The organism is Companilactobacillus mishanensis (assembly GCF_003946505.1).
Taxonomy (GTDB): domain Bacteria; phylum Bacillota; class Bacilli; order Lactobacillales; family Lactobacillaceae; genus Companilactobacillus; species Companilactobacillus mishanensis.
Genome location: NZ_RHON01000001.1, coordinates 288,357 through 346,027 on the forward strand (window position 1 = coordinate 288,357; position 57,671 = coordinate 346,027).

General features: G+C 35.6%; 56 protein-coding genes and 1 tRNA gene (2 of these 57 cut by a window edge). 11 read left to right on the forward strand and 46 right to left on the reverse strand.

Annotated elements, in window-relative coordinates:
• A protein-coding gene (locus tag EKM63_RS01375) for a pyruvate, water dikinase regulatory protein (protein ID WP_125702966.1) crosses the window boundary here: on the forward strand, nt 1–699 show its 3' portion. 123 nt of this gene lie to the left of the window's left edge; only the last 699 of its 822 coding nucleotides appear in the window; its start codon lies beyond the left edge, outside the window; it ends in the stop codon at nt 697–699.
• Between the two features lie 7 nt (nt 700–706).
• Here EKM63_RS01375 and EKM63_RS01380 read toward each other — a convergent pair whose 3' ends face one another.
• The 6 genes from EKM63_RS01380 to hisS form a co-directional block, all read right to left on the reverse strand.
• A complete protein-coding gene (locus EKM63_RS01380) occupies nt 707–1,609 on the reverse strand; it encodes a deoxyribonuclease IV (RefSeq protein ID WP_125702968.1) in 903 nt (300 codons plus the stop codon).
• Nucleotides 1,610–1,624: 15 nt separating this feature from the next.
• A complete protein-coding gene (locus tag EKM63_RS01385) occupies nt 1,625–2,503 on the reverse strand; it encodes a YitT family protein (protein WP_125702969.1) in 879 nt (292 codons plus the stop codon).
• A 117-nt stretch (nt 2,504–2,620) separates the two neighbouring features.
• A complete protein-coding gene (msrA, locus tag EKM63_RS01390) occupies nt 2,621–3,139 on the reverse strand; it encodes a peptide-methionine (S)-S-oxide reductase MsrA (RefSeq protein ID WP_125702971.1) in 519 nt (172 codons plus the stop codon).
• On the reverse strand, nt 3,139–3,579 hold the full coding sequence (gene msrB, locus EKM63_RS01395) for a peptide-methionine (R)-S-oxide reductase MsrB (RefSeq protein WP_263852847.1): 441 nt from the start codon (nt 3,577–3,579) through the stop codon (nt 3,139–3,141). Before msrB ends, msrA begins: the two co-directional genes overlap by 1 nt.
• Before the next feature lie 135 nt (nt 3,580–3,714).
• Nucleotides 3,715–5,490, reverse strand: a complete 1,776-nt coding sequence (gene aspS, locus EKM63_RS01400; RefSeq protein ID WP_125702974.1) for an aspartate--tRNA ligase — start codon at nt 5,488–5,490, stop codon at nt 3,715–3,717.
• Nucleotides 5,490–6,761 (reverse strand): histidine--tRNA ligase, encoded by a 1,272-nt coding sequence (gene hisS / locus EKM63_RS01405; RefSeq protein ID WP_125702976.1) that lies wholly within the window; start codon nt 6,759–6,761, stop codon nt 5,490–5,492. The genes aspS and hisS overlap by 1 nt, the downstream gene beginning before the upstream one ends.
• 372 nt (nt 6,762–7,133) lie before the next feature.
• On the opposite strand from hisS, the gene EKM63_RS01410 reads away from it, so the two are divergent.
• Nucleotides 7,134–8,438, forward strand: coding sequence for an N-acetylmuramoyl-L-alanine amidase (locus EKM63_RS01410; protein WP_125702978.1), 1,305 nt, complete (start codon nt 7,134–7,136; stop codon nt 8,436–8,438).
• 41 nt (nt 8,439–8,479) lie between these two features.
• Here EKM63_RS01410 and EKM63_RS01415 read toward each other — a convergent pair whose 3' ends face one another.
• The 8 genes from EKM63_RS01415 to EKM63_RS01450 all read right to left on the reverse strand — a co-directional run bounded on the left by EKM63_RS01415 (nt 8,480) and on the right by EKM63_RS01450 (nt 14,694).
• On the reverse strand, nt 8,480–9,115 hold the full coding sequence (locus EKM63_RS01415) for an HAD-IA family hydrolase (protein WP_125702980.1): 636 nt from the start codon (nt 9,113–9,115) through the stop codon (nt 8,480–8,482).
• Nucleotides 9,116–9,117: 2 nt separating this feature from the next.
• Nucleotides 9,118–9,555 (reverse strand): D-aminoacyl-tRNA deacylase, encoded by a 438-nt coding sequence (gene dtd / locus EKM63_RS01420; protein ID WP_125702982.1) that lies wholly within the window; start codon nt 9,553–9,555, stop codon nt 9,118–9,120.
• Complete coding sequence (locus tag EKM63_RS01425; RefSeq protein ID WP_125702984.1) at nt 9,555–11,792, reverse strand: RelA/SpoT family protein; 2,238 nt, start codon at nt 11,790–11,792, stop codon at nt 9,555–9,557. The genes dtd and EKM63_RS01425 overlap by 1 nt, the downstream gene beginning before the upstream one ends.
• A gap of 89 nt (nt 11,793–11,881) precedes the next feature.
• The gene (locus EKM63_RS01430; protein ID WP_125702986.1) at nt 11,882–12,220 is read right to left on the reverse strand and encodes a hypothetical protein; all 339 of its coding nucleotides are present in this window, start codon (nt 12,218–12,220) and stop codon (nt 11,882–11,884) included.
• 3 nt (nt 12,221–12,223) lie between these two features.
• The gene (locus tag EKM63_RS01435; RefSeq protein WP_125702988.1) at nt 12,224–12,973 is read right to left on the reverse strand and encodes an RsmE family RNA methyltransferase; all 750 of its coding nucleotides are present in this window, start codon (nt 12,971–12,973) and stop codon (nt 12,224–12,226) included.
• A complete protein-coding gene (prmA, locus tag EKM63_RS01440; RefSeq protein ID WP_164504878.1) occupies nt 12,954–13,931 on the reverse strand; it encodes a 50S ribosomal protein L11 methyltransferase in 978 nt (325 codons plus the stop codon). The genes EKM63_RS01435 and prmA overlap by 20 nt, the downstream gene beginning before the upstream one ends.
• A gap of 79 nt (nt 13,932–14,010) precedes the next feature.
• On the reverse strand, nt 14,011–14,403 hold the full coding sequence (locus tag EKM63_RS01445; RefSeq protein WP_125702992.1) for a hypothetical protein: 393 nt from the start codon (nt 14,401–14,403) through the stop codon (nt 14,011–14,013).
• A 108-nt stretch (nt 14,404–14,511) separates the two neighbouring features.
• Entirely contained in the window at nt 14,512–14,694 is a 183-nt protein-coding gene (locus EKM63_RS01450; RefSeq protein WP_125702994.1) for a hypothetical protein, read from the reverse strand.
• 190 nt (nt 14,695–14,884) lie between these two features.
• On the opposite strand from EKM63_RS01450, the gene EKM63_RS01455 reads away from it, so the two are divergent.
• Entirely contained in the window at nt 14,885–15,391 is a 507-nt protein-coding gene (locus EKM63_RS01455) for a YbaK/EbsC family protein (protein WP_125702996.1), read from the forward strand.
• Between the two features lie 44 nt (nt 15,392–15,435).
• Here EKM63_RS01455 and EKM63_RS11520 read toward each other — a convergent pair whose 3' ends face one another.
• On the reverse strand, nt 15,436–15,567 hold the full coding sequence (locus EKM63_RS11520; RefSeq protein WP_263852848.1) for a hypothetical protein: 132 nt from the start codon (nt 15,565–15,567) through the stop codon (nt 15,436–15,438).
• Nucleotides 15,568–15,719: 152 nt separating this feature from the next.
• On the opposite strand from EKM63_RS11520, the gene EKM63_RS01460 reads away from it, so the two are divergent.
• Together EKM63_RS01460 and EKM63_RS01465 are read left to right on the forward strand one after the other, a co-directional pair.
• Nucleotides 15,720–15,914, forward strand: coding sequence for a hypothetical protein (locus tag EKM63_RS01460; RefSeq protein WP_125702998.1), 195 nt, complete (start codon nt 15,720–15,722; stop codon nt 15,912–15,914).
• A 322-nt stretch (nt 15,915–16,236) separates the two neighbouring features.
• Nucleotides 16,237–17,466: a M20/M25/M40 family metallo-hydrolase gene (locus EKM63_RS01465; RefSeq protein ID WP_125703000.1), complete on the forward strand. Its 1,230-nt coding sequence runs from the start codon at nt 16,237–16,239 to the stop codon at nt 17,464–17,466.
• 162 nt (nt 17,467–17,628) lie between these two features.
• Here the strand turns inward: EKM63_RS01465 and EKM63_RS01470 are convergent, their stop codons facing one another.
• Complete coding sequence (locus EKM63_RS01470; protein WP_125703002.1) at nt 17,629–19,833, reverse strand: Tex family protein; 2,205 nt, start codon at nt 19,831–19,833, stop codon at nt 17,629–17,631.
• Between the two features lie 329 nt (nt 19,834–20,162).
• Between EKM63_RS01470 and EKM63_RS01475 the strand changes: the two genes are divergently transcribed.
• A complete protein-coding gene (locus tag EKM63_RS01475) occupies nt 20,163–20,810 on the forward strand; it encodes a hypothetical protein (RefSeq protein ID WP_125703004.1) in 648 nt (215 codons plus the stop codon).
• A 37-nt stretch (nt 20,811–20,847) separates the two neighbouring features.
• Here EKM63_RS01475 and EKM63_RS01480 read toward each other — a convergent pair whose 3' ends face one another.
• The 5 genes from EKM63_RS01480 to EKM63_RS01500 form a co-directional block, all read right to left on the reverse strand.
• Nucleotides 20,848–21,852: an aldose epimerase family protein gene (locus EKM63_RS01480; protein ID WP_125703006.1), complete on the reverse strand. Its 1,005-nt coding sequence runs from the start codon at nt 21,850–21,852 to the stop codon at nt 20,848–20,850.
• Entirely contained in the window at nt 21,852–22,535 is a 684-nt protein-coding gene (gene pgmB / locus EKM63_RS01485; RefSeq protein WP_125703008.1) for a beta-phosphoglucomutase, read from the reverse strand. The genes EKM63_RS01480 and pgmB overlap by 1 nt, the downstream gene beginning before the upstream one ends.
• Before the next feature lie 59 nt (nt 22,536–22,594).
• On the reverse strand, nt 22,595–24,850 hold the full coding sequence (locus EKM63_RS01490; protein ID WP_125703010.1) for a glycoside hydrolase family 65 protein: 2,256 nt from the start codon (nt 24,848–24,850) through the stop codon (nt 22,595–22,597).
• A 13-nt stretch (nt 24,851–24,863) separates the two neighbouring features.
• Nucleotides 24,864–26,150 carry an SLC45 family MFS transporter gene (locus EKM63_RS01495; protein ID WP_125703446.1) on the reverse strand — a complete coding sequence of 429 codons (1,287 nt, stop codon included), beginning with the start codon at nt 26,148–26,150 and terminating at the stop codon, nt 24,864–24,866.
• Nucleotides 26,151–26,426: 276 nt separating this feature from the next.
• The gene (locus EKM63_RS01500) at nt 26,427–27,395 is read right to left on the reverse strand and encodes a LacI family DNA-binding transcriptional regulator (RefSeq protein ID WP_125703012.1); all 969 of its coding nucleotides are present in this window, start codon (nt 27,393–27,395) and stop codon (nt 26,427–26,429) included.
• Between the two features lie 212 nt (nt 27,396–27,607).
• On the opposite strand from EKM63_RS01500, the gene EKM63_RS01505 reads away from it, so the two are divergent.
• The gene (locus EKM63_RS01505; protein ID WP_125703014.1) at nt 27,608–28,399 is read left to right on the forward strand and encodes an SHOCT domain-containing protein; all 792 of its coding nucleotides are present in this window, start codon (nt 27,608–27,610) and stop codon (nt 28,397–28,399) included.
• Nucleotides 28,400–28,429: 30 nt separating this feature from the next.
• Here the strand turns inward: EKM63_RS01505 and EKM63_RS01510 are convergent, their stop codons facing one another.
• Together EKM63_RS01510 and EKM63_RS01515 are read right to left on the reverse strand one after the other, a co-directional pair.
• Nucleotides 28,430–28,930: a DoxX family protein gene (locus EKM63_RS01510; RefSeq protein ID WP_125703016.1), complete on the reverse strand. Its 501-nt coding sequence runs from the start codon at nt 28,928–28,930 to the stop codon at nt 28,430–28,432.
• A gap of 68 nt (nt 28,931–28,998) precedes the next feature.
• The gene (locus tag EKM63_RS01515; RefSeq protein WP_125703018.1) at nt 28,999–29,781 is read right to left on the reverse strand and encodes a hypothetical protein; all 783 of its coding nucleotides are present in this window, start codon (nt 29,779–29,781) and stop codon (nt 28,999–29,001) included.
• Between the two features lie 197 nt (nt 29,782–29,978).
• Between EKM63_RS01515 and EKM63_RS01520 the strand changes: the two genes are divergently transcribed.
• The 3 genes from EKM63_RS01520 (at nt 29,979) to EKM63_RS01530 (ending at nt 32,306) form a co-directional block, all read left to right on the forward strand.
• On the forward strand, nt 29,979–31,082 hold the full coding sequence (locus tag EKM63_RS01520) for a lactate oxidase (protein ID WP_125703020.1): 1,104 nt from the start codon (nt 29,979–29,981) through the stop codon (nt 31,080–31,082).
• Between the two features lie 198 nt (nt 31,083–31,280).
• Nucleotides 31,281–31,661 (forward strand): hypothetical protein, encoded by a 381-nt coding sequence (locus EKM63_RS01525; RefSeq protein WP_125703022.1) that lies wholly within the window; start codon nt 31,281–31,283, stop codon nt 31,659–31,661.
• Nucleotides 31,662–32,306, forward strand: a complete 645-nt coding sequence (locus EKM63_RS01530; RefSeq protein ID WP_125703024.1) for a hypothetical protein — start codon at nt 31,662–31,664, stop codon at nt 32,304–32,306.
• A gap of 39 nt (nt 32,307–32,345) precedes the next feature.
• Here the strand turns inward: EKM63_RS01530 and EKM63_RS01535 are convergent, their stop codons facing one another.
• The 12 genes from EKM63_RS01535 to EKM63_RS01590 form a co-directional block, all read right to left on the reverse strand.
• Nucleotides 32,346–33,653 (reverse strand): glycosyltransferase family 2 protein, encoded by a 1,308-nt coding sequence (locus tag EKM63_RS01535; protein ID WP_125703025.1) that lies wholly within the window; start codon nt 33,651–33,653, stop codon nt 32,346–32,348.
• Nucleotides 33,650–34,168 carry a hypothetical protein gene (locus EKM63_RS01540; RefSeq protein ID WP_125703027.1) on the reverse strand — a complete coding sequence of 173 codons (519 nt, stop codon included), beginning with the start codon at nt 34,166–34,168 and terminating at the stop codon, nt 33,650–33,652. The genes EKM63_RS01535 and EKM63_RS01540 overlap by 4 nt, the downstream gene beginning before the upstream one ends.
• 175 nt (nt 34,169–34,343) lie before the next feature.
• The gene (locus EKM63_RS01545) at nt 34,344–35,642 is read right to left on the reverse strand and encodes a glycosyltransferase family 2 protein (RefSeq protein ID WP_125703029.1); all 1,299 of its coding nucleotides are present in this window, start codon (nt 35,640–35,642) and stop codon (nt 34,344–34,346) included.
• Entirely contained in the window at nt 35,639–36,139 is a 501-nt protein-coding gene (locus EKM63_RS01550) for a hypothetical protein (RefSeq protein ID WP_125703031.1), read from the reverse strand. Before EKM63_RS01550 ends, EKM63_RS01545 begins: the two co-directional genes overlap by 4 nt.
• Nucleotides 36,140–36,360: 221 nt before the next feature.
• Nucleotides 36,361–37,101, reverse strand: coding sequence for a CPBP family intramembrane glutamic endopeptidase (locus tag EKM63_RS01555; RefSeq protein WP_125703033.1), 741 nt, complete (start codon nt 37,099–37,101; stop codon nt 36,361–36,363).
• Nucleotides 37,102–37,110: 9 nt separating this feature from the next.
• The gene (locus EKM63_RS01560) at nt 37,111–37,770 is read right to left on the reverse strand and encodes a TVP38/TMEM64 family protein (RefSeq protein ID WP_125703035.1); all 660 of its coding nucleotides are present in this window, start codon (nt 37,768–37,770) and stop codon (nt 37,111–37,113) included.
• 150 nt (nt 37,771–37,920) lie between these two features.
• Entirely contained in the window at nt 37,921–39,327 is a 1,407-nt protein-coding gene (locus tag EKM63_RS01565; protein WP_125703037.1) for an MFS transporter, read from the reverse strand.
• Between the two features lie 154 nt (nt 39,328–39,481).
• Nucleotides 39,482–39,778, reverse strand: coding sequence for an ArsR/SmtB family transcription factor (locus EKM63_RS01570; RefSeq protein ID WP_125703039.1), 297 nt, complete (start codon nt 39,776–39,778; stop codon nt 39,482–39,484).
• A 98-nt stretch (nt 39,779–39,876) separates the two neighbouring features.
• Nucleotides 39,877–39,964: transfer RNA gene (locus tag EKM63_RS01575), tRNA-Ser, on the reverse strand.
• 30 nt (nt 39,965–39,994) lie between these two features.
• Nucleotides 39,995–40,513, reverse strand: coding sequence for an adenine phosphoribosyltransferase (locus EKM63_RS01580; RefSeq protein ID WP_125703041.1), 519 nt, complete (start codon nt 40,511–40,513; stop codon nt 39,995–39,997).
• Nucleotides 40,514–40,532: 19 nt separating this feature from the next.
• Nucleotides 40,533–42,845 carry a single-stranded-DNA-specific exonuclease RecJ gene (gene recJ / locus EKM63_RS01585; protein WP_125703043.1) on the reverse strand — a complete coding sequence of 771 codons (2,313 nt, stop codon included), beginning with the start codon at nt 42,843–42,845 and terminating at the stop codon, nt 40,533–40,535.
• A gap of 61 nt (nt 42,846–42,906) precedes the next feature.
• Nucleotides 42,907–43,569, reverse strand: coding sequence for a class A sortase (locus EKM63_RS01590; protein WP_125703045.1), 663 nt, complete (start codon nt 43,567–43,569; stop codon nt 42,907–42,909).
• A gap of 179 nt (nt 43,570–43,748) precedes the next feature.
• On the opposite strand from EKM63_RS01590, the gene galE reads away from it, so the two are divergent.
• On the forward strand, nt 43,749–44,741 hold the full coding sequence (gene galE / locus EKM63_RS01595; protein ID WP_125703047.1) for a UDP-glucose 4-epimerase GalE: 993 nt from the start codon (nt 43,749–43,751) through the stop codon (nt 44,739–44,741).
• Between the two features lie 39 nt (nt 44,742–44,780).
• Here the strand turns inward: galE and EKM63_RS01600 are convergent, their stop codons facing one another.
• From EKM63_RS01600 to infB, 11 genes are all read right to left on the reverse strand, one after another.
• On the reverse strand, nt 44,781–46,109 hold the full coding sequence (locus EKM63_RS01600; RefSeq protein ID WP_125703049.1) for a dihydrolipoyl dehydrogenase family protein: 1,329 nt from the start codon (nt 46,107–46,109) through the stop codon (nt 44,781–44,783).
• Nucleotides 46,110–46,226: 117 nt separating this feature from the next.
• Nucleotides 46,227–47,189 (reverse strand): hypothetical protein, encoded by a 963-nt coding sequence (locus EKM63_RS01605; RefSeq protein WP_125703051.1) that lies wholly within the window; start codon nt 47,187–47,189, stop codon nt 46,227–46,229.
• 433 nt (nt 47,190–47,622) lie between these two features.
• On the reverse strand, nt 47,623–49,473 hold the full coding sequence (gene lepA / locus EKM63_RS01610) for a translation elongation factor 4 (RefSeq protein WP_125703052.1): 1,851 nt from the start codon (nt 49,471–49,473) through the stop codon (nt 47,623–47,625).
• Between the two features lie 73 nt (nt 49,474–49,546).
• On the reverse strand, nt 49,547–50,692 hold the full coding sequence (gene dnaJ / locus EKM63_RS01615; RefSeq protein WP_125703054.1) for a molecular chaperone DnaJ: 1,146 nt from the start codon (nt 50,690–50,692) through the stop codon (nt 49,547–49,549).
• 111 nt (nt 50,693–50,803) lie between these two features.
• Nucleotides 50,804–52,669 (reverse strand): molecular chaperone DnaK, encoded by a 1,866-nt coding sequence (gene dnaK / locus EKM63_RS01620; RefSeq protein WP_164504881.1) that lies wholly within the window; start codon nt 52,667–52,669, stop codon nt 50,804–50,806.
• A 27-nt stretch (nt 52,670–52,696) separates the two neighbouring features.
• The gene (grpE, locus tag EKM63_RS01625) at nt 52,697–53,293 is read right to left on the reverse strand and encodes a nucleotide exchange factor GrpE (RefSeq protein ID WP_125703058.1); all 597 of its coding nucleotides are present in this window, start codon (nt 53,291–53,293) and stop codon (nt 52,697–52,699) included.
• Between the two features lie 18 nt (nt 53,294–53,311).
• On the reverse strand, nt 53,312–54,358 hold the full coding sequence (hrcA, locus tag EKM63_RS01630) for a heat-inducible transcriptional repressor HrcA (RefSeq protein ID WP_125703060.1): 1,047 nt from the start codon (nt 54,356–54,358) through the stop codon (nt 53,312–53,314).
• Nucleotides 54,359–54,557: 199 nt separating this feature from the next.
• Entirely contained in the window at nt 54,558–55,493 is a 936-nt protein-coding gene (gene ribF / locus EKM63_RS01635) for a riboflavin biosynthesis protein RibF (RefSeq protein ID WP_125703062.1), read from the reverse strand.
• A gap of 14 nt (nt 55,494–55,507) precedes the next feature.
• Nucleotides 55,508–56,416: a tRNA pseudouridine(55) synthase TruB gene (gene truB, locus EKM63_RS01640; protein ID WP_125703064.1), complete on the reverse strand. Its 909-nt coding sequence runs from the start codon at nt 56,414–56,416 to the stop codon at nt 55,508–55,510.
• A gap of 63 nt (nt 56,417–56,479) precedes the next feature.
• Nucleotides 56,480–56,836 carry a 30S ribosome-binding factor RbfA gene (gene rbfA / locus EKM63_RS01645; RefSeq protein WP_125703066.1) on the reverse strand — a complete coding sequence of 119 codons (357 nt, stop codon included), beginning with the start codon at nt 56,834–56,836 and terminating at the stop codon, nt 56,480–56,482.
• Nucleotides 56,837–56,848: 12 nt separating this feature from the next.
• A protein-coding gene (infB, locus tag EKM63_RS01650; RefSeq protein WP_125703068.1) for a translation initiation factor IF-2 crosses the window boundary here: on the reverse strand, nt 56,849–57,671 show its final stretch. 2,018 nt of this gene lie beyond the right edge of the window; only the last 823 of its 2,841 coding nucleotides appear in the window; its start codon lies off the right edge, out of view — the gene reads right to left on this strand; it ends in the stop codon at nt 56,849–56,851.

Sequence of the window (57,671 nt, forward strand, 5' to 3'; positions counted from 1 at the left end):
GTAAAAAATGACTCACAGCTGGAAAATATTTTAAAGCTGGCAAAAGAGAAAAATGCAGTCATCCTCCATACAATAGTATCAAAGGATACTATCGAAGTTATTAATGATTATTGCCAAAATAATGGCATCATCTATTATGACATTCTTAATCCAATAATTGGAACATTCTCACAAATGGTTCACGTTGATCCAATTCGTAAGAAAGGTTTGACTCATAACCTTGATTCCGAATATTTCGACATGATCTCAGCAATGGAATTTACTCTTACCAATGATGATGGTAAAAATCCTAAAGGTCTTTTAGATGCTGATCTAGTTCTACTAGGCATTTCTAGAACATCAAAAACTCCTTTATCACTTTACTTAGCAAATAAAAATATCAAAGTTGCCAACCTTCCACTCGTACCAACTTCATCGATCCCCGATGAACTTTGGAAAGTTGACCCTAAGAAAATCGTCGGATTAACTAACGATAAGAACGTATTGTTAAAAATCAGACGTCAAAGAATGATTGCTTATGGTTTGGATCCTGATACAACATATTCCGCCGAGGGCGAGATTCAAAAAGAATTAGACTACTCAAACGATATTTACAACAAAATTGGTTGCTTGGTTATCAATACTGCCGACCGATCGATCGAAGAAACTGCAGCACTAATTATGGAACAATTAAATATTAACGGATATTCAAAAAGCTAGCCATCGGCTAGCTTTTTTGATTGATTAGTTTTTCTTTCATTTCAGGATCAAATTTTTGTGCTCTGAGCATTTCTATTTCAGGTTTAAAAGGAGCAATCCCCTTTTTATCGTTTTCATCTTTTTTAACGTAAGGAGTTTCCATTATTTTTGGAACATCTTTCAACTGTTCATGGTGTGCCACATAATTCAAGGCATCAAATCCAATCGTTCCAAAACCAATATCATCATGACGGTCTTTATGAGAGCCTTGTTCGTTCTTGGAATCATTCAGATGCACGACAGATATTTTATCGACCCCAATAATATGGTCAAATTCATTCAATACACCATCGAAATCATTCTTGATATCATAACCAGCATCACTCATATGACAAGTGTCTATCGTAACTGATAGCTTGTCATTTTTTTGTGAATGGTCAAGTATCTGTGCAATTTGTTCAAAGGTAATTCCAACTTCGGTACCCTTGCCAGCCATTGTTTCAATTGCAATGCTAACTTTTTGATCGTCAGTAATAATTTCGTCAAGTGCTTCAGCAATTTGTTTTAAAGCAACTTCTGGACCTTTATTCAAATGTGCTCCAGGGTGAAAACTTAATGCTTCAATACCTAAAGCATCGCATCTTTGAATTTCTCCACGCATAAAATCAATACCAAACTGAAGATTCTGTGGTTTGACAGTGTTTCCCAAGTTGATGATATATGGTGCATGTCCGATGATGTGATTTATCCCATATTCCTTTAATAATGCTTGGCCTTCAGGAATCTTCATCTCTGAAACATCTTTTCTGCGAGTGTTCTGAGGAGCACCGGTGAAAATCATCATGGCATTTGCGTCATAACTATGTGCTTCTTTTGCAGAACCAACCAACATATTTGGTGCCTTCATGGCAACGTGAGAACCTATTATCATCCTGAAACCTCCGATTTAGTATATATGCTTTTGATAAAATCTACCCAACACTTTAACAGTGTCAGTTACGCTGACAAATGCATGAGGGTCTGAATCCACCATTGCATTTTCTAGTTCATGTTGTTCAGCACGAGAAATAACTGTGAAAAGAATTGTCTTTTCTTCGTGTTTGTACGCACCTTCAGCATCGTGAACGATAGTAATACCGCGACGCATTTCATTTTGAATTTCAGTAATTACACTTTTTGGCTTTGAAGTAACGATCATAACTTGTAATTTTTGATCTTTATTATATATCATGTCAATGACTTGACCATTGATAAAAATACTTACAGCTGAATACAAAGCGTGGACCCAACCGAACAAGAAACCAGCAAGAGCAATAATAAGTAGATTGAAGAGAATATTTATCGTTCCGACACTTTTACCTGTTTTCTTGCGTAGAATGATACCTATTATATCAATGCCACCTGTAGAAATACCGTTTCTCAAGGCCATACCTGTACCAAATCCATTGACTACAGCACCAAAAATTGCACAAACCAAAGGATCGGCCGTAACCTTCAAAGGTGGTATCCAATGCATCATAAATGACGATAGGACAACAGCGACGAAAGTAAACATAGTAAACTTATGTTCAATTTTCGTCCAAGAAAGTATGAAAAGTGGCGCATTCAGTACAACCAGCATAATAGCCGTTGAAACTTGAAATGGCATCCAACGTTGACTAATTGTAGAGATAAGTTGGGCGGCACCGGTGATACCAGAACCGTAGATCCCGCCTGGTGTCCAAAACATATTAACGGCAATTGATACAGTAATTGAATACAAAAACGCTACTGACAATTTTGATAAGCTTTGATGTCTTTCAATCAACTTATCGAGTTCATCCATATCTAAAAAATCTCCTAAGAAAAAATTTACCTATGTAATCATAGCACAAAAAAAGAGGGTTGTGACATAACTCTCTTGATTGTTTAATATGCGACATAAAGGCGTTTAATGTGGATTTTACTTCTGATGTTTTTCCATAAATTCAGCACGTCCACCGCGTTCTTCCATTTCAAATCTTTCTGGATTTTTCTTGTAAAAGTCTTGGTGATAATCTTCAGCAACATAAAATTCTTTTGCTGGTTGTATTTGTGTGACGATTGGTTCGTCATATGCTCCAGAATTTGCTAATTCATTTTTTGAATTCTCAGCAATTTCTTTTTGTTCTTCGTTTGCATAATAGATTACTGGGCGGTAACTGTCTCCACGATCTTGGAATTGACCAGTTGCATCAGTTGGATCAGCAACTGTCCAATAAATACTAACCAATTCTTTATAACTTATGACATCTGCATCAAAAGTTATTTCAACCGTTTCGGTATGTCCGGTTGTTTCGGAACAAACTTGCTCATATGTTGGATTGGGGACATGTCCACCAGTATATCCAGAAACTACTGAAATAATACCTGGTTGTTGATCAAAGGGATGGACCATGCACCAGAAACATCCACCCGCAAAAATAGCTGTTTCTTTGTTCATTACTTATCGCCTTCCTCAACATATTTCTTATATTCACTGTATCCTTTTTCATCCATTTCCTCATAAGGGATGAATTTTAGAGCAGCGGAATTAATGCAGTATCTCATACCACCCATTTCTTCTGGGCCATCGTTAAAAACGTGGCCTAAATGAGAATTTGCAGATCCACTACGAACTTCGGTTCTTTCATGACCAATCGAAGTATCCAGGTTTTCTTTTAATTGTGCGATTGGTTGGCTAAATGATGGCCACCCGCATCCAGCATCATATTTTTGAGCAGATGAGAATAGTGGTTCACCACTAGCAATATCCACATAGATGCCTTTTTTATAAAAGTTATCATATTCTCCGCTAAATGGTTTTTCAGTTGTTGCATGTTGAGTAACCATATATTCCATTTCATCCAAGTTATCTAAATTCTTCTTAAATTCTTTTGCCAACTGAATCACTCCTCTTTGTATATAAAACAGTATATACATATTTGATGCCAAAACTAATATTTTGCTCACATTTATTAATATTTAATTAAAAAAAGAAGCCCTCAAAGTTAATTTGAGATAGCTTCTTTTTTTTCATTATTTTTCAGCGTTTTCTGAAACTTCTATACCTAATTCCTGTAATTGAGCATCTGAAACTCGTGCAGGTGCATGAGTCATTGGTTCGGTAGCATTTGAATTCTTAGGGAATGCTATAACATCTCTAATATTTTCCTTACCAGAAAGTAGCATGGCAAATCTATCTAGACCAATTGCCAACCCACCATGTGGTGGACAACCATAAGTCAAGGCATCCATTAAATAACCGAACTCGGCATTTGCTCTTTCGGGAGTGAAATCAAGAGCCTTAAGCATTTTTTCTTGAATTTCACGGTTGTGGATACGAATCGATCCACCACCCAGTTCATAACCGTTCAAGACGATATCATAACTTTGAGCATATGCTTTATGTGGATCCTCGCCATCATTTAAGAAATGAACATCTTCTTCGTTAGGCATTGTAAATGGATGATGAGCTGCTGTCCATCTTTGAATTCCTTCGTCATATTCGAATAATGGCCAATTTACAACCCAAACATAAGCAAATTCATTTGGATCATAAAGTTTAAGCTCTTTAGCAATAGCAGTTCTCAAGTAACCTAATGCATCGGCAACAACTTTTTTCTTATCTGCGACGAACAGAACTAGATCATTATTCTCTAATCCTAGACGTTCAACTAAATCATCTTCATGAGAAGTGATGAATTTAGCAACAGGACCAGTTAGCTTGTCTTCATTATATTTTACCCAAGCCAATCCTTTGGCACCAAAGCGTTTGATATATTCAGTATAAGTATCGATATTCTTACGTGAATATTTGTCAGCATTATTTTTTACAACAATTGCTTTGACCTCTCCACCGTTATCGATTGCGCCTTTGAAGACTTTGAATTCTGAATCTGCAAAAATATCATTTAAGTTTTGTAGTTCCATTCCAAAACGTACGTCGGGTTTATCAGAACCAAAACGGGCCATTGCATCGTCCCATTCAATTCTTGGGAAAGGTAATTTAACATCAATACCCTTTTCATCTTTCATAACACGAGCAATCAATCCCTCTGTTACGGTTTGAATCTCTTCAGCAGACATAAAACTTGTTTCAATATCGATTTGAGTGAATTCTGGTTGACGGTCTCCACGTAGATCTTCATCACGGAAACAGTGAGCCAATTGGAAGTAACGGTCAAAACCACCGACCATCAATAGTTGTTTAAATAGTTGTGGTGATTGTGGTAATGCGTAAAAGCTGCCTGGATAAACTCTAGATGGTACTAAATAATCACGAGCACCTTCTGGAGATGATTTTCCAAGGTTTGGAGTTTCAATATCAATAAATCCGTTATCGTACAAGTATTCGTTTACGGAATGCTTGATTTGAGCACGTGTTCTGATAGCTTTTTGCATTTCAGGACGGCGGAAATCTAAGTAACGATATTTAAGTTTCGTTTCCTCAGTTGTATCAATATCATCAGCAATTTCGAAAGGTGGAGTTTTGGATTTATTCAGGATTTCAATTTTTTCAACTACAACTTCGATCTTACCGGTTTTCATATGTGGATTAACTGCTTTTTCACCACGTTCTCTAACTGTACCGATAACATTGATGACATATTCTGAACGAAGCGTTTCTGCTTTGGCAAAAATATCACTGTCGTCATTATTAAATACCAACTGAACAATTCCACGATAATCACGGAGGTCAACGAAAATCAATCCACCTAAATCACGACGTCGTTGAACCCATCCATCTAAGGAAACAGTTTTACCAACGTATTGCTCATCAATATTTCCACAATAATCTGTTCTTTTTTCCATTATTTATCCTCGATTTTCTTAAGTTCTTCAGATAATTTTTCTAGTGATACAGCATGTTCTTCACTAGTAGCCATATTTTTGACATTTGCTGTATCATTTTCTAACTCATTATCACCGATAGTAACTGTGTACTTAGCATTAAGGTTATTTGCTGTCTTAAATTGAGCCTTTGTTTTGCGTTGTAAATAATCTTTATCTGCTGAAAAACCAGCTTTTCTTAACTCTGACAAAATCTTTACAGATGCTTTTTCGGCTTTTTCACCGATTGTAACTAGATAGATGTCTAAGTTCTTTGAAAGATCTAAATCTTTATCCAACAACAACAATAATCTTTCAACACCTAATCCAAAACCAATACCGGGTGTTTCTGGACCACCTAATTCTTCGACTAATCCGTTATATCTTCCACCAGCTAAAACTGTGATTTCTTTATTATTGAAAGCTGGATCAGTCACCATGAATTCAAAAATAGTATGGTTGTAATAATCCAAACCACGGACCATTGTTGGATCTACTTCGTAGTTAACATTCAAGTCATCAAGTAGGTTTTTCAAATACTCAAATCTTTCTCTAGATGAATCATTAAGGTAATCCAAAATAGATGGAGCATCAGCCACAAATTTTTGGTCATTTTTATCTTTACTATCTAAAATTCTCAAAGGATTTTTCTCTAAACGAACCTTTGAGTCATCACTTAATTCATCCTTAAATGGCGTAAAATAATCTACTAAAGCTTGATGATAGTTCTTTCTTGATTCGGGATCACCTAATGTATTGATAGCCACTTTTAGGTTTTTGATACCCAATTCATTTAAAAACTCCAAGCCCATTGAAATTACTTCAACATCTAGCTCGGGAGAATTCGATCCGAATGCTTCAACACCAATTTGGTGAAATTGACGTTGACGACCTGATTGTGGACGTTCATATCTAAACATTGGACCCTTGTACCAAACCTTGTAAGGCTTGATATGTTCAGGACCATAAAGCTTATTTTCAACGAACGCACGAACGACTCCTGCTGTTCCTTCGGGACGAAGTGCAAGATGACGGTCACCTTTATCTTTAAAATCATACATTTCCTTTGACACGATATCTGAAGTATCTCCAGATGATCGTTCAAAAACTTCATATGATTCAAAAATCGGTGTTCGGATTTCAGAAAAACGATATCTATTGAAGACATTCTTTGCTACATCTTCGACATATTGCCATTTACTTGATTCATCAGGCAAAATATCCATTGTTCCTTTTGGTTTTTGATAACGCATATATATACTCCTTCAAATAAAAAAGCATCCTTGTCATGAATGAGACAAGGGTGCTTTTGGCACGGTACCACCTAGTTTTTTTCTACAGTTAACGCCTGCCATACGTTTTTGATTCGTCACTCAAATTGTTTACTGTCTGTTCTCAGCTCTCAGACTCTCTGTGAAGTAAAGTGTATTTGATTAAATAACATAGTTATAAACTAATCAAAAACAGCCCTCTTGTCAAGTTTCACTTGAAAAAATAGCACAATTAAATTATCAAATTTTCCATAAAATTGGAGTTTGATTCCCACATGTTGTTGAAAATTTAGTACTATATAAAGTATGAGAAAAACTGTCTTTAGTTCATGGCGCAAAAAAGGAATGTTTTATATGAAAAAATTTTGGAACTTTTTGAAAAAATATAAAATAATCGTCGCCGTCATCTTTTTGATCTGTATTTCAAGTTGGTCAACTATTGCTTTAGCAAATGCTAATGCTGTTAATGTGAAATCTGATTCTGTCAACGTCAGAGTTGGCCCTGGCCTATCTTATGCAAATATGGGGCAAGTAAAAAAAGGTGATAAGTTATCGATAATATCCGAAAAAAATAAATGGTATGAGGTCAGACTTGCCGGTGACAAAATCGGCTGGGTCGCTAGTTGGTTACTGGATAATACTGATGTGAGTTCAACCACCAATAAAGTTGGAATCATTAAAGTTCAGAATACGACTGTCTTCAAAAATGCTGATGCTACCAGTGCCGTACTCGGAACTATCTCCCAATCAGATAAAGTTACAATTATGTACCAAGAAAAAGATTGGACTCAAATACTGTATAAAGGTACCGCTGGATGGGTCAAAACTGAATTCATTCAAGGAACTCAAGAAACATCCGGTGAAAGCACTTCTTCGAAATCATCCAACAGCAGCGATATAAAGAAGGTTACCGTTACACAACCAAGTACGAAATTGAGAATTGATCCTAATTCCAATGGTCGAATAGTCAAAACTGTTAATGTTGGAAAATCATTTGATTACCTTGGCAAAAATGGTAAGTGGTATAAAGTTCGTGATAGCGACGGTTCAGTTGGATACGTGGCTAGCTGGGTAGTCACTGTTACCGGTACTAAAGACGCTGTCAAATCTGCAGCAACCAATATATCAGAAGCAACAATCGTTATTGACCCTGGTCATGGTGGCACAGATGTTGGTGCTGAATCTAAGAAAAAAACCTATGAAAAGAACTTCACCTTAGCCTATGCACAAGAAATCAAAAAGCAACTTCAAAAGACTGGTGCAAGAGTTATCTTGACTAGAGATGGAGATGCCACCAAATCACTAGGAAATAGAGCTAGACTTTCAAGTAAAATTGAAGCCGATGCGTACATCAGTTTACATTTTGATTCTTCCACATCCGCAGATGCTGGCTCTGGTATCACCACCTATTACTATGAAAATAGTAAAGATGGCAAACTGGCAACTAGTTTAAATGATCAACTAAAGGCGCTGAAAATTAAGAATCGTGGTACTCAACAAAAAGATCTTTACGTTCTGCATTACAATAGTCAGCCTTCCGTTTTACTTGAATTAGGCTATATAAATTCAAAATCTGACTATAAACATATCAATTCAGAAGCATATAAAGAACAAGTCGCAAGAGCTGTTACTGCTGGATTGAAAAATTATTTTCAATAAATAATAAAGCACAATTCGAATTTTTCGAATTGTGCTTTTTTTTAGATAATATTTTTAATTTCAGCTAATGAACCAATCGTATATTCTTGTGAATAATCTCCACCAATTTCGTCTAACAAGATTGTATGCGCATTGATAGAATGCCCAAAATCAATATCAATTTTTCTGTCTCCAATAACATAAATATCATCAGAATCTAATTGATATTTTTCCATCAGATAATCCAACATATTGGAATCGGGTTTTCGCTCAAAGTTATCAGCAACACTGACGATTTCTTCAAAGAATTGGCTGATCTCTAAGTTCTTCGCAATTTCATGAATAGATTCATCTCGATGCGTAATAATAAATTGTCTATCCCCTGCCTCACTCAAGTATTTTAAAGCTTGTAGTGCATGCGGCAACAATTGGATTCTATCTTGATATTTTCTTTCTATCAATTTGTAATCTTCATAGAAGATTTTGACATTTTTAGCAACATCCTGGCTATAATGATCATCATCCGAAAACAATTCATTCACATATTTTCTGATTGATGTCTCTTTGATATCCTTGTAAATCGTATCCCTTGAAAGTTCAATATCAAAATTATTCTTCAGGGATTCTTGTACTGCAATTACCATCCCTGGATAACTATTGGCAATGGTTCCGTCGAAATCCCATACTATATTTTTCATTTTTATCGCTCCATTAAAATGGTCACTGGCCCATCATTAGTCAAATCAATTTGCATATCAGCACCAAATTCCCCAGTTTCAACTTGTAAACCATGGTTTGCAAGCGCTTGGTTGAACTGATCATATTTATTTTTAGACGTTTCAAAATTTCCGGCGCCAGTAAAACTCGGTCTGTTTCCATGTTTTGTATCAGCGTACAAAGTAAATTGAGAAATGGATAATATTTTTCCACCCACATCTAAAATGGACAAGTTCATCTTATCATCTGAGTCAGAAAATATTCTCATATTAGCAACTTTTCTCGCCATATATTCAATTGTTTCATCGTTGTCTTCATCAGCAAAAGCAACCAACAAACAAAATCCTTGATCAATTTGACCAAGGATTTTGTTATCTACAGATACTTTAGCTTGTGAGACACGTTGGATAACTAATTTCATTATTCAATCGTCCTTTTAATTTGATAAACATCAGGAACACTATTCAGTTTTGAAATGATTTGATCCAGATGTGCTTTATTATTAACACCAACACTCACATGAACGACTGCCATTTTATCCTTATCGATTCGGCCGTTAACATTGTTGAGTGCATTCGTCGTTGAATTGATAACTTGAAGAATATCGTTGATCAATCCATTTCTATTAAATCCATAAATATCTAGTTCAGCAATATAACGTTTCTCGCTAGTAACATTGTCCCAGCTCACTTCAATAAAACGACGTTTAGCTTCTTCACTTTGAACATTTGGACAATCAGCACGATGGATCGTTAATCCTCTACCCTTTGTAATATATCCGACAATTTCATCACCAGGAATAGGGTTACAACATTTTGCTAACCGAATCAGTAAGTTGTCGATGCCTTGAACAGAGATACTGTTATTAACGTTACTACGCTCTTTTTGGATCTTATTTTGAACGTATTCACTCGGAGCTTTCTTAGTATCTTTATCTTCGTTAGTGATAACTTTTTCTTCGAGTTCCTTACGTTCGGCTTCTTTTTTATTCTCAGGATCCTCATTGACAAGCTTATGTACAACGTTCAGTGGCGACAATTCACCATATCCCACTGCATTAAACAATTCATCAACATCAGTATAGTTAAAGCGCTCAACCGCACTCTCCAAATGAGATTTATCTAAAAACTTTTTGGCTGATAACGATTGATTTTTTAATTGATCTTCAATCATTTCACGACCTAAAACAATATTCTCTTCACGATCTTTGATTCTAAAATATCGTTTGATTTTATTTCTAGCACGTGATGTATAAACTAGTTTTACCCAATCACGACTTGGTTTGGCATTGGCGGATGTCAACATTTCAACAATGTCACCATTCTTCAGCTGATAGTTCAGCGGAACCATTCTGCCATTTATCTTTGCGCCGACTGAGTGGCTTCCAACTTCAGTGTGGACCTGATAGGCAAAGTCCAAAGGAACTGAGCCCTTTGGCAATTCAATAACTTCACCTTGTGGAGTAAATACGTACACCCTGTCATTAAAGATTTCACCTTTAACTGATTTCATGAAGTCAGCAGCATTATCAGAGTTTTCTTGTAATTCAAGAATTTCACGGAAAACTTCAATCTTTTGTTCATCATCGTCTAGATGAACGCCATCAAAATTACCTTCTTTATATGCCCAATGCGCTGCAACACCATATTCAGCCACATCGTGCATTTTATGAGTTCTGATCTGAACTTCAAGTGGTTGACCACCAGGACCAATAATCGTTGTGTGGAGTGATTGGTAGCCGTTTGTCTTTGGAACAGCAATATAATCCTTAAAACGTCCAGGAATAGGTTTCCACTTTGAGTGGATCGACCCCAAAACTGCATAACAATCCTTGACTGTGTCAACGACAATACGAATTGCCAATAAGTCATACAATTCAGAAAATTGTTTGTGCTTATCACGCATCTTCTTATAAATAGAATAAATGTGTTTTGGACGACCATAAATATCGTACTTGATACCTAATGAATCGACGCTGGTCTTGATGTAATCGATTGCTTCAGTAATATATCCTTCACGCTCTTCACGTTTACTATTCATCAAATGAACAATTCGATAGTACTGTTGTGGATTGATATATTGAAGAGACAAATCTTCCAATTCCCATTTGATCTTACTGATACCTAAACGATCAGCTAGTGGAGCATAAATCTCCAAAGTTTCAGTCGCAATTCGGCGTTGCTTATCTGGTCGTAACGCCTTTAATGTCCGCATATTATGTAGTCTATCAGCTAATTTGACCATAATGACACGGAGATCTTTTGCAGTGGCAATCAGCATCTTACGGTGATTTTCAGCCAATAGCTCTTGATGGGAATGATATTTATATTTACTAATTTTGGTAACACCGTCAACAATTGTTGCGACTTGTTCACCAAATAGCTCTTGGACATCCCCGAGAGTAATATTGGTATCTTCGACTACGTCATGTAAATATCCCGCAGCGACAGTGTATGGATCCATATGAAGAGAGGCTAAAATTTGTGCAACTTGAGTAGGATGAATGATGTATGGTTCGCCTGTAGCACGTTTTTGTTCCTTGTGTACATATGCAGCAAAGTTATAGGCTTTATTGACAAACTCCACATGTTCATCGTTCATATATTCTCGACAAATATCGAGAACTTCCTCAGGAGTATAATCTTCTCTTTTTTTCATCCTAATCACTCCTCTTTCTTACAACAAAAAGCACTCATTGAGTGCTTTTAATTATATATCATTATCTTGTATTACAAAATAAAACACAATTACTTTTTATCATCGAATAAGAAATATATCAAAATACTTAATACTAAATAAATACCAGCCAAAAAATAACCATATTTCCCGTATTTAGCGAATACACTGACGACAAAAATTATCGGAAAAATTACTAAATTATAAAATGACAATTGATATTTTTTTGCGAACCAGCCGATAAATGCAGAAAAGAACACATTGATAATAAAGAATAGGAATATTATTCGATTACTTCTACCCAAATGAAACAAATTGAATAATATTGGCACAATGAATACCAATACTATTGAGATTAATGCAATATAAGTCGTTTTAGATTTTTTTACTTCATTCCAGAGATTCTTCAAAATTTATTCCTCATTCATTCGTAATTCATAATTATAGGATAGCACTGATAGTAGGTACATGGGAGCAGTTTCAGCTCTCAGAATCCTTGGTCCTAATCCAACAGAAGTGTAACCAGCATCTTGAAGCAAGTTGACTTCATCGGGAGAAACTCCACCTTCTGAACCAAATACACCAATTACTGATTTAATTTCATTAGTCAGTGAACGATCAAGTGCACTAGTTTCACCATTCTTGGCTGATTCTTCGTAGGCAAGTAATTTACAATCTGCATCCAACTTGGTCAAATCCGCAAATTTATTTAAGTATGACACCTTAGGAATCATCCGACGTTTCGACTGTTGGGCAGCATTTTTGGCAATTTCTTGAAGTCTTTCCAGTTTTCGGTCGACTACATTACCTTTCCAAGTCATAACTGAATACTGCGAATTGAAAAATACGATGTCAGTCGCACCTAACTCTGTAGATTTCTGAGTGATCCATTCAACCTTGTCCTTTTTGGATAACGCACAAGCAATAGTTACTTTAATAGGAAGTTCCGTTGTGGCAATGTCACTTTTTTTAACATCAAAAATTGCCGTTTTTCCCACTACATTGGCTAAAGTCGCTTCAAATAAATTTGTATTATTGTCTACTAAATAAATTACATCTCCAAGTTGGTGACGTAATACGGTAATAATGTGATGAAATTGTTCCTTATCATCTAATATGTACGAATCTTGATCAATTGTTGTATCAACGAAGTATTGCTCCATCTTGCGCCTCGATGTCTTTTATTCTTTTAACGATCATGGTTGACCATCCTTGTAAATGGAAAACCTCTAGAACACCAAACCCTAAATCTTTTAATTTGTCAGTGATCATTTGTTCTTTTTCATTAATGATACCAGATAATACAACGAAACCATCATTATTCAAATGTGATTCTATGTCTGGAATAAACTGCATTATTATGTCTGCCAAAATATTAGCAACAATGACATCAACTTTTCCATCAACACCATCAAGAAGTGAATTTTCGAAAACTTTAATGTCAGTACAATCATCATTTAATTTCAAATTTTCACGAGCAGCTTCAACTGCCTCTGGGTCCAAATCAAAAGCTGTTATATCTTTAACGCCTAATTTTCTGGCTTGGATAGATAAAATTCCTGAACCAGTTCCGACATCATAAAGTGAGTCTGCATCACCTAGTATCAATTCTAGTGCTTGCATACAAGTATATGTCGTAGCGTGAGTACCAGTTCCAAAGGATTTACCAGGATCCATTACGATCAGCTTTTCATCATCATGCTTAGGTTGGTAATCGACCCAATTTGGCACGACAGTCAGATATCTAGATAAGTGAACTGGATGGTAATACTGCTTCCAATTATTTTCCCAATCAGCATCGTCCATTTTAGTTTGTTTAATATTTATTTTTGAAGTATCAAAGCCATAATTCTTCAAATCGTCAATTTCAGCCTTAAGATTTTCAACAAATTCAGGTTTAAAGTCATCCTCACTGAAATAGGCATTTACAGTTACGAATGGTAATTTGGGCTTTTTATCGTAAACCTCACCGTATTTACCAAACTCGCCTTCAAATTGTATAGAGGAATCATCGTTATCAATTATTTCAGTCCCCTGTGCACCAACCTTCATCAGAACATCTGAAATAATCTCTTCGTCAAAATCATTTGGGATCTCAACACTTATTTTTTGCCATTTCATATAATTATCCTCCATATTACGTTACTTATAAGATTACTAGATAAATGACATAAAAAAAAGACGTTATAAGAAACGTCCGTTAAATTAAATCAATTCCAATGGATTTAACAAATGAATTTTCTGACTTGATCACCTTACATTTGGCTGTCTTAAGGTAACCCTTATCAAATGTATTTTTGTCTAAATCCATACATTTTAAGCTTTCAATCAGATTAATAAAGTAATTGTTTAAACTTCTTTCAATTCGAGAGTTTTGTAAATTATGTTTTTCGATGAAGGATTCACATAGCTTAACAAAGTTTTTGACATTTAATAAGAAATTATCAGTTAGTCTCGAATATGTTTCATAAGTCAATGCTTCTCCTCGGTCGATCAAACTCATTGTTTTATAGTACTCGCTAAAAACTTCACGATAAGTCACAAATCTTTCTAAAAATACATTTCTTTCAAGAATAGCTGTTTTGTTAGTCATAATGTCACCTCTTATTTTCGTTTTTTATAATATATCATAATTATTTCTTATAATAAAGATTATTTTTAACTAATTATATAATTATTTCACATTATGACTAATTTATTCTTATTTTGACTTATCTTGTTGAGAATCCAGACCTGTCGCTCTTTTCCGCAAGGATTCATTATTTTTAAATAATTTTTGTGCTTCACTTAGTTTTTCTGGACTGTTTTTTATTTCGTTAGAAATCTTGGAAAAGTCATTATCAGCTGGATCAATTTCTTGTTTCTTTTTACTAAAAAAGCTCATTTTCTTATTTCTCCTTTATATTTCCAAGTAATTATTATATAACAACAGTAATAATCGAGAGATTTTTTATTAAATATTTCTCAGCTAGGATTAAATTCATTCATATACAAATGGTTCTAAAGCTTTACAAGTTTGATATGATTATATAGAAAGATTCATTAAAATATTTATCAAAGATGCGGTGATTATTATGGGTAAAAAGAAAAAAGTATCAAAAACACTTGTTGAAAAGATACTTGATAAAGAAAAAGTCGAATATATCCCTACAATGTTTGAAACTGAAACCAAAGGCGACACACAAGAAATAGTTACAAACGAGAACGAACGTGAGGGGTATAAAATTTATAAAACCCTAGTGTTGACAGGAAACAAGACCGGTCCCCTTGTTGGCATGGTAGCACTAGACAAACATGTTAGCTATAAAAAGCTCGCAAAGCTTTCAGGCAATAAAAAAATAGGAATGGTTCCATTAAAAGATCTTGTTAAAACAAGTGGCTTCGAACATGGTGCAAATAGTCCGGTAGGAATCCACTCTTTGCATAACTACCCTATTTACTTCGATAATGAAGCCGATAAAGCGGATAAAATTGTTGTCTCCGCCGGAAAAGTTGGTTATTCTCTGATTGTTGAACCACACGATTTAGCAAAAGTTGTTAATGCAACATTTGGAGATTTTGCGGTAGTTGAACCTGAATAAGGCATTAAAAAAGGGTTAGATCATTATGATCTAACCCTTATATATTAAGCAGCTTTTTGTTTTAAATTATTGATTGCTTGTTCGATGGTTGTACCATTGCCATAGATGTTGCTATCTTTAATATCAACTGCTGTGAATAATTGATCCTTCATGTCTAAAAGAATTCTATATTTCATATTATTCACGCCTCCTTTATGTTCCGTATTTCTGAGAGGTAGCGATAAAGGTTACTATACTCCGATATAATTTAAAGTCAACAAATATCTTGACTTTGCAATAGAATGGATTATGATATTCTAACAATCTGATTTATAAAGGAGAACATTAATTGCTAGATACATTCTTAGGACTTATTAAATGGTTCTTGATTCTTGCAGTTGTCGCAACATTATTCATATACATAGGCATCCCCATTATTACCGTTGTAGCTGCTGTGGGACTTTGCTACTACTTATATCGCAAATTTAGATTGGCCCGTCAACGTGCCCGCTTCACACCAGAAGGACGCAGAAAAGTAAATTAAACACAAATGACACTCAATTATTGAGTGTCATTTTTTAGTATGTTTTGATTTGTCAGCCGTGGCGGAAATAACGTATAACATTAGTCCAATCAAAATATATATTATTGAGGATTGTCTGGAAAACCAATTGAACAGCAGGCTTAATATGCCGACCGCAACCAACAAATATCCTATCCAACGATCAATTTTCATTAATAAATTCATGTAATCACCACATTCCAATATTGTGTAGATAATGATAAGATTCAATACTTTTTCATTTATTTAATATTATACTTAACAGTATACAGATATTAAACATCAAATACTGGAGGCATTTTATATGGAGAAAGCGGAGAGATTATCTATTTTAGACGACGTTATTAAATTGAATACTGTTAACGGCAATGAAGTCCTGGTTGCAAACTACTTAAAATCATTGTTTGAAAAGCATGATATACCTGTCGAGCTAGATGAAGTTGATCCAAAAAGAGTTAATTTGATTGCCACTCTCAAAAATAATGACAAGGGACCAATCTTAGGATTTACCGGACATGAAGATGTTGTCGACCCAGTTGAAGAGGACAAATGGATCTATGGACCTTTTAATCCAAAACACATCGACGGAAAAATCATTGGTCGTGGTGCTGCAGATATGAAAAGTGGATTGTCTGCACTTGCTATTGCCTTGATTGAACTGAAAGAGGATTCCGATTTTAACGGCAACATTAAATTCATGGCAACCGTCGGTGAAGAAAAAGGCGAAATCGGTGCCAAACAATTATCTAAAAAAGGTTATGCGGATGATTTGAGTGCTTTGATCGTCGGCGAACCAAGTAATGGATCGTCTCAATTAGTGATCAATAAATTAGTTGGTAGTGGAATGTTGAATATTGCACAACCAAACCCAGATAAATTTGGCCGTCACTCATTCTTTGCCGCTCACAAAGGTTCAGTCGACTATCGAGTAATTTCTCATGGTAAAGCAGCTCATAGTTCAATGCCTCAAGCTGGTATCAATGCTTTGGATAATTTGATTGCTTACTATAATGAACAAAAGAAGTATTTCCAGACTTTAACATCAGCTGAAGACGATATGCTTGGTAAAACAATTCCAGCAGTAACAGTTATGAACGCCGGTGATCAACCAAACACAATTCCAGATTATGCAGAAATGGGTGTTAAATTAAGAACTATCCCTGAATTCAATAACGACAAAATCATTGAAGAAATTCAAAACTTGATCAATAAAATGAACGATGCCGATCCTAAAATGAATCTTGAATTAGTTGTTGATAGTAGTAACTGGCCGGTAAAGACTGACTTAAATTCTAAATTAGTTAAAATTGGTCGCGATGTTTACGAAAATATTTGGAAACAAAAGAATGTCGTCGTTGGTGCACCTGGTGGTACAGATGCTTCGCAATTTGTTGCCGCAAATCACAATTTAGATGTTATTGTTGCAGGTCCCGGTAACGAAAGTGCCCATCAGATAAATGAATATGTTTTCGAAGATGATTACTTACAATATATTGAAATTTACAAGCAGATTGCTAAAAAATATTTAGCATAATAAAATAAAAGCCCTCACTCTGATAGTTTTTCTATCAAGACGTGAGAGCTTTTTTAATTGAACTATTTTTTCATGGCAGTAGGAACAAATAGCCACAAAAATAACAAAGCTTTTATGATAGCAGAAATCCAGAGAATCCCAACTTAGCATAATAAAATTTCATCATATTTGATTGCCTACTTGATCTTTACGCATGGTCAACTGAATACGATTGCGAGTTTCATCAACGTTTAATACCCAAACGGTGACGATATCACCTATTGTTACTACGGTACTTGGGTCACTAACATATCTGTCTGCTAGTTGTGAAATATGAACTAATCCATCTTGCTTAACGCCGATATCAACGAAAGCACCAAAATCAATTACATTTCGGACTGTTCCCTGAAGTTCCATACCGGGTTTGAGATCAGACATTTTTAAGACGTCTTGTCTGAGCAATGGCGCCGGCATGCTATCTCTGAGGTCTCGCCCTGGTTTGCTTAATCCTTCAATGATATCAGTAAGAGTTTCTTCACCAATATTCAGCTTTTGAGCCCATTCATATTTATTTACTTTAACTAAACTTTGAGTAAGCTCAGTAGTACCAATCATTTCAGGAGACATTCCGATCCCTTTTAATAATTTTCGTGTGGCAGTATAACTTTCGGGATGAATATCAGTATTGTCGATAGGATTGTTTCCAGAAATAATTCGCAAAAATCCAACTGACTGTTGATAAGCCTTAGGACCCAGTCGCGGAACTTCTTTTAATGATTTACGGTCTTCAAAAGCACCGTTCTCATTTCTAAAATTAACGATGTTTTTCGCAGTAGTCGTAGTTAAACCAGAAATATGAGTCAGCAATTCGGGACTTGCAGTATTAACATTGACTCCGACTTGATTAACAGCTGTTTCTACGACTCTATCTAATTGCTGGTCCAGATCTTTTTCAGGAACGTCATGCTGATACTGACCTACTCCAATTGCTTTAGGATCAACTTTGATCAATTCTGCCAAAGGATCTTGCAAGCGACGGCCAATACTAATTGCTGAACGCTCTTCAACATGAAGATCTCCAAATTCTGAACGAGCATTTTCACTAGCAGAATATACTGAAGCACCCGCTTCATTAACAATTACATAATAAATAGGTCGTTTGATTGTTTTTAAAATCCCACTGACAAACTCTTCAGATTCTCGACTTGCGGTACCATTCCCGATAGCAATCATTTCAACTTGATAATCTTCAAGTAACTTTTTAAATTCTATGCTTGCCTCGGCTCGCTTCTCATCACTGGCAGGCTTATGTGGATATATCACCTGCTTAGTTAAAAATCGGCCATTTGCGTCTACGATTGCTAGCTTACAACCTGTTCTATATGCTGGATCAAAGCCCATGACGATTTTGCCCTTCAGTGGAGATACCATCAAAAGGTGATACAAGTTACTGCCAAAAATTTGTATTGCATGTTCACTTGCCTCGTCAGTAAGCTTTCGGCGAATTTCTCTTTCAATTGCTGGTCCTAGAAAACGCTTATACGCATCGTCAAAGGCTTCTTTAATTTTTACAACAGCTGGACCCTGATGATTACCGACTATTTGAGCATATCCGTGATTTAGAATTACATCAGTATCAATCAAAATACCGACTGTTAATATTTTCTCACGTTCTCCACGGTTAATTGCCAAAACTCGGTATTGTGGAATCTGCTTCAGTGGTTGTTGAAAGTCGTAATATGTTTCGTAAGTTTGACCTTCATCCTTTTCTTTAGCACTCCGTTTTACTTTACTGACCAATTCACCATTTTGCCATGTGTATCTTCTGATCCATTCACGAAAACTGGCATTGTCACTGAATTTCTCGGCTAATATTTCATTGACACCTGCCCATACTGACTCAATATCAGGCAATTTTTTATTTACATCAATAAAGGATCTAGCTTTGACATTCAAGTCTTCAGAAGGGAAACTCATCAACCAATTAGCTAAAGGCTCTAATCCAGCCGCGCGAGCAATGCTGGCTTTAGTCTGCTTCTTTTGCTTGTAGGGAAGATACAGATCCTCAACCTGTTGCATTAAAGTTGCATCTTCAAGTTGTTTTTTTAAATTAGGAGTCAATTTCCCTTGTTCTTGAATCAACTTAATAACGTCATTGCGACGTTGATTTAATTTCATTAAGCGATTTGCTTCATCCTCAATGTCTCGAATTTGGACTTCGTCTAAAGTCCCTGTACGTTCCTTACGATAACGTGCAATAAATGGTACTGTGTTGCCTTCATCTAATAATTCCAGAACGGATTGAATTTGTTGAACTTTGTACTGGCCCAATTGTCGATGAACGGGTTTAGCAAAATCGGTTAAATTATTGTCTGATATATTTACCACGGTGTTATCCTCCAGTTTTAATCCAATTGAATCTTTATTCGTCTAATAAAAATTGACTTAAAATTACGATTCTAAGTCCAAATGTAAATCATACTTTTTTTGAAACAACGCTAACGATTATATCATTTTTTATCTCAAAATCTTAATCCAAGAATTGACTATCTTCATCGATAATTATTAATATTTGATTATATAAGTAAAAAGCAAAAATGAATTTTCAATATACAAGTGAATAAATAATCAACTATACAAAAACAGAATAGAGACACTGAACAAGGTCGAGTAAAATCAGACATAGGTACTACAATATCTATCTAAAAGGAGTTCTTATGTTAGGTTTAACAATGATGATTATTGGTCTTTTAGTGGCAGTTATACCAATATTTTGGATATTCACAAAAGACAAAACAAATTCAAAATTCACCCCATCTAAAAAATCAGTAAAATACTTTACTGCATTAAGTATTATGCTTCTAGCATCTTCTGGAGTATTAATGGTATTGAACATGAAACAAAGCAATGAAATCAAGGCAACCTCAATCAGGCAACAACAGGAAAAGAAAAAAGAAAATAATGATCCAAACATTTCAGATAGCAAAGCACAAATTAAGAAAATAAATGATGAGATTGCTAGTTCTTTGAAAGATGACCAAAATCATTTGACGGGAAAAAGTGATGTTGATCCTGGTTACAAGTTTTCTGACAAAGTTGAATCAATCAAGTATTTAGGTAACAAGAAAATCATCGTACAAGTCAATAAAGAATTCTTATCACTAGATAATGCTCAAAAGAAATCGGTCATTGATTCTGCACAAGAATGTGGAGTTGGTGGAATCATGATTGCTGCCGGTCCAATTTCAAACGATAACCTCAAAAAAGGACTTTACTCAACGGTTAAATTTGGAAAAACTGATGTTGGTCATTCCAAGAAATCAAATTTCAAGGAATACAAATGGTCAGACAATATTAGTAAGTAGAAAAAAGGTCACGAATACGAATTCGTGACCTTTTTGATTATCTAACATACTTGTATTTATTTGTATAAGTAATTTCTTTATTTGCAGGCAATATGATATCACCAAAATCTTTATGATTTATCGCGTCTGGAAGAGTTTGAAGTTCCATTGCTAAACTATTATATTCACGTTTATCAGCTTTCTCAGCATCATTAGGATTGGCAGTAAAAATCACAATTCCATTACGGTCAGAATATAATTCAACTTTTCTACCATCACCACTGACGCTGGCAACTGGGGTTTTTGAATTTCCAGTAACATAGCAATCATCAAATTCGACTTTTTGATTTTCTTCTTTCAAATCACTCAGACCCTTGCCAATGGTCTTAGGTGTTCTGAAATCATATCCAGTGGTCATAGGCAGCTTCCTACCAGTTGGGACCTTGTCACCATAAATTGCTAGAAATTCATCTGCATTGATCTGCAACTTCTGTTCCATGACATTTGATGTGTCATCACATACATTGAAGTACACGTGACAAGTGGGATTGAATAATGTATCAGCATTACTTTTACCTTGATATTCAATTGTTACTTCATCATTTTTACTCAATGAATATGTAATTTGTAATTCCAAATCACCGGGAAATTCATCATCTGAACTCCTCATTGTGGTTGAGAAAGTGACACTGTTGTTCTTTTCATCAACTGTACCAACAAAATTATGAGTCTGAATACCTTTGACTCCGCCATGCAATAAATTGTCGCCTTCATTGGCGGATAAATGGAATTCCTTGTTTCCAATGGAGAACTTGGCATTACCAATTCGTCCGGCGACCCGTCCGACTGTTTTTCCAACTTGGTAAGGATTATCAACATAATCATTAACGTCATCATAATGGGCAATCAATGAATGCGTTACACCATCTTCTACTACTTCAAAGTTTTGCCAAGTAGCAGCATAACTCATCACACTTATTTTTGTTTTATGGGAATTCTCGATTGTATAAAGCTTTACGTCTTCACCATCGACTTGCCCAAAATTTCTGACTGAAATCGTCATTAATGTTCCCCTACTTTCATTGCGGCTTTAATGTTAGCCAGAGTTAATTGAGTCGTATCTGTAAAATTAATATCTGCCTCATGTAAAATCTTTGGATCACCAATACCAACAGATGTTTCACCGGCTGCATTGATTGATTCTACACCGACTTTTGCATCTTCGATCCCGATACATTGCTCAGGTTTATATCCAAGTACTTCTGCACCACGAGCAAATATTTCTGGATCTGGTTTCCCATGTTTCAAAGTCGTAGGATCAACACGTTTTTCAAAGTATTTGGCCAAACCTAATTGTTCCAAAACTAATGGAGAATTTTTTGATGCAGATGCTAAAGATAATCTATAATCATTTTCTTCTAAAGTTTTCAAGAAATCAGAAATACCCGGTAAAATCGCAGAAGCGTTCATATTTTTCAACAAACTTAAATAATTAGTATTCTTTTTAGCAGCATATTTCTCTTTTTCTTCTTCTGTATAGGCATTTTCTTTGCCGCCAGTTTTAAGAATCAAATTAAGTGAATCCATACGGCCGACACCTTTGAGGTTTTCAGCTAAGTCATCACTCCAAGCAACACCTAATTCGTCGGCAAGTTGATGCCATGCCTTTGAGTGGTATACAGAAGTATCAGCAATAACGCCATCTAAATCGAATACGAAACCTTTAATGTCTTCAAATTTAACCATTTTCTTACTCCCTTTCAAAAAAGGTGCCTGAATTAAATAACTCAGACACCAATCAATAATTAATTAGTTTGCAATGAATCCAATGTAGTTGGTTTTCCATCAACGAGAATGTCTAGCGGATCGCCAGAAATCAATTCAAAATGTGAGCCTTGCTTGTCCACTGATACCTCGATAACACGGCCTCTAAACACTTGTCTAAATGAATAGCTGTCCCATTTCTTAGGTAAGAAAGGTTTGTAACTCAATGTATCGTTATGAACACGCATTCCAGCAAAACCTTGAACCATGGCAATCCAGCCACCAGTCATAGAAGTTATATGTAAACCATCTACGGTGTCATTATTATAGTTATCTAAGTCTAGTCTAGCTGTTCTTTCATAGAATTCAACCGCTTTCTTTTCGTAATGAAGGTCAGCCGCCATAACTGAATGAATTGCTGCAGATAAACTTGATTCATGAACTGTCATTGGTTCGTAGAAATCAAAATTATGTTTCTTTTGTTCAGGAGTAAATTCATCAATAAAGTCGTACATAACTTGAAGAACATCCCCTTGTTTAATATATGGTGAACGAAGGATTTTGTCCCATGACCAATGTTGATTGATTGGTAATTGATCCTTTGGAATTGCACTCACTGGTTCCAAATCTTTGTCGAGGAATCCATCATGTTGAACAAAAATATCCAAGTCTTTGTCGTATGGAAGATACATTTTATCAATAATATCTTGCCATTTTGCCTTTTCCTCGTCTGAAACATTCAATGCTTTGGCTTGATCAGCAGAAACTTCTTTGAGGATCTCCAATGTATACTTGAGTGTCCATTGTGCCAAATAGTTGGTATTCCAGTTATTATCAACATTATTTTCGTATTCATCTGGTCCAGTGACACCGTGGATCATGTACTGATTGTTGCGTTTACTAAAGTGAACGCGATCAGCCCAAAATCTCGATATCTCTGTTAATACCTTTGAACCCTCATTTAGAACATATGATTTGTCACCGGTATATCTAGTGTAATTATAGATAGCAAATGCGATGTCACCATTTCTATGAATTTCTTCAAAGGTGATCTCCCATTCGTTATGGCATTCGATTCCGTTGAATGTAACCATTGGGAATAATGCACCTTTTAGTCCTTGTTCTTGGGCATTGATATAAGCACCATCTAATTGTTTATATCTATACATCAACAAGTTACGAGTAACTTCTGGTTTTGTGATCCCCAAGTAAACTGGAACGGCAAATGCTTCAGTATCCCAGTATGTTGCCCCACCATATTTCTCACCGGTGAATCCTTTTGGCCCGATATTCAAACGGGCATCATCACCATAATAGGTAGTAAATAAACCGAACAAGTTGAATCTCATACCTTGTTGAGCTTCAGTGTCACCCTCGATTTTTACGTCAGACTGTTCCCAACGTTCTGCCCAAATGTTTTCATGTGCAGTCAATAATTCATCGTATGACTGGCTTGAAATCTTAGCAGACAAATCATTCATTGCTGAAATTAATTCGTCCTGCGAATCGTAGTCACGAGAAGTTACAACTATTACACGTTTTTCGATCGTTGCGACTTCATCTTTATTCAATTTACCTGAGAAAGTAATGGAAGTCTCAGTGTCGCCAACATTCTCATCTGTCTTTTCTAAGCTGGTCACATATCCTGCTTGCATACCTGAAGTAAAACGAGGAGTACCAAAATCATTGGCCTTTGTTTCGGCTACTAAGCTGTCTTCATCAATATGTCTGACTTCCCAAAAATGTTCATCATAATTAGCATCTTCATTTTTAACATTTGAATCTAATGCGGAAATGACCTCAATCTTCACTTCAGCATCAGATAAATTTTTGATATCTACTTTTTGAACGGATAATTCTTTTTGGGCTACACTCAAAAATCTTTCAAAATTGAATTGAACTTTTGCGGCACCTTTAGTTACTACGAACGAACGTACCAAAACTCCATTTTTCAAATTCAGATCCAAATCAAAGTCAGTAAATTCATCATTTGCCAAATCTAATTTTGAACCATTGATCATGAAATTCATTTTGATGAAATTAACGGCATTGATAACTTTTCCAAAATATTTGGGATAACCATTTTTCCACCAACCGACACGAGTTTTGTCAGGATACCAAACACCACCAATATAAATACCAGGTAATGAATCGCCTGAATAATCTTCATCGAAGAATCCACGCATGCCCATATAACCATTTCCAAGGCTGGTCATTGACTCTTGTAATCTCTTATCCTCTGGCTTAAATTCGTGAGTTGAAACATTCCAAGGTTGAACTTCGAAAATTCTCTTCATTTTAAATTTCTCCTTAAGCTTTATAAGTTTCTTTGATCAATCCGACTGATAATGCACCGACAGCCATAATAATTCCACCAAGTAAGAACATGTGTGGTTGTGAATTACCAAACAATGGGAATAATGCAAAACTTAGTAATGATGCAACGATTTGTGGCAAACAAATTGAACCGTTGAATAATCCTAAATATGTACCCATGTGTTCACCTGATAGAGCATTTGTGATCATTGTTAATGGATATGTATTCATTGATGCCCATGCCATACCAACTAAGATAAATGAACCAATCAACAAGTATTGGCTATGAATAAAGAATACTGACACGAAACCAATTGCACCTAAAACTAAACTAAGTGCGTATCCTAATTTGTGATGGTTGTTAGGAACTTTGGCCAAAACATATGACCAAACAACTGCAGCAATCGATTGAACAGCTGCAAGAACACCATACCAGTTACCAGCAGCTTGATAGCCTGATGAGCTAGCGTTAGCTGTATTCCAAACGTTAACTGAAATTGCACCAGCTGAATATGTCCATAAATATTGGAATGCCATCCAGCAGAAGAATTGAACTAATGTAACAGTCCAGAATACTTTAGGTGCTTTCTTCAAAAGTGCTAACCAGTTACCACCAGTCTTATTGGCATCTTCTGAAATACCGTGATACTTAGCATACGTTGCAGGGTCATATTCTTTAACTCTCATAATTGTAATTACTGTTGAAATAACCAGAATAACTGCACCGAGATAGAACGACCAAATAACTGACTGTGGTACCACACCCTTCTTAGCAGTGTTAGCAAGACCAAATGCTGTTAAGACGAATGGGAAAATTGCAGCGATAACTGCACCGGTATTTGATAGAAAACTTTGAATACCGTATGCATAACTCTTTTGATCATCGTTTACCATATCACCGACCATCATCTTAAATGGTTGCATGGCGATATTTGAAGATAAATCAAGAAAGGCAACTGTAATTGCACCGAACAACAACGCTGCCATCGAACCATAACCGAAACCTAATGAACCTGAGTTAGGCAGTAAAAACATAACGATAGCAGCAACGACTGTACCTAAAATCAAATATGGAAGCCGTCTACCACCGAGTTTTGGTGCCCATGTCCTATCTGAATAGTAACCAACGATAGGTTGGACGATCAAACCAGCTAATGGTGGCAAAATGAAGAACCAACCTAAGTTATTTGGATCAGCTCCAATAGTCTGAAAAATACGACTCATTTGAGAACTTTGTAGTGTGAAGGCCATTTGAACACCCAAGAAACCTAAACTGAGCATCCAGATAGTATTTGAAGATAGTTTTGGCAAACCAGCACCATCTTGTGTTTTTTGTTTATTGTCTGACACGATGACTCCCCCTCATTTCTGATGACTTATTAATCTATGGTTTGCATTATAAAACCGTTTTCATATTTATGCAACCGTTTGCATTAAATTTATGTGATTAATTTTACAAAGAATGTTGCAACTTACTAATCAATTATTTTCATAAAATGCCTATTTGTAAGCGTTTTAAGAGACAAAAAAACTGGTCAAATTTTTATTTGATCAGTTTTAAATTATTTTATATGCAACAAGTAAATGTCGTTTTTTGTCAATATCCGGATCTTCAGTATCACTAAAAAGTAATAATACCGACTTTATTCCCATCTGTTCCGGAAAAAGATCAACTGTTTGAAAATTGCTTTTTAACAAAATAGACGGCAGTGAATTATTAAATCCCATTAGCTTTGGTTTCTTGTTCGGGAAAATTTTGTGGAATTCATCAAAATAGCCGATTGCGTTTAAATCATCAGTAGCTATTATTCCATCAACGTCTGGTTGCGATTTTATCTTATCCTCAAGACTATCCATATCATCAGCATTCATTGCAACCTCATTAAACTTGATGTGCTTCTCCTTAACTACTTTTTGAAATCCTTGGTATCGTTGTTGTTCATAAATCCAATTTTCCTTAGAGTGAACAAAGGTGATGTTTGAAGGAGATGGCTTTTGTAGCAAGGCCTCAGTTGCTCCTACTCCAACATCGACATTATTGTTATCAACGTAATAATCATTAGATTTAATTGGCTGCCCAATGACAATGAATCTTAAATTATTATCACGTAAGAATTGTGCAATTGGATCATTTTCTTGAGAATATAACAAAACAAATCGCTTGATTTTGCTTTGATATATCATCGATTTAACGTTCTTTTTTAGTTCTTCAGAAGTTTTGGCAATAGCGACCGACAATGCATAACCACGTTTGATCAGCTCGATATTAATTCCACTTAAAACATTGATAAAGAACGGATTACCAGTAATACTTTCTCCCCCGACTGGGAAAACGACTCCGACAGCACTTGCCTCACCTGTTGTCAGATTCTTTGCATTATAGTCTGGCAAATATCCAAGCTTATCAGCAATACCTTGTATTTTATCGATTGTATCTTTACTTATGTGTGGATTATTATTTAACGCACGAGAAGCAGTTGATGGTGATACACCGGCTTCTTTAGCGATATCCCTAATAGTTACCAAGTTATCACCCCTATTTCATCTACTCTATTTATAACATACTACTTTAATCTAAATATTTTGTTAAGCAAGTGATAAATTAACTTATGTTAATACACATAATCAATTAAAGAAGTTGTTATATGAGGCTTTATAATTTTATTTTCCAAATCTTATCATGGTAAAATCATCTCGGAATAAAATCACCAAATAACATATTGGAGCGTCAAAACTGTATGGAACAAACTTTAACAATGCTTTTAGTTTTAGGATTCTATGTTTTGATTGGATTTTTAATTTACAGATGGCACCTGATCAGAAAATATTTACCTCAAGTAACAAGAAACAAATACGTAATGAATGACAAACGAATCAGCAAATTTGCTCTAGCAAAGATTTCCAAGAAAATTGCTTTAAAAAGACCGTTAACTGATGATGAGAAACGAATTTTTAAGGAATCCAGTAAACTTGATTCTGAGGAATACCTACTCCAACAAAAAGAAAAGTTTAATTCAGTAAACTTTGAAGCTACTAATGGAATGCCAGTGGGTGGAGCAACCAAGATTCGTCAGACTGAAGATCAACTACTCTATTTCTCTATCGACTATCAACCCGATCCATCTGAGAAATATAAGCTTATAGAATACGATTGGTCTGGTCCCAGATATGAAACAACGTATACTACTACCGGAACTTCGAAAAATAAACATCTTGCACCTGTCTTCAAACATAAACGGGTTTCCAAATCTCAAACTAAAGAAAAAACCGTGGAACTTGCAACATTGGGAAAATTAGTACTGCTTAATGTCGAAACAAAAGAAAAAGTTTATTGTGAAGGCAATATTAATAGTATGATGAACAGCGCCATTAGTGGATTTAAAAGATGGCCAAATGAATCATCTGCCATTCATACGGTAAATAATATTAGTCTTGAAAAATCTTTGAGAGAACTAAAATCTCTGCACAATGATGGCATCATTACATCATCAGAATTTGAAGCGAAGAAAAAACAACTACTAGGAATTTAAAAAGGATCATCCAAATGGATGGTCCTTTGTTTATGCAGATTTCTTTTTTCTAAAAATGTGTGTTCTTACCCAAGGAATTACCCAGTAGTCTAAACCGATTTTACCGGCATTGAGACCAGCAATAAGAATGAAATACTCAAGGAAAATATATTCTGGATTTACAGAAACTGTACCCGCAAGCAAATATGAAAAGTTCATCAACAGTGCGAAAAATGCAGCCGCAGTAGTTAAACATCCAAATATAAGACCTAATCCAACTAAGAATTCACCCCAGGAGATCATGACGCTCATCCCTTGATAATGTGGTAAAAAAACTGAATGGATCATATCGTTGAACCATGGATATACAACATCACCAGATGGCCCTTTAACTGGGTTTTTGACTACTCCAGAAAGCATCCCTTTTGTTGCTTCTGAAAAGCCTCCAGTGATTTTACCCCAACCTGATAATGTCCACTTGATACCTAAATAAATACGGACAATTGCTAACAAGATTGAAGCTATTTTGTTATTTCGTAAAAATTTAACCAAAACGTTTCCCTCCTCTAAAAAAAAGATAACGTTTTCATTATATACGAATAGTTTTCATACGCAAATTATTATTTCTTATAATTTTCAAATTCATCGAACGACTTACCATCTCGATAGGCAAAACTTCTGGCAGCGAGAAATTTGGTAAATTTAATCCTGGAAATATCATCTTTGGAGATTTTTAATCTCGTCCACCCGTGATATAATCTTTTTTCTTTTAAAAATTTAACATCTTGTAAGTCTTCCAATTCAAAATCAACTAACTTAAGTGATTTTTTCTTGGCTTGAGCCTTATTTCTATTAGAATTTTCTTTCTCTTTAACGGCCACCCCATTGGGTTGAGCAGACTTATATGCATCAATATTATTTTTTTCTATCTGCTGAAATGTTTTCCTGTCGATCACACCCTGCTGCATTTGTTGTTTAGCTTGATTGTTAGCTTCAAGTACATCTTGCCAACTGTCTTTCCAATCGAGATAGTCCTCACGATAATTGCTAAAGATATTAGCGTTGTTTTCCTTTGCCGCTTCTACCACGGCATCACGCTTATTAATAACATCTTCTCGAACTATTCCATATGGTTTAACAATTGCAGTAAACATCAGAATATCGTCTGGCATTACTTCTTTACCAATCCCAAATACAGATTTATTCGCATTGACCCAAACATGATCAGTAACATCCGGATTGATTGTTCGACCTTTTTTATCCACTTCATCAATATCTTTAAGAAGTAACACTGGACCCTTACCACCGCCCTTAGTTCTCTTATGCGTAAATTCACCGACCGTTCCAGAAAACCATAATCGTTGTCCTACTTTACTCGCCAAATTAACTCTTTGATCAGACATGTTCTCATCTCACTATTTCTAATTAATTTAATTTTCTCACTTTAAAGTATTTATTTAAACTAACTATTAATAATTTTTCCCAAAGAGACTGACTTTTATGTATAAATTAATTAATTCGAAATTAGGAGAACAATCATTTGAATAATAATATTTGTAATGCTAAATTGATCACGTTAAGAATGACGGAGGGATCAAACATGACAGAAATTAATGGTTATACACAAAGTGACAATGAGAAGAAATTAGATATTTTAAATCTTCCAAGTCTGGAAAAAGAGGCAAAGAAAATTATTCCTACTGGTGGTTTTGGCTATATCAGCGGTGGTTCCGAGGATGAATGGACTTTACGTGAAAATACCAAAGCTTTTGACCACGTTCAAATTATTCCCAGAGTTTTAAGCGATATTGATGACCCACAAACAGACACCTCAATTTTTGGGATCAATGTTAAGATGCCAATCATGACATCACCGTCGGCAGCTCAAGGTTTAGCGCATTCTCAAGCAGAAAAAGATACTGCTCGTGGGATCGCTAAGGCAGGCACTATTATGTCGCAAAGTACTTACGCATCAACAACTATTGCCGACACAGCTGAAGCTGGAAACGGTGCACCACAATTTTTCCAATTGTACATGAGTAAAGATTGGGACTTCAATGAAAGTCTATTGAAAGAAGCAAAGCGAGTTGGAGCAAAGGCCATCTTGCTAACTTCTGATGCCACGATCGATGGATATCGAGAAGCTGATATTATCAATAAATTCCAATTTCCACTTCCAATGGCAAACCTAGAAAAATTCAGTTCAGGCGCCGGTAAAGGTAAAGTAATCGGTGAAATATATGCAGCTGCTGCTCAAAAAATCAGTCCAGCAGATGTCAAACGTATCAAAGATTTAACAGACTTACCTGTAGTTGTGAAAGGTATCCAATCTCCAGAAGATGCGCTACTTGCCATTGGTGCTGGTGCCGACGGTGTATACGTTTCTAACCATGGTGGTAGACAACTAAACGGTGGACCCGCTTCATTTGATGTTTTGGCAGATATCGCTAAAGCAGTAAATCATAAAGTTCCTGTTATCTTTGACAGTGGTATCCGTCGTGGATCACATGTTTTCAAAGCTCTAGCAAGCGGTGCTGATATGGTTGCCTTAGCAAGACCAATCATTTATGGACTTGCACTTGGAGGAGCCGACGGTGTGTATTCAGTTGTTGAACATTTGAATGACGAATTTAAGACTGTTATGCAACTTGCTGGTACAAAGACCATTGAAGATGTTAAACATGCAAAATTGATTCAAAAATAATTAATTGATATAAATTTTTAATATAGAAAACTACCAAAATAAGCCAAACATATAAAATTATGTTTGGCTTATTTGTATTAATTAATAACTATATAAAACGTTTTTATGGAATTATTTTTGGCAACATTTACTTATTGTTTCAACCATCATTTCCTTTAAAATTGATTTAACAGCAACATTTCATTGGAGAGGAAAATCATGTTGAATCCAAAATTCAATCATATTACAGCATTAACAGATATTATCAGTTGTTTAGTTTTCAGTTCAGCATGGTTATTTATGTTCCATAGTAGTTTTAATAAAAACTTTCTGAGCGAGACATTCCAAATTAGTCCTGTTTGGATTTTCTTTTATGTAGTCGCTGGAATTGGATTTCTGATTAATACTTTTCAAATGGATCGTCATAAAGATTGTCACATCACAAAAATTGGACCAATTTTGGGTATGACCGGTAATGGAACTTTCTTACTAAGCCCTTCTTTCGCCTTTCCTGCGATACTTATTTTACTAGTGGCAATTGTGTTCACGCTAATTAAAGAACCGCTTAAAAAGCAATTAAATTTGAATGAGGACAAATAGATGGAATCAAAAGTATTTTATAAGACATGGTGGTTTTGGTTAATCTACACTGCCGTTAGTATCATGCTAGTTGGAACAGCACTTCATATGCTTAATTCATCCAAAACGGCTAGTTCCAACGGACAAACCACCGCTCATACAAATGGAAAAATCAATAATAATTCCTTAACATTTAATGGTGCGAAGATAAAAATAAAAAATCACCGAATCTATAAATTAAATTTTATGGATGACAGCTGGACACCCACAAAAGTTGCTATTACCGAGGCAAAAATATTAAAACTGGATACGTTCAAAAACGAAAATGGAAAACCTTCAGAAGCTAATGGGATGGTGATACTCCACCTAATCATAACACCATCGAGAGATATCAAAACTTTTCCTGGACAAGGTACCCTATCGACCAATATAAGTAGCGAAACAAAAGGAATTTTGACTGGTATCTCCGAGTTCAAAACTAATTGGGGTGGTGCAATTGAAAAATCAGTCAAAAAAGAAGGCGACCTGATCTTCCCCATCAAAAACATATCAAAGGTCAGCGACATCACTAAGATAAAACTACAATTTGATGCTGATTATGATACCTCAGATAACGCAGATGAAGATTACACACATAATTACGATATCAACTTGAATTTACCATAGAAAATAGACTATCCAGCAAATTGGATAGTCTATTAATTTTTATTCTTCTTGTTTAACGTTTCGGGTCGGACTTACCCACGTACCTTGTCCATATCCCATGATTGTCTTTATAGCTGGGATAAATGTTGTTACAACAGACAAAGCATTTACCTGCCAATAAATCAGAGTGTAGAACGGCATAAACATTAGATATTTAAATTTACGCCCTCGATCATCAACTATCAATGCCGAACCTAGTTGTAATAATCCGGCAAACATTTCAAATGTCACAAAAATAAAGGACATCGCGAACATGTGGAACACTCGTTCATAATTCCCCACGAAAATAAATTGAATTAATGAAATCAAAAACAATATCAACGTTAAGAAATAGAAATGTGACCAGATGATACTTAACGTCTGATCGACGATAAACGCCAATTGTTTAGTGTATTTGAATGGATGAAGAACGATTTTCCAAAAGTTTGTTAACCATACTTCTGTTCCACCTTTGGCCCAACGCTTTCTCTGGTGATACAAACTCTTCAACGTGTCAGGAACGTTCATGTAAAACATAATATTTGGAGCAAATACAGTTGCCCATCCACTAATTTGATGGTCCCATGCAATACTAATATCTTCAGTGGCACGGTCCTGTCTAAATAAGCCGACATCTATCAAAGCGTCACGACGATACATTGTATTGGCACCGCTATACGCATACATGTTACCAAAGACACCAATTTGGCTACGTTTGATAACACCCACGATACTTGAAAACTCAACAGTTTGTGATTTTGCAATAATTGTATCTCTGTTTTGGACATCCATATTTGCAGTAACAGCAGCAATGTTCTTCCCGTCTTCCTTATAGAAGTAGTTCATATATTTCCATAAAGCATCTGGCTCTGGAATTGAGTCAGCATCATTACTCAAAATAAAATCACCTTTAGCAAAAGCTACACCAATATTGAATGCATGAGCTTTACCTTGGTTTTTCTCAATTCTAACTACTCGTAAATTCTTGTACTTTTTCATCAACCTATCCAAAATTTCTGGAGTGGAATCGGTTGAACCATCGTCTGTTACTAAAATTTCGTAGTTTTTATAGTCTAAATCATTCATTAAATAATCAATCGTACTTTCAATCATGACTTCCTCATTATGAGCCGGAATCATAATTGTAACGAAAGGTTGAATTGAATGATCAATTTCTTCGTATTCCGTTATTCTGTGTCTATATATTGTTTGATAACAGATGACACCAATGAACCAACAGAATGCACCCAAAATTGGGTATGAAACTAGTATCAACAGTAGAAAATTAACTACAGCATCAAAAGTTGAAATCCCCGTATGTACGTTCATTTTGTCTCCTCAAATTGTTTATAGATTTTATCGATCGTATCTACATCCAAATTTTGTTGTGGTGAAACTGAATAATACCTAACGTTGTTACGTCTGTTATTGACCTCACCAAACTCCTCAGTGTAGAAATCCTTGATAGCATTACGACGTGCCATCAATCTTTTTTCATCATAGTTGGTAATCTTTTTCACGTGTTGCTTTGTATAGTGATTATTATGCAACGTGAACAGAATAGTTACGATTGCCAATACGATGAACGCAATTATGAAGAAATGTCCGTATGAATAAAAAATATCTCTTCCTTCAGCATAGGACCAAACAGTTCTCATGAAGTTCTTGTTGACGAAAACCGTGGCTGATAAGGTCCAATATACTGGCACAACAACAAATATCCACGAAATTATCGTTAAAATGATTTGTCGAAATTTCAGCCAAAAATGACCTTTTTCGAAGAACGGATCATTGACGTACTTTTCAAGTTTCTCAACGTCCTCCATCTCAGTACTTGCTTTCATATTATTCCCCCTAAATAATGAAATTTTTATATGCAAAAACTATTTTCATTATAGTATGAAAATGTTCCTTTATCAAAATCAATATTTCGATAAAAATAACCAACTATTTGAAAATAAAAAAGACCTCAGGATTTCATTATTGAAGTCTCAAAGGTCAATATTATTAATAAGCCAATTATTGAAGATGTCTTGTGGGACTGACCCATGTACCATTGCCATGTCCTCGAATAGTTTGAATCGCAGGAATAAAGGTTGTAACCACAGCTAAGGAATTTACTTGCCAATATATCAATGAATAGAATGGCATGAAAATCAAGTACTTAAATTTTCTCGCACGATCATCAACTATTAAAGCTGAACTTAGTTGCAAAAGCCCTGCAAACATTTCAAATGTCACGAAAATGAATGACATTGCAAACATAAACGCCAGTTGATCATAGTTTCCAGTTACCAAAAATTCCGCAAATGAAAGGCAGAATAAAATTAGTGTCAGGAAATAGAAGAAAGACCACGTGATACTAAACGTATTGTCGATCATAAATGCTATTTGTCTAGAAAACCTGAAGGGATGTGTAAAGATGTTCCAAAAGTTGGATAACCACACCTCTGTACCGCCTTTTGCCCATCTTTGTCTTTGATGAAATAAACTTCTTAGGTTATCAGGAACGTTCATATAGAAGAAAATATTAGGTGCAAATACTGTTGACCAACCACTGATTTGATGGTCCCAGGCGATACTGATATCCTCAGTAGCCCTATCTTGACGAAACAATCCAACATCAATCAAAGCGTCACGACGATACATGGTATTGGCGCCACTGTATGCATACATATTGCCAAATACACCGACTTGACTACGTTTGATAACGCCGACGATGCTGGCAAATTCAACTGTCTGTGATTTGGCGATGATTGTATCACGATTTTGAACATCCATATTTGCTGTGACGGCAGCAATATTTTTACCATTTTTAGCATCAAAATAATTCATATACTTCCAAAGTGCATCAGGTTCTGGAATCGTATCAGCATCATTACTCAAAACAAATTCACCCTTAGTAAAAGCTAGACCAATATTAAATGCATGTGCTTTACCTTGGTTCTTTTCGATTCTGACAACTTTCAAATTATGATACTTTATCATGAGCCTCTGAAGAATCTCAGGTGTTCGATCCTTTGATCCATCATCAACAACAAGAACTTCATAATTCGTGTAATTTAAGTTATTCATCAAATAATTAATAGTTTGTTCAATCATTATTTCCTCATTGTGTGCCGGAATCATGATTGTGATGAAAGGCTCATCCTTTTGACTCATTTTATTGTAATTAACAATTCGATGCCTATAAATTAATTGATAACACATTAATCCTATTAACCAGCAAAAAGCTCCCAGTATTGGATAAGATACAAATATTAACAACAAAAAATTTACGAAAGCATCAAAACTCTGAATACCTGTGTGAATTGTCATTTTTTGGCCTCGAATTTCTCATAAATTTTATGTATAGCACCTACGTCGAAATTCTGTTGTGGATTAACGGAATAATATCTAATTTGGTTTCTTCTGATACTTCTCTCACCGAATTCTTGAGTGTAAAAATCTTTGATTGCTTCACGACGTTCTAGAAGTCTGTTTTCATCATAGATTGCATGTTTTTTTACGTGATGCTTGGTGTAATAGTTATTATAGAACGTAAATGACAAGGTAATAATAAACAGTACAATAAATGCTCCACCCAAAAACCGTGCAAACGAATAGAACATGTCCCTTCCCTGATTAACTGACCAAATTGTTCCCTTAAAACTCTTAGTTATGAAAACTGTTGCGGAAAAAGTCCAGTAAACGGGAACAAGTAAAACAATCCAAGCCAAAATGGTCAAGATAGTTTGACGTATTTTGAAAATCCAGTGGCCCTTCTCAAAATAAGGGTCATGGATAAATCTCCTCATCGAGTCTTTTGATCTCATATTACTCACCCATAACTTTAACTCCCCTATATATCTATTCATTGAAATTATTTAAGTTATTTAAAATGCCTAAAAACATACCGTTTAATTCAATCTCAATAATAAATATTTTGACCTCAAAAGCAAGAAATTAGAATATTATAAAAATGGCAAAAAGCCAGCTTATTAGTTAAATAAGTTGGCTTTATTTAGAGATAGATAACTGTTTATAATTTTGAATTCTAAAAGAGAAATAAAAATGTTAATGTATCCCAAACACAATGAATGATGATCGATGGCCACAGATTCTTAGTTCTTGCAAAAATCCAACCAAATACTAGCCCAAGAATCGAAACCGTAGCGATATTGTTGACCCATCCTAAAATATTCATTGGTGTCACAAAATAGATTGGCAAATGAATAAGTAAGAACATCAACATTTGGATAAAATTTGCCTTCCATGTCGTTAACTTTGTCAGGAGAATATTCATATATCCTCCTCTAAAAACAAGTTCTTCAAACACTCCTGCACCAATCGTTATGCCGAGAAATTGACTTCCATTTACAGTAAAGGGATGTTTGATAATGGATAAACCGTGACTGTACAAATATGCGGATCCAAGTAAGTATATGATTATAGCAAAAAGGATGATCCAAAATGGTAACGGAAAATTTCGATTAAACAATTTATTAATTGGCAATTTCAATTGTTGACGAAAACGGAACAATAATATTAATCCCAATGAACTCCAAACAACACCTTTTATTAGAAAATTAATTATGAATCCATAACTGTTCGGGAAAAAATCATTTTTTAAAATATACGAATAAAGAATTGTTTGGATTAAAAACCAAATCAACCAAAAAATCATATAACTCGTGATGAAGAACTTTTTATTGTTCATATGAAACCTCAATAATACTTTATTTATTCTGAGTATATATCCATACACGATAATAAAAAAGCAGAATGCTTTAAGCATCTGCTAAATTTAAGAATTCTCAATTCTGATTTTATTTATTCTAATTGCTGCATAAACTAGCACAACGACAATCAAAATCAAAATGATCAATAATTTAAAATGACTTTCGATAATTGCATTGCCACCGAACGAATAGATTATCGACATGGGTATTCCGCCTAGTACTGTAGCGATTAAAATAAATCTTCTGTTCAATTTTATATCAGTCACAGCCAAACTTACCAAAGAAGTAGGAATAAACGGAATCATATAACCAACCGCAATTCCCAACATTGGATACTTCATCTTATTTATCTCCGAGATCAATTTTGGCGACTTCTTAATGTCTACTTTTTCATGAAAGTATTGAAATATTTTCTGAGCGGTCAAATTCCCCAGAGTTACACCAACAACATTGATGACTGCACCAAGAAAATTTCCAAATATCACACCTGTTAAAACCGCAATCACAGATACTGGAACACCTGGAATAATCGAAAATCCAGCTAGTAACAATATCAATAGAAATGCGTCAAGAGGAGTCTGATCACGAATTTGTTTCAAAAAGTCCAACCGATTGAAACTATGAATGGCTATGGCAATATTGCTGTATTGGCGAATGCAAATAATTACCAATAAAGTAAACGCAAAAATGGCAATCACTATTCTTATTTTTTTTGAAGAACTCATTTCGCATCCCCTTTTGATTTTCCTACGTTTCCATTATCCAATATTTAAAAGGTAAAAAGAACTCTTATAAAGAAACTTTATTAGTTTCAAAAAAATACTCCTTGAAGTCATAGAAGAACTTCAAAGGAGTATTTTTCGAATTAATTTAGTTCACTTCTTAATATTCTTGAATCGAAGAGAAAATATAATACCCAAAATGGATAAAACTGCAGAAAAAAACATTGCAGCACGGAAGCCGTTAGTAAAGAATTTGGAATCAATTATACTACCGAATCGATAAAATACGATTACAACTAAAGTTGTTCCAACGGCTCCACCCAGTAAACGAAAGACATTATAAATTCCAGACGCTTTACCAATAGCTGTTGGCTCCACTGCACCCAAAACTGCTTTTTGCAGTGCTGGTCCAGCCATAGATAATCCGACACCTGCAAGTGCCAAAGGTATTACCATGGTAAAATAAGAACTTTGTTCATGGACAAATATGGAAATCAACAAATATCCAATGCCTTGAAAAATTAATCCGATAGTGGCAATCAACTTTTCACCATATTTATCAACTGCCTTACCTGCAAATGGAGCAACAATTACCAAAGTACCTGTCCATGGTAAAATTTCTAAACCAACAACCAAAGGATCAACTTTTCCTACGACTTGCAAGAATTGCGGAAGAAAAAATACCACACCGTACATTGCTGCATATAACAAAAACGTTGCTAAATTTCCACCTGTAAATGTCCTGGACTTAAAATATTTCAACGGAATCATTGGATTAGATTCAGTGTTTTGACGGAAAATAAACCAAATTCCAAGAATAATAGATAATAATCCAACAATTATTGCCATCATTGACATCGTACTGGATGTGATTTCAGATAATGACCAAATTAATCCAGCAAAAGTGAAAATTATTAACATAGTATCTAGCGGATTTATTTTATCGCGATTACCTTTACTCTCAGGCAACAGTTTGCTTGATAAATATATTGCAATAATTCCAATCGGAACATTTATCCAAAAAATCCATTGCCAAGCTAATTTCGCTACTATGAAACCACCAAGTGATGGACCAACTATCAACGCTAGCCCACCGATCCCACTCCAAATCCCTAATGCCTTACCACGTTCATTCTGTGGTATAGAATTAGTTAAAATGGCCATGGACATTGGAGTCATCACAGATGCCCCTATTCCTTCGATAATTCTTGAAACTACTAATAACGAGATGTTAGTAGATAATGCACAGAATACTGATCCAAGTGTAAAAATGAATATACCAATATTATAAATCCGACGACGACCAATGCGTTCCCCCATAGATACTCCAACCAGCAGCACCGCACCAATTGTTATATTATAGGCATTTAATGCCCACTGTAACATATTGACTGAAATATTTAGATCAGTCCTTATTGCAGTTGAAGCTGTGGTTACAATCATTGAGTCCATCATAGACATGAAAAAACCTAATGATGTCAAAATTAAAATCCAAGTAGTATTAAATTGCTTGGATTTTCCCGTTCCCGATGACGGCGCAGTTGCTGTAGATGCATTCATTTAAAATCTCCCTTGTACAATGTTTTTTGAACAGTTCAAGTATTTTTGAACTGTTTTAAAGTTACCATTAACCAAATAACATGACAAGATAATTTAAGCAAAAAAGACGATATAAATATCGTCTTTTTGAATTATTTATTTATAGATTTTAAACTCAAATATTTTTATAGAAATCAGTTACATACTTTTGAAAAGTTTGTTCGTTCAAACTAACATATTTCTCTCGTGCTTCTCTTTTGGTATGAATTAACTCAGCCGATTCGAGCAGCTTAAAATGATATGATCCAGAAGTCTTACTAATATTAATTGCCTTCCCAATCTCTCCACATGCCACCTCATGGTCTGAATACTTTAAGTACCGAATAATTTCAAGTCTAATAGGATCTGCTAATGCTTTAAGTACAGTGATTTGTAATTGATCGAAATCTTTAATTGTTTTTGTATTTGACATACACCTATTTTACGTGATGTTAGTTGAAAATTTCAATATTTAAATTTACGATTGGGAATCAAATAAAAAAAGAACACTCGAAAGTGTTCTTATACCAAAGGTGAGTACAGGAATTGAACCTGCGCGCCGGTATTAGCCGGTTCGCCGGATTTCGAGTCCGGTGCATTACCACTCTGCCAACTCACCATAAGCAAGGGTATTTTACCCTTTTTAATATTAATATTGCATCAATGTAAACATATCGTACCCTTTAATCTTGTCACGACCGTGCAATCCAGTCAACTCAATTAGAAAGGCTGTTCCAACCACGATACCACCCAATTTTTCTACAAGGTCGATTGTGGCTGCTAATGTTCCACCCGTTGCCATTAAATCGTCAACAACTAGAACTTTTTGGCCAGGTTTTACGGCATCTTTTTGCATCCATAATGAACCTTGGCCATACTCTAAATCATAAGTTACAGAAACAGTTTCACGAGGTAACTTACCTTTTTTACGAGCAGGTGCGAAACCTACTCCCAACTTGTAAGCTACTGGACATCCAACAATAAATCCACGTGCCTCCGGTCCAGCTATCATTTCTGCTCCACGACTCTTTGCATATTCTACAATTTCGTCTGTAGCAGCGGCATAAGCCTTACCATCAAGCATCAATGGTGAAATGTCTCGAAATAGTACACCTGGTTCTGGAAAATCCGGAACGTCGGCAACATATTTCTTAAAATCAATATCCATCTTAAATTCTCCATTCAATCTAGTCGTGACAATCGTATTGACTGATCCAGTCTAGTACGTTGGCAAAGTTAGATTCAATTAATATTTTTTCAACATCATTGCGTTGTAATCGTTTCATGTAGGTTGGAGATTCGATTAACTCGCGTTGTTTTGAAACTTCTGCTTTTTCAACAAAGCCATTTACCATTTTAACAAAATCTAGCTCAAAAAACACTTTTAAATAAAAATCAATGTCATTTTTATCCATTTTTAAATAATCACCAACCAAATTCATTTCATCCATTTGGATATTTTGATGACTATACAAATATTTCAACAGTTGTTTCATCTTTGCCATATCAGGACGCAAGTATCTTGCGTTCATGTCGGTGTGTAAATAAAGTGCTGTATGCTGGGTCTTATTATTCTTCAAAAATTCCTTGAACAATTCAATATCATGTGGTCGATCATATACCAATACATTATCCCCACCGCAATCTTCATTGAACATCTTAATTTTTGCATCGATATTGTGACGTTTTACCATGTCATAATAAGCTTGGTTGAAAAATACTATGCTATCGAACTTTTCCATTATGGCTTGTGATAACATTTTAGAACGATAATCAATATAAATACTTTGAAGTTGATTTATTTTAGCTGCTTTTGGTGAAACTTCAAAATCACCGATCATGATTTGAAGGCTTTTCTTACCAGCCCATTCATTGATGCTCAAATAGCCATAGACATCACAGATACTACCCTTGTTGGCTTCTTCTTTCTGGAAAAGTCCAAATCCAATGGCGTTGACTTGATGTGAGCTATCTGTAACTGTTGTCTTCAAATGAGTGCCATCTTTGCCGACTGCTTGAGATTGAGCCAATTTAACATCTGGTATTTTTATCAATGGTTTGGGATTTCCCATTCCAAATGGAGCTAGTTTGTTAATTTCTTTGATCAATTCAAAATTAAAATCTTGAATGTGTAAATCCAAATCGAATACCTTTTCCATCGGTTTCATCGGATCAAAATTCTGTTTGGATGGTTCTTCTTGTAATAATGGAATTAATTTGTTTAAATCTGGCTCACTCAATGAGAAACCACATGCTTGAGCATGCCCACCGAAACCTGCAAACAAATCTCTATGAGCATCAAGTGCTTCAAATAAATTGAATCCTTCGGGACTTCTTCCGGAACCCTTATATAGTTCTGAATCCTGATCATATTGCAAAACTAAAGTGGGCTTATGTTCTTGTTCCACTACCCGACTAGCAACGATACCGAGGATACCTTGATGCCACTTATCACTTGTTAGAACCAATACCCCATTCTCTTGTTGAGCCTCAACTTGAGATTGGGAATCCGCAAAAGCATCTCTCACTAACTTTTGTCGCTTAGTATTGATATCTTCTGTCTCATCGACAATTTCTTTGGCAAAGCCAGCATCACTTGTAGTAAGTAACTCCATGGCAGATGACGCATCGTCTAATCTACCCAATGCATTGATTCTAGGCGCAATCGCAAAACCAATGTCTTCTTCAGTGATTTTGGCAACTTTTAATTTACATTTGTCGATCAAAGCTTTGAGTCCAACATGATTATTATCTTTCATGTGCTTCAAACCTTCAGTTACGATTACACGATTTTCACCAAGCAATGCAACTGAATCGGCAACTGTACCAATCGCAGCAAGATCAATAAACTCTAATGCTTCATCACCTAATAATGCATCAGCGACTTTGAACGCTACTCCAGCACCTGATAAGTATGGACAAGTATATTCAGCACCTGGGATCGTAGGATGAACGATTGCATCGGCTTCTGGCAACTCTTTTGGCAAATCATGGTGATCCGTGATAATGACTTTTACGCCATTATCTTTTAAATATTTGACCTCATCTTTACCACTGACACCATTATCGACCGTAATCAATAAATCAATATGCTTGTCTTCGACTAATTTTTTATATTCAGCGAGATTGGGGCCATACCCATCTTTAAATCTATTGGGAATATAAACAATTGGATCGACACCCATTTTCTTCAATGTCAATCGCATGATTGAGGCACTGGTAACACCGTCAGCATCATAATCGCCGTAAATTGCAATTTTACCTTCAGATTGGATCACTGAATCTAAAGTTTCCAGTGCTTTATCCATATCGTGAAGAGCAAATGGATCCTGCAATCCAGAAATATCTGTATGCAAAAAGTCCTGAATATCTGCTGGCTCTGTCAAATCTCTTTCGATCATCAATTCAGCTAGAATATCCGAAACTTTGTTGTCTTGTGCAAATTTTGAAATCTCTTCTTGTGTTGGACTCTTACGTTTTGTCCACTTAATTGATACCACTACATCACCCACTAACACTTCATTATAACAATTAAATAACTAAAAAAATAAGCCAAACGGCTTATTTTGAAAATACTGATAAAGTTTTGGTATTTGCTTTCTGAGTTTTGACTAATGAACCCTGAATGGCCCAACGATTTGTACCACCATCAGCACAAGTGATCAAAGTAAGTAATTTCTTACCTGGAGAATCATCAATCAAATAAACTGCCGTTGGAGGCACGACCTTCTTATAATAGATTTTGTAAGTATATACTTTTTTCAAGTTGGTGATATAAGCTTTATCGCCGAGTTGAACATTTTGAAGACGTGAAAATAATACGCCTTTGTTAGTCATATAATGACCAGCCAATGCATAATTGCCCTTTCCCATCTTTTCGTTAGCCTTCATAGTACCACCACCAGTTGAAAGAGCATCATTGCTTAAACCTTTCAATATTGGCAGATATAGGTCAACCGCTGGAACTGACATTTTACCGATAATCGCTGCATCATTATTAATAGAAGCTTTCGCAACTTGTCCAGCACTGATAGGTTTAACTTTTTTAAAATCATAATTAGCTTTTTTCTTGGAATTTTTATCCACTTGATCTACTGTAAGTCCGGATAAAAATTTATTCGACATGTGGTCGACAGCAAATTCCTTGATTGGCTCATTAAAGATAAGGCCGAAAGCTATTATGAATAAAAGAACAATTCCTGTAATAGAAAGAAATTTTTTCATTTTTATCTTCACAATCTTATTTATATTTTGGATTCTCTGTAATAATAAAACATAACATCACAAAAGTTAAATTATATGACTAGAGAACGCTTTAACAATTTAAGGTTAATTAAAGGTTAGTACTCTAATTTAAATGACATACGTTATAATAAAATTATAACAAATTCGGAGGTAATTACATGAGTATTCTCGTTTTAGGTGGAGCCGGCTATATCGGTTCACACACTGTTGATCATTTATGTTCTATGGGTTATGACGTTATTGTTGCGGATAACTTGGAAACTGGCCACAAAGTTGCCGTGAACAAAGACGCAAAATTTTATCAAGGCGATATCCGCGATAAAGAATTTTTGATTAAATTATTCCAAAACGAAGATATTACTGATGTGATTCATTTTGCAGCCTTTTCAATTGTACCAGAATCAATGAAAGATCCATTGAAATATTTTGATAACAACACATACGGAATGATTTCACTGTTAGAAGTTATGAAAGACTTTGACGTAAAACACATCGTCTTCTCATCGACTGCAGCTACTTACGGTGAACCTAAACAAATTCCTATCAAAGAAACTGACCCTACCATTCCCACAAACCCATATGGCGAAAGTAAATTGGCTATGGAAAAAATCATGCACTGGTCAGACGTTGCCTATGGTATCAAATTCGTTGCACTTCGCTACTTTAATGTTGCTGGAGCAAAACCTGATGGAACAATTGGTGAAGACCATCATCCAGAAACTCACTTGATTCCAGTTGTCCTTGAAGTTGCTGCGGGTCAACGTGACAAGCTTACAATCTTTGGTGACGATTATGATACCGAAGATGGTACAAACGTCAGAGATTACGTTCACGTTGAAGATTTAGCCGAGGCTCATCGTTTAGCTATGGAATTCTTACGTAAAGGTAATGAAAGTAATGTCTTCAACCTAGGCTCATCCAATGGATTTTCAAATAAGGAAATTCTATCTGCTGCTCGTGAAGTAACTAGAAAAGAAATTCCAGCTGAAATTGGACCTAGACGTCCTGGTGATCCAAGTACATTGATTGCTGCTAGTGATAAAGCTAGAAAAATTCTTGGCTGGACACCAAAATATGACGACGTTCATAAGATGATTGAAGATGCATGGAACTTTAAATCAACTCACTTAAATGGTTATGGTGAAGAATAATAAAGAGGAATCCTAAAAAAAATGGATTCCTCTTTTTTGTTAGATCAGATATTGTAAATCACTGGCTACCGTTGGATACCCCATGATCATCTTGGTATATTCAGCGTTTGAAATTTTCTTATCGATTGCAATCGTCAATAAGTTGATCAATTCATCGGCTTGTTCGGTCAAGACAGTAGCACCCACCATTTGTTGATTCTTATCAAAAATAATTTTCGACTTGGCAACTGGTTCATTCAATCTGTAATAAGTAAACCAACCAGTCAGATTAGAACTGACAATTTTATATTTGTCGGGAGCAGCTTCTGCCTCAGGAACTGAAACTCCAACTTTGGCTAATTTGGGACTTCCATAAACTAATGTAGGTACTGCCGGATAACTGATTGGCTCTTTGGTTTTACCCAAAAGATAATCAGTAGCATACTTTGCCTCAAAACCTGCAACAGGTGTAAGTTTTGGCTCAGATTTGGCGATAACATCTCCTATTGCATAAATATTTTTATTAGTTGTTTGAAGATTTTCATTTACTTGGATACCCTTGGCAGAATACTCAATTCCTGCAGCATCCAAATCAAGTCCTTCAACACTTGGAACACGTCCAGTCGCACAGATGATCAAGTCAGTATTGAGTTTGAAATCATCACCGACCAAAGTATAACCATCATCATTTTTAACAACTTGTTTTGTATTTACATTGAAATGGAATTTAATACCACGAGATTTCATTTGGCTCACCATGTCGTCAACAAACTCCGAATCAAAAGCTTTTAACGGACGATCGTTATGATGAACAAGATGAACTTCAGCGCCTGTAGCATTAGCAATATTGGCTAACTCAAAAGCGATATACCCAGCACCAATAAAAGTAATAGATTTAGGCATCTGTTTTAGAGATAAAAATTCATTACTAGTTAATAGATTTTCAGAACCATCAATGTTCAGTATTGAAGGATGTTGGCCAGCAGCAATCACAAAATTATCAGCATGGAAAGTTTCATTATCAAATTGAATCTCGTTTTCAGAAATAAACTTCGCATCACCATGGAAAGTATCGATCCCGGCTGAATCAAGCCCGCCCTTACTTCCAGATGGAATCTTACTAGTATAAGTTTCTTTGAATTGTTCGATATCACGCCAATTCATGAAAGGAATATCTGAATAACCTTTACCTTGGAGTTGAGCAATTCTATCGCGTGCTTCAACACCGCTCAGTAGCATCTTTTTAGGATCACACCCTCGGTTGGGACAAGTACCACCCCATAAGTCATTCTCAAAGACAGCAACTGACTTGCCTCCAGACTTCAAATTGTAGGCAGCAGCTAAACCTGCTGGTCCTCCACCAATAACAATTGCATCATAATTTTTCATTAAAGCATCCTCCTTAATAAAATAACTATTCTTATAATCCATTGTAACCTTTGAATGAATGAAGACACAAAAAAAGCTTCAAAAGCATTTTGCTTTTGAGGCTTTAAGATTTAAAGATTAAACTTTACCGCCACCTAATAAACTGGCAACTTTTTGAACAAGACTAGTAACATTTGAAACTGCATCTTTAACACCTGATAATCCTGAAGTAGCTTTATCAACTACATTCTTAACTGCAGTTACAGGACTTGGTAATTTTGGTAATTTACCAAATGCATCTTTAATTTCATTAATTTTATTAATTGGATGTGTAATTGCGTTAGTGGCAACATCTAAAGGTGTTTGAACTAATTTTTGTGTTGAACTTACAGCATCTGTAACTGATGTGTTAAATGCATTAACCTTGTCAGCTGTATCCTTAACTTTATCAAAGAAACCTTTTTGTTCTGCAGGAGCAGCTGGTTCTGCTGGTGTTTCTTCAGCAGGTGCAGCTGGATCAACTGTTGTCAAAGCTGGAAGATAAATCCAACCAGTTACGTTATCGTTGTTAGTAATATTTTCATAAACATTACCCGCAGCATTTGTAGCTTGTCCTAAGCCTTTAAATGCAGTATGTGTATAGTAAATTCCATCAGCCACTTTGTTTGATGAAGCTGAGTATGGTGTATCCCAAATTGTGTAATCTGGGTTAGCAATCCAATATGCTCTTCCTTCAGTATAGTTACCAGTTGTATCAGTAGCTTCTGTTGAATTATCTTGTGTTGTTGCTGCTGAATTTTCAGTAGCAGCGATACCAGCTGCAACACGAGCATCAGCATCTGGATCTGAGTTTGGTGATGTTGGATCGTTTGAAACTACTAATGGTGCATTTGTAGTAGCTTGTGTAGCTGAAACTGCAGTGGCATTTGATTCTGTGGCTGCCTTTTCTGTAGTAGCATTTGCCAAGGCTTGATCACCAACATTTTCTGTAGTGACAGCCGAGTCCTGTGTTGTATCAGCAGCTTGCGCATTTGCGTTACCTGCTGTAAATAATGCAAATGGAATTGCTAGAGCTGAAGCATATAGTAAATTCATTTTCATAATCTATTCCCCCAAAAATTAATAATAAATTATATTTCCTTTAATGAACTTTATTTTACTCTCTATTTTAGTAAATGTAAACGCTTTATTTATAAAATAATCAATTTATGCATTATTTTTTTAAATAAGTATAAACCTAACTTTTAATTGTATTTTTAATAAATCGACACTTTTTAAACATTTGTTACACACATGAGTATTAAAAATAGATCATTTTTTAATATTTATTGGAAAATAATATATCATGAAGTCTAAATTATCACTCTAATACCAGTACTTACAACTTGAAATACAACTATATTTATATAAATAGTCACAATTTTAAATTAAAAAAAAGTAATTTTTACTATATTTTAAGTAATATTTACTAAACGTACATAATATAATTAATTGTTGAACTATATTGTGTATTAAAAAAGGCTAACCAATGAGATTAGCCTTTTGATTGATCATTTGTCTCTTTACCACGATTGAGGTTCAAGACTGACATGAAGGCTTCTTGTGGAATTGAAACCTTACCCACTTCCTTCATTCGTTTCTTACCTGCTTTTTGTTTGTTGAGCAATTTGTCACGTCTAGTTCTGTCACCACCATAAAGCTTTGCAGTAACATCTTTTCGATATGCCTTAACTGTTGCTCTAGCAACAATTTTATTTCCAATTGCAGCTTGAATGGGAATTTCAAACATCTGTCTAGGAATAACTTCTTTTAGTCTAGACACGATGTCTCGACCACGTTGATATGCAAAATCTCTATGAACGATGAAACTCAATGCATCAACTGGCTCACCATTAAGTAAAATATCCATTTTAACAAGATCACTTGCTTCATAATCTTCAACTTGATAATCAAGTGACGCATAACCTTTGGTATTAGATTTGAGATCATCAAAGAAGTCAAAAATAATTTCCAATAATGGTAACTTGTAAATTACGTTCACACGATATTTATCTAGGTAATCCATAGTTACGAAATCACCACGTTTACGTTGGCAGAGTTCCATTACTGGCCCAACATAATCTTCAGGAACCATTATTTCTGCTCTAACGTAAGGTTCACGGATCTCTTTAACTTCTGATGTGTCTGGCAATTCTGCTGGGTTATCAACAATAATTTCTTCGTCAGCCGTAGTCGTAACATGATAATCAACTGATGGTGAGGTAATGATCAAATCCAAATCAAATTCACGTTCAAGTCTTTCTTGAATAACATCCATATGTAGTAATCCAAGAAATCCACAACGGAATCCAAAACCTAATGCTTGTGATGATTCTGGTTCGAATTCCAAAGCAGCATCATTTAATTGAAGTTTTTCCAATGCCTCACGTAAATCTTCGTATTTACCATTATCGACAGGATACATACCTGCATAAACCATTGGTTGACTGTGACGATATCCCGCCAAAGCTTCATCAGTTGGATTATCTGCCAAAGTGACTGTATCACCCACTTGGGTATCCTTAACAGACTTGATACTTGCAGTTATATAACCAACGTCTCCAGCCATCAAGTAATCTCGAGGAACTGCTTTAGGTGACATAACACCAACTTCAGTGACTTCGAATTTCTTATTATTATTCATAATTTCAATTCTATCGCCAGGTTTGACAATACCTTCAAACACACGAACGTTTAATACAACTCCACGATAACTATCGTAGACGGAATCAAAAATTAAGGCCTTTAAAGGTTTATCAATATCCCCCTCTGGAGCAGGAACATCGGACACGATTCGTTCAATCAACTCATCAATACCAATACCTGTTTTGGCACTTGTCAAAACTGCATCGTCGGCGTCAATACCGATCATCTCTTCAATTTCTTCTTTGACTTTTTCGGGTTCAGCTGAAGGTAGATCAATTTTATTGATGACTGGAACTATTTCTAGATCATTATCAATCGCTAAGTATGTATTAGCTAATGTCTGTGCTTCAACACCCTGAGCAGCATCAACAATCAACAATGCACCTTCACATGCTGCCAATGAACGAGAGACTTCATATGAAAAATCGACGTGACCTGGCGTATCAATAAGGTGGAAGATATAAGTCTTACCATCTTTTGCTTCATACTCCAGCTCAACAGCGTTCAATTTGATAGTAATACCACGTTCACGCTCAAGATCCATATCATCCAATACTTGAGCTTTCATTTCACGTTTCGAAATAGTTTTGGTCTTTTCCAAAATTCGATCGGCAATCGTAGATTTACCGTGATCAATATGCGCAACAATTGAAAAATTACGAATTCGAGTTTGTCTTTCTCTTAATTTATCTAAATCCATTTATGAATCTCCTGTCTTCTAACCAGACTATTATAACAAAAAATGGTTGAGGTTTCGTCCCCCAACCATTTTTCTATTCACCTTTAAAGGCATCTTTTACTTTATTAAAGAAGTTGCTGTCTTTTTCACGAATTTTATTGCCACCGGCTTCAGAAAACTTCTTTAAAGCTTCCTTTTGATCACCAGATAGTTTACGTGGAGTAACAATGTTTACAGTAACTTTTTCATCACCGATACTCTTGCTATTCAAAACAGGAGCACCTTTTCCTCTAAGTCTAAATGAAGTACCTGTTTGAGTACCACTTGGAACAGTCAATTTAACTGGTCCATGCACAGTATTTACATCAATTTCATCACCCAATGCTGCTTGTGGGAAACTGATATTTACTGATGTATAAATTGTAGAACCATCCCTAGTGAATTCTCTACTTGCCTTAACACGGAAGACAATATAAAGATCACCATAAGGTCCACCATTATCACCGACTTCACCTTGTCCGTCGAGACGCATTTGTTGACCGTCTTCAACTCCAGCTGGAACAGTAACTTTAAGAGTATGCTTTTCATTTACTTTACCTTTACCATGGCAAGTTTCACACTTCTCTTTGATTTCTTTACCAGTACCACCACAGACATCACAGACAACTCTTGTACGCATACGGCCAAGTGGAGTTTGACGATCTACCTCCATATAACCTGTTCCATGACACTTATTACATGTTATTGGTTCGGTACCTGGTTTAGCACCATTACCGCCACAAGTAGCACATTTTTCATCACGGTTGTATGAGATATTAGTCTCTTTACCAAATACACCTTCTTCGAAAGTTAGATCCATTCTGTACTGAAGATCTGATCCTTGTCTAGGAGCATTAGGATTTTGACGTTGAGCTCCACCGCCACCAAAGAATTGACTGAAGATATCTTCAAATCCACCAAATCCTTGGCCGCCAGCACCAGCACCACCGAAACCGCCGAATCCTTGACCACCAGCTCCGTCCATTCCGGCAGAACCAAATTGATCATATTGGGCACGTTTTTGTGGGTCCTTTAGAGTCTCATATGCATCGTTGATCTCTTTAAATTTAGCTTCCGCATCAGGAGCTTTGTTGATATCAGGATGATACTTCTTAGAAAGTGAGCGGAATGCATGTTTAATATCGTCTTGTGAGGCGTCTTTGTCGACACCTAGAACATCATATGGATCTCTGTCAGCCATTAAAAATCACCTTTATATGAAAGTTGGGACAAATCACTTTGTCCCAACTTTTTTAATTATTACAACTAAAAGAATTATACCAGTTTCACCTGTTATAATCCTTTCTTTGTTTTATTTTTTATCTTTGTCAGGATCTACTTCTTTGAAGTCTCCATCAACAGTCTTACCATCATCGCCAGATTTACCAGCGTCGCCAGCATCTGCTCCAGCGCCTTCAGCACCACCAGCAGCTTGTTGTTGTTCTTGAGCTTGTTGATAAAGTTTTACAGAAAGGTCTTGAACGATCTTGTTCAAGTCGTCACGTTTAGACTTCATTTCTTCAATATCGCCAGAGTCTTGAGCTTTCTTCAAGGCATCACGTGCATCTTCTGCTTTCTTGATTTCTTCATCAGAAACCTTACCCTTAACGTCTTTCAAAGTCTTATCTGTGGCAAATAATGCTTGTTCAACATCGTTCTTAACATCAACTTCTTCTTTACGTTTGTTATCTTCTGATTCGTGTTCCTTAGCTTCTTTCATCATTTGATCGATTTCTTCATCGCTCAAACCTGATGAACTCTTGATAGTAATCTTTTGCTCTTTGTTAGTACCAAGATCTTTAGCAGAAACATTAACGATACCGTTCTTATCAATATCGAATTTAACTTCGATCTGAGGTACACCTCTTGGTGCAGCAGGAATATCTGTCAATTGGAAACGACCTAATGTCTTGTTATCAGCGGCCATTGGACGTTCACCTTGCATAACGTGAATATCAACAGCACTTTGGTTGTCAGCAGCAGTTGAGAATGTTTGTGACTTACTTGTTGGGATAGTTGTATTTCTATCGATCAACTTAGTGAAGACACCACCCATTGTTTCGATACCTAATGACAATGGAGTAACATCAAGCAATACGACATCCTTAACATCACCAGAAATAACACCACCTTGAATGGCAGCACCTAAAGCAACAGCCTCATCAGGGTTGATTGAGTGGTCAGGTTTCTTACCTGTCCATTTTTCAACAGCATCTTGAACAGCAGGTGTACGTGTTGAACCACCATTTAAGATAACTTTGTCAATTTCAGCAGTTGTCAATCCAGCATCTTTAAGAGCGTTGTCAACTGGAGCCTTTGTTCTTTCAACTAAGTCGGCTGTTAATTCATCAAACTTAGCACGTGTTAATGTTTCTTCCAAATGCAATGGACCATTATCTCCTGAAGAAATAAATGGCAAACTGATTGTTGTTTGGTTCACACCAGACAAGTCTTTTTTAGCTTTTTCAGCAGCATCCTTTAATCTTTGAAGTGCCATCTTGTCTTGTGACAAGTCAACGCCATTCTTACCTTTAAATTGTGCTACTAACCAATCCATGATGTGATTATCAAAATCATCACCACCAAGTTTTGTATCACCATTTGTTGAAAGTACTTCGAAAACTCCGTCTCCTAATTCAAGGATAGAAACATCAAATGTACCACCACCAAGGTCATAAACAAGGATCTTTTCATCACCCTTATCATTATCAAGACCATAAGCAAGTGCTGAAGCTGTTGGTTCGTTAACGATACGTTTAACGTTCAATCCAGCAATTTTACCAGCATCTTTTGTTGCTTGTCTTTGTGAATCGTTAAAATATGCAGGAACTGTAACAACAGCGTCTGTAACATCTTCACCAAGATAATCTTCTGAGAACTTCTTGATATATTGAAGAATCATTGCTGAAATTTCTTGTGGTGTGTATGATTTTCCACCAACAGTAACCTTATATCCGGCTTCACCCATATGTCTCTTGATTGATGAGACTGTATCTGGATTAGTGATAGCTTGTCTTTTGGCAACTTCACCAACTTGAATTTCTCCATCTTTAAACGCAACTACAGATGGTGTAGTTCTAGCACCTTCTGGGTTAGCAATAATTTTTGGTGAACCACCTTCAAGAACAGCTACAGCTGAGTTAGTAGTACCCAAGTCAATACCGATTACTTTAGACATATACAATACCTCTTTTTTAAATTTTAATTATTTAGCAACTACGACCATTGCAGGACGCAATACTCGATCGTTTAATTTATAACCCTTTTGTAAAACTTGAACGACAGTGTCTTCTTTATGATCATCATCAACTGGAACAGTTTGAACTGCTTGGTTGATGGTTGGATCAAATTTTTCACCGACATTATTGATTTCAGTTACGTTGTTATCATTAACTGCTTTGACAATGTGTTGGTGAACCATTTCGACACCCTTTTTAAGCTGTTTACCGGTTTCATCTTTAACCTCGACCGTTAAAGCACGTTCCAAATTATCGATAACTGGGAGTATTTCCTTAGCAAGCTTTTGACCATCATATTTGAGCATTCCAGCAATTTCTTTCTGGTGACGTGTTCCCATATTCTGGATTTCTGCTTGGCTACGAATATACTTGTCTTCCAACTCGTCGTTCTTTTTCTTTAAATCAGCTACTTCTTTTTCAAGTTTGGCAGTATCTGATTCCGTTGGGGCCGTTTTTTTAGATTCTTTAGAAGAATCCTTTGAAGTCTCCTTTTTAGGAGCTTCTTTAGTTTTTACATCTTCTTGAGAAGTTTTCGTTTTTTGGTCTTTCTCTTTATCTGCCATTACAGCCTCCTATATATATCATGAATCGTCATACCTTGAATAATAATCAATCAGTCGTTTTGCAAGTTCAGTTCTGAACTCACCAAGTAATCCGATCAACTGAGAATAATGCATGGTCGTAGGACCAAGCAAAGCAATTACACCCTTACCATGATGTCCAACGTCATAATTAGCAGTGATTATACTGTAGTTCTTCAATGCATCCGAACCCATCTCACTACCTAATCTGACCCTAATGCCATCGTCAGCTGTATCTGAATCAAGCAATTTCTTTAAATCATTACTCTGATTAATAGTTGATAGAAGTGATTGGACACCTTCCAAGTCACTATTATCAGCGTAATTCAACAAGTTCAATTGTCCATCAACAAAATACTTCTCAGTGTCAGCTTTTCTGAATAACTGATCTACCATATCAACAAGGCCATCTGAAGAATACATATATTCTGACAAAATCATTGGAATATCATTATGTAACATTTCAATGACCCTTGGTAAAGGTTGACCGACTAATTTGTCATTGACTATCCGTACAAATTTTTCAATGAGCGAACTATCTAATTCTGCATCAACTGTATAAATATTGCTTTCAACATTATTATCACTCGTAACAATTATTGCCATTATCTGGTGAGAATTAAGTGGAACAATTCTAAATCCAGTAAGCAAGGTCTTGCTGCTTTCTGGTCCTAATGTGATTGCTGTATAACTAGTTAAATGAGAAAGAATCTTCGCTGATCGTTCAATTATGTCATCTAGTTGATGATAAGTTTGTCCAAAATCTTCATCAATTTGATTTGCAATATCTTGTGGCACAATACTAGGTTGAACCAGATAATCTAAATAATAACGATATCCGTTTGCTGAAGGTATTCTCCCAGAAGACAAGTGGGTTTTCTCGAGATAACCTATTTCTTCAAGAGTTGCCATTTCATTTCTGATCGTTGCTGAACTTACATGAAATGGTAATGCGTTCATTAACGTTTTTGATCCAACCGGCTGGCCGGTATCTGTAAAAATGCGCACGACTTCTCTCAAGATTGCATCTTGACGTTCCGATAACATTATACCGTCCTCCTTTTAGCACTATTCATATTGGAGTGCTAACAATGTAAAATATAACAATCAAACCAATAGGTGTCAAGTATTGCAGCTCAAAAAAATCGATTTTTACAGAAAAAATTTATTGGCTTTCATTTAAGTGCTAATAATCAAAATATAATTATATAAGTACAAACAAAAAGCCTAACGTAAACACGTTAGACTAATTATTTTCAAAATATTCAATAGAATTCTTTTTATCCAAATTGAGTTGGTCAATCAATGAATCTGCACCGTCAAATTTCACTTCGCCACGTAAATAATGAAGCCATTCAATGCGAACCTCTTCATCGTAAATATCTTTGTCAAAATCAAAGATATTACATTCGACTGTTACACCGGTGTTCTCATCGAAAGTCACATTATATCCGACAGACGTCATAGATTCATACCATTTACCATCTACTAAAATTCTGGTGACATAAACGCCGATCGATGGAATCAATTCTTCACCATCAACCACTAAATTAGCAGTAGGAAACCCTAATTTTCGACCTCTTTGAAGACCGTGAACAACTTCTCCGTGATTCACATAAGCGTATCCTAACAGCTCGTTAGCGACATCGACTTTATCATTTAAGATCATTTCTTTGATTGAGCTAGAACCAATTTTGGCTTTAGCAAAAGTTTGCTCTGGTACAGTCACAATTTCAAATTTCCCTCTTGAGTATCCAGGAAGTGTATCCATATTGGCCTCATAATGCTTGCCATACGTGTAATCAAACCCAGCAACGACGTATTTTGCATGCATATTGATCATATATTGATCAACAAATTCTTGGGGTGCCAATTTGGAAAACTGACTCGTGAACTCAACAAAATAAAGATAATCAACGCCCAACTCTTCGACAAGTTCAGTTTTTCTACGGTTAGTTGATAAGTATTTGAAATTTTTGGCATGTTGATAAACAACTCTTGGAGATCTGTCAAAAGTGATCAAGACAGACTTCAAATTATGTTTCTTTGCTAGATCAACACCAGTTTTGATCACCTTTTGGTGTCCCCTATGAACGCCATCAAAAAATCCCATGATCAATACTGTATCTTCTTTAGGTATTTCATCCTGAGTTAACGGATGCTTTACTGATAATGTCTTCATAGCCATCTCTTTTACTAGTCATTATTTAGAAGCATTAATTCAGGAACCCAAGTTTTTCGATCTAAGTCATACTTATACAAAGCTTTGGAAACACCATCTTTTAATACTCTCAATTCTTGATTCTTGTCAGCATCATCTATGTCTAAGAATCCACCATGCAAGACACCAATTTCCCATTCATCTTCCGTAAGTTCATGTTCTGGAATGTAATCCAAAACGGTATCGATACTTCTTATGAAATCGTTCTCTTTTGATTTTACCATTGATTCTATTTCTGACAATTTGAAAGTTTCAGATAATTCAAATCCAGCACTCTTTGTTCTTGTCAATTGTGACATAAAAGCAGGCAGATCTAATGCCTCACCAAACTGAACCGCTAATGTCCTGACGTATGTTCCCTTAGAACACTTTACGTGAAATCTGATTTTCTGAATTCCTTTTTCGGAGTCAAATTCTGGAGTACCGATCAAATGGAAATCATAGATGTGGATCTCTCGTTGTGGACGCTCAACTTCTAGTCCAGCTCTAGCATATTCATATAATTTTTTCCCATTTACTCTAACCGCTGAATACATCGGAGGAATTTGGATCAAATCACCATGCATGCTATCAAAGACCTGCTTAATTTTCTCATCAGAAATAGGATTATCTAACTTAGTTTGTGCAACAAAGTCCCCTTCGCGGTCTTCAGTGCTAGTTGAGATACCCAAGGTAATCTCACCCTCATACTCTTTAGGAGTCCCTGTAAGACGATTTACAAGCTTTGTGGCTTGTCCCACACAAATAGGAAGAACACCATCAACCAATGGATCAAGTGTACCCGTATGGCCAATCTTTTTCGTGTGCAAAATTTTTCTTAATTTATAGACACAATCAGAACTGGTCATGCCGATTTCTTTTTCTAAAGGAATTACACCATTCATTATTTTCTCCATATACAAAAATTACACCTAATTATTCATTAGATGTAATTTAAAGATATTTGACTAACGCTCTTGTTCATCTTTGTGCAATTGAGCAATCAAGCGATCAATTTTTTCACCATAGCGAATTGATTGATCTTGCTTAAATTTCAATTCAGGAACTTTATATAAAGTAAGTCTTGAACCAAGTTCTCCTCGAATCAAGCCTTTTGCTTTATCAAGTCCCTTTTGTGTTTTTTCAACATCACTAGCTTTTTCCGACAAGATACTGTAATAAATTGTTGCTTCTTGCAGATCTCCAGTCATCTCAACACCAGTAACTGTAACACCTTGCACTCTAGGATCACGAACACGTTTGAGTAAAATGTCATTTACTTCTTTTTGAATTTCTTGTTCAACTCTACCAATACGATGTTTCATAGTTATCATCTCCTATTTGACAGGAACTTGTTCCATCACATAGGCTTCAACTTCGTCGCCAATCTTGATGTCGTTATAGTTTTCGATAGTAATACCACATTCAAATCCTGATTTAACTTCTTTTACATCATCTTTGAATCGTTTAAGTGAAGCTAGCTTACCTTCATAAATAACAACGCTATCTCTAATAAGTCTTACTCCACTATCACGTGTGATACTTCCACTGTTTACGATACATCCAGCAATTGTACCAATCTTAGAAACATTGTATGTTTCACGGACAGTTAAGTTACCAGTTACTTTTTCTTCATAAACAGGTTCGAGCATACCCTTCATAGCTGCTTCGATTTCATCGATAGCTTGATAGATAACTCTGTGAAGACGAATATCAACATTTTCTTCTTTAGCTTGTGTACGTGCTTGAGCTGTAGGTCTAACGTTAAATCCAATGATGATAGCGTTACTTGCAGAAGCAAGGTTAACATCACTTTCAGTAATTGCACCAACAGCTTGGTGAATAATATTTACACGAACGCCTTTAACTTCGATCTTCTTCAAACTTCCGGCAATGGCTTCAGCTGAACCTTGTACATCGGCTTTAATAATAACGTCGACTGTCTTAAGTTCTCCCTCTTTCATTGTTTCGAATAAGTTATCTAACGTAACAGGGTTAGTATTTTGACGTTCCTTTTGAAGGGCACGACTAGCACGCTCTTCACCAGCTGCACGAGCTGTTTTTTCATCAGCGAAGACAACAAACTTATCAGCTGATTCAGGAACATCATTAAGTCCAGTAATTTCAACTGGTTGTGAAGGCATAGCCTTCTTAACTTCT

What these genes read in the sequence shown, in the direction of transcription:
- EKM63_RS01380 (WP_125702968.1), bottom strand. Translation starts at nt 1,609, where the DNA reads ATGATAATAGGTTCTCACGTTGCCATGAAGGCACCAAATATGTTGGTT.
- EKM63_RS01385 (WP_125702969.1), bottom strand. Translation starts at nt 2,503, where the DNA reads ATGGATGAACTCGATAAGTTGATTGAAAGACATCAAAGCTTATCAAAA.
- msrA (WP_125702971.1), bottom strand. Translation starts at nt 3,139, where the DNA reads ATGAACAAAGAAACAGCTATTTTTGCGGGTGGATGTTTCTGGTGCATG.
- aspS (WP_125702974.1), bottom strand. Translation starts at nt 5,490, where the DNA reads ATGGAAAAAAGAACAGATTATTGTGGAAATATTGATGAGCAATACGTT.
- hisS (WP_125702976.1), bottom strand. Translation starts at nt 6,761, where the DNA reads ATGCGTTATCAAAAACCAAAAGGAACAATGGATATTTTGCCTGATGAA.
- EKM63_RS01410 (WP_125702978.1), top strand. Translation starts at nt 7,134, where the DNA reads ATGAAAAAATTTTGGAACTTTTTGAAAAAATATAAAATAATCGTCGCC.
- EKM63_RS01415 (WP_125702980.1), bottom strand. Translation starts at nt 9,115, where the DNA reads ATGAAAAATATAGTATGGGATTTCGACGGAACCATTGCCAATAGTTAT.
- dtd (WP_125702982.1), bottom strand. Translation starts at nt 9,555, where the DNA reads ATGAAATTAGTTATCCAACGTGTCTCACAAGCTAAAGTATCTGTAGAT.
- EKM63_RS01425 (WP_125702984.1), bottom strand. Translation starts at nt 11,792, where the DNA reads ATGAAAAAAAGAGAAGATTATACTCCTGAGGAAGTTCTCGATATTTGT.
- EKM63_RS01435 (WP_125702988.1), bottom strand. Translation starts at nt 12,973, where the DNA reads ATGGAGCAATACTTCGTTGATACAACAATTGATCAAGATTCGTACATA.
- prmA (WP_164504878.1), bottom strand. Translation starts at nt 13,931, where the DNA reads ATGAAATGGCAAAAAATAAGTGTTGAGATCCCAAATGATTTTGACGAA.
- EKM63_RS01445 (WP_125702992.1), bottom strand. Translation starts at nt 14,403, where the DNA reads ATGACTAACAAAACAGCTATTCTTGAAAGAAATGTATTTTTAGAAAGA.
- EKM63_RS01450 (WP_125702994.1), bottom strand. Translation starts at nt 14,694, where the DNA reads ATGAGCTTTTTTAGTAAAAAGAAACAAGAAATTGATCCAGCTGATAAT.
- EKM63_RS01455 (WP_125702996.1), top strand. Translation starts at nt 14,885, where the DNA reads ATGGGTAAAAAGAAAAAAGTATCAAAAACACTTGTTGAAAAGATACTT.
- EKM63_RS11520 (WP_263852848.1), bottom strand. Translation starts at nt 15,567, where the DNA reads ATGAAATATAGAATTCTTTTAGACATGAAGGATCAATTATTCACAGCA.
- EKM63_RS01465 (WP_125703000.1), top strand. Translation starts at nt 16,237, where the DNA reads ATGGAGAAAGCGGAGAGATTATCTATTTTAGACGACGTTATTAAATTG.
- EKM63_RS01475 (WP_125703004.1), top strand. Translation starts at nt 20,163, where the DNA reads ATGTTAGGTTTAACAATGATGATTATTGGTCTTTTAGTGGCAGTTATA.
- EKM63_RS01480 (WP_125703006.1), bottom strand. Translation starts at nt 21,852, where the DNA reads ATGACGATTTCAGTCAGAAATTTTGGGCAAGTCGATGGTGAAGACGTA.
- pgmB (WP_125703008.1), bottom strand. Translation starts at nt 22,535, where the DNA reads ATGGTTAAATTTGAAGACATTAAAGGTTTCGTATTCGATTTAGATGGC.
- EKM63_RS01490 (WP_125703010.1), bottom strand. Translation starts at nt 24,850, where the DNA reads ATGAAGAGAATTTTCGAAGTTCAACCTTGGAATGTTTCAACTCACGAA.
- EKM63_RS01495 (WP_125703446.1), bottom strand. Translation starts at nt 26,150, where the DNA reads ATGCTCAGTTTAGGTTTCTTGGGTGTTCAAATGGCCTTCACACTACAA.
- EKM63_RS01505 (WP_125703014.1), top strand. Translation starts at nt 27,608, where the DNA reads ATGGAACAAACTTTAACAATGCTTTTAGTTTTAGGATTCTATGTTTTG.
- EKM63_RS01515 (WP_125703018.1), bottom strand. Translation starts at nt 29,781, where the DNA reads ATGTCTGATCAAAGAGTTAATTTGGCGAGTAAAGTAGGACAACGATTA.
- EKM63_RS01520 (WP_125703020.1), top strand. Translation starts at nt 29,979, where the DNA reads ATGACAGAAATTAATGGTTATACACAAAGTGACAATGAGAAGAAATTA.
- EKM63_RS01525 (WP_125703022.1), top strand. Translation starts at nt 31,281, where the DNA reads ATGTTGAATCCAAAATTCAATCATATTACAGCATTAACAGATATTATC.
- EKM63_RS01530 (WP_125703024.1), top strand. Translation starts at nt 31,662, where the DNA reads ATGGAATCAAAAGTATTTTATAAGACATGGTGGTTTTGGTTAATCTAC.
- EKM63_RS01535 (WP_125703025.1), bottom strand. Translation starts at nt 33,653, where the DNA reads ATGAACGTACATACGGGGATTTCAACTTTTGATGCTGTAGTTAATTTT.
- EKM63_RS01540 (WP_125703027.1), bottom strand. Translation starts at nt 34,168, where the DNA reads ATGAAAGCAAGTACTGAGATGGAGGACGTTGAGAAACTTGAAAAGTAC.
- EKM63_RS01545 (WP_125703029.1), bottom strand. Translation starts at nt 35,642, where the DNA reads ATGACAATTCACACAGGTATTCAGAGTTTTGATGCTTTCGTAAATTTT.
- EKM63_RS01550 (WP_125703031.1), bottom strand. Translation starts at nt 36,139, where the DNA reads ATGAGATCAAAAGACTCGATGAGGAGATTTATCCATGACCCTTATTTT.
- EKM63_RS01555 (WP_125703033.1), bottom strand. Translation starts at nt 37,101, where the DNA reads ATGCTTAAAGCATTCTGCTTTTTTATTATCGTGTATGGATATATACTC.
- EKM63_RS01560 (WP_125703035.1), bottom strand. Translation starts at nt 37,770, where the DNA reads ATGAGTTCTTCAAAAAAAATAAGAATAGTGATTGCCATTTTTGCGTTT.
- EKM63_RS01565 (WP_125703037.1), bottom strand. Translation starts at nt 39,327, where the DNA reads ATGAATGCATCTACAGCAACTGCGCCGTCATCGGGAACGGGAAAATCC.
- EKM63_RS01570 (WP_125703039.1), bottom strand. Translation starts at nt 39,778, where the DNA reads ATGTCAAATACAAAAACAATTAAAGATTTCGATCAATTACAAATCACT.
- EKM63_RS01580 (WP_125703041.1), bottom strand. Translation starts at nt 40,513, where the DNA reads ATGGATATTGATTTTAAGAAATATGTTGCCGACGTTCCGGATTTTCCA.
- EKM63_RS01590 (WP_125703045.1), bottom strand. Translation starts at nt 43,569, where the DNA reads ATGAAAAAATTTCTTTCTATTACAGGAATTGTTCTTTTATTCATAATA.
- galE (WP_125703047.1), top strand. Translation starts at nt 43,749, where the DNA reads ATGAGTATTCTCGTTTTAGGTGGAGCCGGCTATATCGGTTCACACACT.
- EKM63_RS01600 (WP_125703049.1), bottom strand. Translation starts at nt 46,109, where the DNA reads ATGAAAAATTATGATGCAATTGTTATTGGTGGAGGACCAGCAGGTTTA.
- EKM63_RS01605 (WP_125703051.1), bottom strand. Translation starts at nt 47,189, where the DNA reads ATGAAAATGAATTTACTATATGCTTCAGCTCTAGCAATTCCATTTGCA.
- lepA (WP_125703052.1), bottom strand. Translation starts at nt 49,473, where the DNA reads ATGGATTTAGATAAATTAAGAGAAAGACAAACTCGAATTCGTAATTTT.
- dnaJ (WP_125703054.1), bottom strand. Translation starts at nt 50,692, where the DNA reads ATGGCTGACAGAGATCCATATGATGTTCTAGGTGTCGACAAAGACGCC.
- dnaK (WP_164504881.1), bottom strand. Translation starts at nt 52,669, where the DNA reads ATGTCTAAAGTAATCGGTATTGACTTGGGTACTACTAACTCAGCTGTA.
- grpE (WP_125703058.1), bottom strand. Translation starts at nt 53,293, where the DNA reads ATGGCAGATAAAGAGAAAGACCAAAAAACGAAAACTTCTCAAGAAGAT.
- hrcA (WP_125703060.1), bottom strand. Translation starts at nt 54,358, where the DNA reads ATGTTATCGGAACGTCAAGATGCAATCTTGAGAGAAGTCGTGCGCATT.
- ribF (WP_125703062.1), bottom strand. Translation starts at nt 55,493, where the DNA reads ATGAAGACATTATCAGTAAAGCATCCGTTAACTCAGGATGAAATACCT.
- truB (WP_125703064.1), bottom strand. Translation starts at nt 56,416, where the DNA reads ATGAATGGTGTAATTCCTTTAGAAAAAGAAATCGGCATGACCAGTTCT.
- rbfA (WP_125703066.1), bottom strand. Translation starts at nt 56,836, where the DNA reads ATGAAACATCGTATTGGTAGAGTTGAACAAGAAATTCAAAAAGAAGTA.